We start from the raw sequence: 54,710 nt of genomic DNA, 5'->3' as shown, positions 1-54,710 counted from the left end.
GCTGCCGGGCCCACTCGGTCATGCCGAGCCGCTCGACGTCCGGCTTCGCCTGGGTCGCGGGGATCTCGGCGAGGTCCTCGACGTGGTCGACGCGGAGCTCGCCCGGGGCGACGACGAGACCGTCGTAGCGGTTGACGGTGAAGTTGCCCAGGGGGTGGGCGCTCGCGCTGCCGGAAGGGAGCAGCGCGAGCGCGCAGCCGGCCGTCAGGACGGCCGCGCAGGAGGCGAACGGACGACGGGTTTTCACTTGTCCGCCTCCAGCGTCTTCAGTGCCGCACGCGCCTCGCGGGCGCCCTCGGCGGAGAAGCCCGGGTTGAGCTTCAGCGCCGCCGAGAGGTGGGCGCGGGCGTCCGCGGCGTGGCCCGTGGCGCGCTCGATCACGCCCCGGTGGTACAGGAAGGCCGCGTTGCGGTAGCCGGTGGCCGTGGCCTGCCGGGCGTAGGGCAGGGCCTCGGCGTCCTTGCCGTTGACGTGCAGCGCCCAGGCGAGGGCGTCCGCGGTGTGCACCGTGCGGCGGCGGTCCCACTCCGCACGGGCCGCGCGCAGCGCCGCAGCCTTGTCGCCGTGGTCGGCGGCGGCGAGCGCGGTGTCCAGGTCGGCGTTGACGCCGTTGGCGCGGGCGAGGGCGGTCCAGGCGTCGACGAGGGTGAACTGGTCCTCGGCCTTCGCCGCGTCGCCCCGGGTCTCGTACAGCTCGCCCAGTTCGACGAGCGGGCCGGGCAGCGGGAAGCGGGCGACGACCTGCTCCAGGCCCTTGACCGCCTCGGCCGGCCGGCCGCTCGCCGCCTGGGCGCGGGCGCGGCCCTCCAGCGCCGGGAGGTAGTTCTCGTCGGCGGCGAGGGCGCGGGCGTAGTAGGTGAGGGCCCCGTCGTAGTCGCCCTGGTTCCACACGAGTTGGCCGAGCTGGGCGGAGACGTAGGCGATGTCGCCGGGCGAGCTCGCCGCCTTCAGCGCACGCTCCAGGACCCGGCGCGCGGTGGCGACGTCGCCGCGCAGCTCGTGGACGTAGGCGTAGCGGGTGAACACCGGTATGCCCGGGCGCCGTCGGTCGGCGGTCACGGCGGCCTTCCCGGCCTCCTCGTACCGGCCGAGTTCGACGAGCGCGTCGACACGGGAGCACAGGGCGCGTTCGTTGTAGGGGTTGTGCTCCAGCGCCTGGTCGGCGTACTTCAGCGCGCCGGGGAAGTCGTGGCGGGCGGCGGCGAGGGCGGCCCGGCCGGCGAGAGCCTGGTCGTTGTCGGACCGCAGCTCCAGGGAGCGGTCGAGGGCCTTCTCGGCCTGCGGGTAGCGGGAGGGGTCGCCCTTGGTGCGCGCCTGCTCGACGTAGGCCAGCCCGAGGGTGGCCCAGCTGCTGAAGTCCTCCGGCTGGGCGCGCAGATGAGCCTGCAGCGCGGTGATGCCGGCGTCGATGTCCCCGCCGGCGAGCAGTCCCGGCGAGACGGCGGCGGCCGCGACGACCGGCACGCTGTCGCGGTCCCGCGCGGCCCCGAAGGCGATCGCGCCGGCGGTCATCGCGACGGCCAGCATCGCGGCGCACGCCCCCAGTTGCACCGACCGCCACCGCCGCCCGGCGGCGGCCACCCGGCGAACGGCGGCGACCCGGACGTCGGCGTCCCCGTCGGCCTCGACGGCGACGCCGTCCTCAGCCGCCGGGGGAGTCGCCGCCCGCGCCGCCTCGGCGGCAGGCTCAGGAGTCGTCCCCTCCGGGACGGGCGTCCCCTGCGAGGTCGCGGAGGCGGCCTCGGAGTCGTGGTCCTGGCCGGCACGCGGCAGCTCGCGCTCCGGTTCGCCGTCGTTGGTACGCGGGGACATGCCCTCTCCTAGGTCGCCTGGGGTGGAACAGCCTGCTGGTGGCGCGGCCCGCGCCGTGGGGGATGAGTACGCGGGCCGCGCCAGTCGGTGGGGGGTGGGGCCGGGGAGCGCAGGTTTCTCCCCGGCCCGGTCAGAAGGGACCTGGCCCGTCAGGGCTCAGTAGGCGCGACGGCCCCGCGGCCGGCGCCACCACATCAGGCCGCCGCCGATGAGCAGGACACCGATCGCACCGGCGCCCGCGGAGAGGGCGATCATGCCGGTGTCGCTGCCCGAGGTGCCCGTGAGGGCGTCGCCGAGCTGGTTGCGGACGTCGTTGCCGGTGCCCTTGGCGACCGCGCCGCGCGAACCCTCGGTCGGCAGCGCGACGTACGGGAAGGCCTTCTCGAACGACTTGTCGTTCTTGTCGACTGCGTCACCGAGGTCGTTCTTCGCGCCCAGCAGCTCGCCCTCGACGACCTGCAGCGCCGCGTCGATCACGTCGTCGGTGAGCCGGCGCCCGTTCGGGAAGCCCGCGTTGTCACCGTCGAGCACGCCCAGCCGCTTGGGGCTGGCGGTCGGCTTGATCGAGGTGTTGAGCCGCAGCTGCTCCGAAGGCGTCACGTACGGAGGCTGGTTGAGGCCCTTGACGCCCTTGAGGAACACGTCGACGAGGTCGTTGCGCGGCTCGGCCGGCGCCTTGATCTTGTAGATCGCCTCGATGAGCTTGGGCAGCTCGGGGTTGGTGACGTTCTTCAGGAACTGGCCGTCGTCCTTCGGCACGGACGCGTTGAACTTGTCCTTGTCCTTGATGGGGTTGACGACCTCGTTCACCAGCGGCATGCCCAGGCGCGACACCTGAGAGTAGTAGCCCTCGGCGTTCTCGCGCTGCGTGGTCGACCAGATGCCCACGATCGGCTGGTGCTTGGCCTCGGTGATCAGGTCGTTCGGGACCTGGAGGGCGATGGAGTTGACGTTGTAGCCCTTGAGCGTGTCGTTGCCGACCTCGGAGAGGTTCCCGCCGTACAGCAGGTCGAAGACGCGCAGGTCCAGGAAGAACGGGTCGTCGGCCTGGCCGGCGAACGTCTTCGCGCCGTTGTGGAGCTTGTACACCGCCTGCTCGCGCAGCTTGGCGTAGTTCGGCATCGACGCCTTGCCGACGTTCGACGGCGCGACCGGCACGTCGTCCGCGAGCTTCGTCTTGTGCTGGACCTTGCCCTTCTTGAGCTTGATCAGCTCAAGGTCGTACGACTGGGTGACGTTCAGGTCCGGGTCGTTGAGGCTCTCGACCGTGCCCGTGTTGTACAGGAACGTCTTCTTGTTCTTCACATGCGTCTTGAAGGTGTACCGGAACACCAGGTCCTCACGCGCATCGCCGTCGCTGTCGATGCGGAGGTCGTACTGGGCGTCCTCGGCGAACGGGAAGAAGTTCGGGCCGCCGGCGGGCTCCTCGAACGGGACCCAGTTCGCGACGATCGTCGTCGTGTCCGGGTGGTCCGGGCTGACGAACGCGTACACGTCGGTGTTGTCGTACTGCGGGGTGCTGGAGATGAGCGGCGCCTCCCGGTGGCTGGAGGCGGCGGCCTCCCCCGGCGCGAGCGCGGCCACGCCGGCGGCCGTGAGCCCCCCGGCGGCGAGAGCACCGCATATGAGGGTTGCGACGCCCCTGCGTCCGGAGCCGCTCCTGGAGATACCTGTCATGCCGTCCGTCCTCTGTCCCAACTTGCCTGACGGAGAGCTATACGGAGCGAAGGGCCCGATCGGATTGGTCGAAGCCAAAAAACTTTTTCTTTCCTGCTCACCCGCGTTTTCGGGCTCCGCGTACGTACCTCCTCCGGAGGTGTGTGCGTTGCGAATGCCTGGTATGACGGGACGGTCCGGCTGTGGCCGCGGGGAGGGGGACCGGATGGAGGCGGACGAGCTGCTGCTGCTCGTCGCGCGAGGCGACCAGAACGCATTCGAACAGCTCTACACACTGGTGTCCGGACCGGTGTTCGGTCTGGTGCGGCGAGTGGTGCGGGACCCCGCGCAGTCGGAGGAGGTGAGTCAGGAAGTGCTGCTGGAACTCTGGCGGTCCGCCGCGCGGTTCGATCCCGGGCGGGGCAGCGCCCTGTCGTGGATCCTCACCCTGGCCCACCGGCGCGCCGTCGACCGGGTGCGCAGCGCCCGCGCGGCCGGCGAACGCGAGCAGCGCGAGGCCCAGCGGGCCCACCATCCCGCCTTCGACCAGGTCACCGAGGAGGTGGAGGCGGGCCTGGAGCGCGAGTGGGTGCGCCGCTGCCTGAACCGGCTGACGGCCCTTCAGCGCCAGTCCGTCACCCTCGCCTACTACGACGGCTACACCTACCGCGAGGTCGCCGAACGACTCTCGCTGCCGCTCGGCACTGTCAAGACCCGTATGCGCGACGGACTCACGCGGCTGCGCGACTGCCTGGGAGGGGCCGCATGAGTTTCCTCGGACTCTTCCGCCGGAACGACCCGCACTCGCTGGCCGCCCCCTACGCCCTGGACGCGCTGGAACCCGACGAGCGCCGCCGGTTCGAGAAGCATCTCAAGAGCTGTGACCGCTGCACCGCCGAGGTGCGCGAACTGGCCGAGGACGCCGTACGGCTCGCCTGGTCGGCCGCCGCCCCGCCGCCGCTCGCGATGCGCGACCGGGTGCTGGCCGCCATACGGACCACCCCGCAGGATCCCGCGCCGGCCGCCGTGCGCGAGCAGCGCCTGCCCGGGCAGTTGCCGCCGCACGTCTGGGGCACGCAGCCGCTGCCCCCGCGCACCCGTGCGCCCCGCGCGCGCCGGCCGGTGTTCGCGCCGTTCGCCGCGGTGACCGCGGTCGCCGCCGTCGCGGCCGCCACGTTCTTCGCCTTCGAGGCGGACCGCGCCCAGGACCAGCTGACCGCCGAACGGACCCAGGCGCGTGACATCGCCCACGTTCTCGCAGCCCCGGACGCCCGGACGAACAGCGGCAAGGACTCCCGGGGCGGCACCATCGCGGTGGTCGCCTCCGCGTCGGCCGGCGAGGCGATCGTCACGCTGAGCGGATACGGAAGCCTTCCCACCGGACAGGTGCACCAGCTGTGGGTCATGCGCCCCCATACGCAACCGCGCTCCCTCGGCCTCTTCAAGGGTGACACGCCCCTCGTCGCCACCGGCCTCGACCCGTCCTCGGCGTCACTCGCTGTGACCGTCGAGCCGGACGGCGGATCGACTCAGCCCACCACTCAGCCGGTTGTCCAACTCACCCTGAAATCGGTCGGATTCGGAGAGTGACAAAAAAGGCATCGTCAACCCCCTTACGGGGAAGGTGAATCCTGGGACCGCGATACACGTGTGCCCCGCCGGGACGATAGGGTTACCCTGCCCGGGCCGGGTGGACTCGTACGGGTGGGGAGTGACATGGAACAGATAACGATGCGCAGCAGGGCGAGGGTCCCTGCCGTCACCTGCGGGAGCAGCGAGACCAGTTCGCGGCTCGACCGCCATCTCTCGGTGCTGGGAGGTCCCGCGATACCGCAGCGTGAGACGGTCGAGGCGACCTCGCTCATGCGCGAACTGACGGCCCGTGAGCCGGCCCGGCGCAGCCCCCGGGGCGCTCGGGTGAGCCGCGTCCTGCTCTTCGCGCCGCTGCGTCGCCTGCGCCGTTCGCTGTTCGGCGGCAACAAGCACTGAGGCCCGCGCTCAGGCGGCCACACCCTCCCGGCGCAACGCTGCGATCTCCTCGTCCGTCATCCCCACGGCACGCAGCACCGCCGAGGTGTGCTCCCCGAGCGCGGGCACGGCCCCCATCCGCGCCTCCGCCCCACCCGGCAGTGTGATCGGAGGAAGCAGCGCCCGCAGCGGTCCGGCCGGAGAGTCCACCTCCCGCCACCGCTCGCGGGCCGCCAGCTGCGGATGCTCCGCCAGTTCACGCACGTCCCGCAGGCGTGCACAGGCGATGCCCGCACTCTCCAGCCGGGCCAGCGCCTCGTCGGTGTCCAGCGCGCCCAGCGCCCCCGCCACCAGCGCGTCCGTGCGCTCCCGGCGGGCGACCCGCTCCGCGTTCGTGGCGTACCGCGGATCCGAACCCAACTCCGGTCGCCCGATGACCTGTTCGGCCAGCCGCCGCCACTCGCGGTCGTTCTGCACCGACAGCAGCACCCGGCCGCCGTCCGCCGTCGGATACGCGTCGTAGGGAGCGATCACGGCGTGCGCCAGACCCGTGCGTGCCGGGACGTCGCCGCCGTGCATCGAGTGATGCAGGGGATGGCCCATCCACTCCGCCAGCGCCTCCAGCATCGACACCTCCACCGGACCGCCCCGCCCGGTGACACCCCGCCGCACCAGCGCCGCCAGCACCCCCGAGAACGCGTACATGCCCGCGGCGATGTCGGCCGCCGGGATCCCCGCCTTCACCGGCCGCTCCGGCGTCCCCGTCACCGACACAAGCCCCCCCTCGCACTGCACGAGCATGTCGTAGGCCCGCTTGTCCGCGTACGGGCCGCTCGCCCCGTAACCGGAGATGTCCACGGCGACCAGCCGCGGATGCAGCGCGCACAGGGCGGCCGCGTCCAGGCCGAGCCGGGCCGCCGCTCCCTGCGCGAGGTTCTGCACGAACACGTCCGCGCCGGCCACCAGCCGCCGTACGACGTCCAGCCCACGTGGGTCCTTCAGGTCCAGCGCGACCGACTCCTTGCCCCGGTTGCACCACACGAAGTGCGAGGCGAGACCGCGGGCGGCGGTGTCGTAGCCCCGCGCGAAGTCACCGCCGTCGACCCGCTCCACCTTGATCACCCGGGCGCCGAGGTCGGCCAGCTGCCGGGTGGCGAACGGGGCCGCGACGGCCTGCTCGACGGCGACGACGGTGATGCCCTCTAGGGGCGCGGGGAGCTGGTCCATGGGGTGGATCATGACGGCAGCCCCGCGGTTTTGTCATGCGCGCTTGCCCATCAGACGCCGCCGGGTCGGCTCAGAGCAGCGCCAGCTGTCCTTCCGGGCCCTCTTCCCCGTGGCCCAGTACGGACGCCGGACGCCGGGCCCGCTCGGGGACCGGGAGGACGCCGGCCGCGCGCAGGTCCGCCGCCGTGACCGTCTCCGCCGGCGCCGGCTCCTCCCGCAACAGCGCGAGCTCCGCCAGCAGGGCCAGCACGGTGATCAGCTCCAGCAGCTCCGACGTCCACGTCTGCGGCCAGACGGCCGGGCGGATCGCGGCGAGTGTGCCCGGCTCGGACGGCTCCGTCCGCCGCGCGAACCACTGCTGAAGGACCCGGGTGTCGCCCGCCCCGAAGTCCCAAGCCTCCGGCGGCACCGGCGCGATCCGGCCCTCGTCCAGGTGGAGCGTCTCCTCCTCGCGGTCGTAGTGCAGGGTGAGCGGGAAGGCGGGCAGCGGCGCGCGGACGTAGGGGCGGCGCCCGCCCGGGAGTTTGGGGCGCTCGCCGTCGCGGCGCAGCAGCCACAGCATCCGGTGGCCCCGTTCGACGCCCCGCGACCACAGTTCGGGATCCCGGGGGAGCGGCACGGTGAGGTCGGCCCGCACGGCGGCCAGCGCCCAGGCCAGGAAGTCCAGCGGGCCGGCGCGGTGGCCGAGGTGTGCCAGCAGGCCCGGGGCCAGATTGGGCTCCCCGCCGCCCGGGCGGCGGTACAGGGGACGGACCCGGCCCGCGCGCAGCGCCGGGAACAGCGACGTCGCCAGCAGGAACGGGGGGCCGGGGGCCTCCACCACGAACACCTGGTGCTCGTCCGCCACCCGCCACAGTTCCGGGCGGGCCGCGTCGATCAGCCGGTGGTCCGGGATCAGCCACTGCTCGTCGAACGGGGCGGCGAGGACGCGCACCGGTTCCGGGCACGGGCCCGGGGCGTGGCACAGCCGGCCCGTGCCGCCGCCGTGCCCGGGCAGCTGCCCGACCGCCGTGCGCGGGGTGCGGGCGCGCGTCGGCTGGAACAGGGCCTCGCGGTCCGGGCCCTCGGCCTTCGTCAGCGTGTCCCAACGGGCCTTCAGGGACGCCGGGTCGGGCGCCGCCGGCCACGCCCGGCCGAGCCGCGGCGGTGCGACGGACCACGGCATGAGGTCCGCCAGTCGCGGAGCGTCGTCGTGCGTCACGCCGGGCATCGTACGACGGCCCGCCGGCGGCGGATCAGGTGGCGTCCAGGGTCACCGTGAAGGAGAAGCGGTCGCCGCGGTAGTGGATGACGGCCACGTCCAGGGGCCGGCCGTCGGGATCGCGGGTGACGCCCGTGTAGTGCAGGATCGGGCTCAGCAGCGGCACTTGGAGCAGCCGGGCCGTCTCCGGGTCGGCGAGCCGGGCCTGAACCGTGTCCGTGATGCTGCCGATGTCCGCTCCCACCACGTCCCGCAGCACCTTCGTCATCGGCCAGCGCACCAGGTCGGCCGGGTCGATCCGGGCGGCGAGCTCCGGACGGACGTAGTTGCGGGCGTGGTTGGTGGGCTCGCCCGTCTTCTCGTCGCTGCGCAGCCGGTGGTACGTCGCCACCTCAGGCAACTCCGTGAAGTGCTCGGCGAGTTCGGCCGGGGTCGGCGTCGTCCCGTGGTCCAGCAGCTGCGTCGTCATGCCGGACTGCTGGGCCACGATCGCGTCGACCGAGCCCAGCAGCCGCACCGGCGCGCCGCGTCGCACGCCGGGCTCGATGAAGGTGCCGCGCCGGCGGTGCCGGGTGATCAGCCCCTCGTCCTCCAGCTCCTTCAGCGCCTGCCGCATGGTCAGCACGCTCACCCCGTAGTGCCCCGCCAACTGTTCCTCCGTGGGCAGCCGCAGCGGCTCCCGGGGCGAGCGGCCCAGTATCGAGGCGCGCAGCGACTGCGACACCTGGTACCACAGCGGCAGTTTGCGGTTCAGGACGATCGAGTCCGGGGCGAAGGAGGTCACGGGGCTATCCGTACCGGTCGGGCGACGGTCAGTGCAACGGGCGGAAGTGCCGCTCGAGGCCCGACCACACGTCGTCGTAGCCCTGCTGGAGATGGTCCGCACCGGCCGCGCCCGGGGTGAGTGCGATGGGCCAGCGCGTCTCGAACATGAACGCCAGTCCGTCGTCCACCTTCTGCGGCCCCAGCTCGGCGGCGCTCGCCCGGTCGAACGTCTCCCGGTCCGGGCCGTGCGCCGACATCATGTTGTGCAGCGAGCCGCCGCCCGGCACGAAGCCCCCCTTCCCGGCGGTCTTCGCGTCGTAGGCGCCCTGGATCAGGCCCATGTACTCGCTCATCACGTTCCGGTGGAAGTACGGCGGCCGGAAGGTGTCCTCGCCCACCAGCCAGCGCGGCGCGAAGACCACGAAGTCCACGCCGGCCAGCCCCGGGGTGTCGGACGGCGACGTCAGCACCGTGAAGATCGACGGGTCCGGATGGTCGTAGGAGATCGTGCCGATGACGTTGAAGCGGCGCAGGTCGTAGACGTAGGGGACGTGGTTGCCGTGCCAGGCGACGACGTCGAGCGGGGAGTGGCCGTAGGTCGCGCTCCACAGGTGGCCGCAGTACTTGTTCACCACCTCCACCTCGCCCTCCACGTCCTCGTAGGCGGCGACCGGCGCGCGGAAGTCGCGGGGGTTGGCCAGGCCGTTGGCACCGATCGGGCCGAGGTCGGGGAGCCGGAAGGGCGCGCCGTAGTTCTCGCAGACGTAGCCCCGCGCGGTCGGCCTGCTGCCGTCGTCGACGGCGGTGTCCAGGAGTTCGACGCGGAAGCGCACGCCGCGCGGGATCAGCGCCACCTCGCCGGGCTCGGCGCTCAGCAGCCCGAACTCCGTGCGCAGCAGCAGCCCGCCCTGTTCGGGGACGATCAGGAACTCGCCGTCGGCGCTGCTGAAGACGCGGTCCATCGAGGTGTCGGCGTGGTACAGGTGCACGGCCATGCCGGTGCGCTGGGCGGCGTCGCCGTTGCCGCCGAGCGTCCACAGGCCGGCCAGGAAGTCGGTGCCCGGCGCGGGCTCCGGCAGCGGGTCCCAGCGCAGCCGGTTGGGGTCGGGGACGGTCTCGGTGAACGGGCCGGTGCGCAGGTCGCCGGCGTCCACGCGGGTGAACGCCGGGTGCGCGGCGGACGGGCGGATCCGGTACAGCCACGAGCGGCGGTTGTGGGCGCGGGGCTCGGTGAACGCCGTGCCGCTGAGCTGCTCCGCGTACAGGCCGAGCGGGGCGCGCTGCGGCGAGTTGCGGCCCTCGGGCAGGGCCCCCGGGACGGCCTCCGACGCGTGCTCGTTGCCGAAGCCCGAGAGGTACGTCAGCCTCTCGGCCGTCTTGCGTGCGTCCCCGCTGCTCATGCGTGTGCTCCCTCGCGCCGCCGAATCCTGTGCATCACCGTAGGATTGCGGTTTCCCGGGCGCAAGAGGCCGGCCCGGGTCGTCCCCCCTCAGGACGATCACGGGCCCGCGGAACCCGACTCCAGGGGGATCCACGCCCCCGCCCCCTTGTTCTACGCTCCCCGCCATGTCGTGGAAGCGCGCAACAACCGCCGTGCTCGCGGTCTGTGTCCTGCTGACCGGGGTCGCGGGCTGCGGCACCAGCGGTGCGGCGGAACAGGAGGCCGGGGGCGACCGCGAGGGCGCCTCGCCCGCGCCGTCGCCCGTCGGCGAGGTCCTGGGGGACACCGGCCCCGGTGGACGTCACTACCGCGAGGTGGACGAGGAGGCGGCGCCGGCGGTCCGGGTCGAGGTCGAGCCCGACGCCGACGGCAGCTGGGACGTCCGCCTGGAGGTGACCCGCTTCCGCTTCTCGCCCGCCGGGGCCGGGAGGCGGGCCGTGCCCGGCCGAGGCACCGCCCGCCTCCTCGTGGACGACCGCCCGGTCGCCGAGCTGCGCTCAGCCGGCCACCGCATCCCGGCCGGCCTGCTCCCGCACGGCACCCACCACGTCACCGCCCGCCTGTGCGCCGACGACGGCACGGTGTGGGCGGTCGACGGCGAACCGGTCGAGAGCACGGCGGACATCACCGCCTCGCAGTCACAGCCCGCCCCGCAGGTCCCCGCGGTCTCGCCCGCCACCGCGACGCCGCGTTGAGTGCATCAGGCACCTTTCTCCGTATCGGGGGGCGAGGTTCACCGTTCCGCGGCGGAAAGGCATCATGAAGCCCGTGCCCCATGCGACATCGCTACGCCGTGCGCCCGTGCAGCGGCGCAGTGCCGAACGCCTGACCAGGATCCTCGACGCCTGCGCCGACCTCCTCGACGAGGTCGGCTACGACGCCCTGAGCACCCGCGCCGTCGCCCAGCGCGCCGGTGTCCCCATCGGCTCCGTCTACCGCTTCTTCGGGAACAAGCGGCAGATGGCCGACGCCCTCGCCCTGCGCAACCTGGAGCGCTACGCCGAACGCGTCACCGAGCGCCTCAAGGACGCCCGGCGAAGCGGCGACCACCGCTCGGGCGAGGCCGGGAGCAAGGGGGACTGGCGGGCCGCCATGGACGCCGTGCTCGACGAGTACCTGGCCATGAAGCGCACCGCGCCCGGCTTCTCCCTCGTCGACTTCGGCAACCAGATTCCCGTCGGCTCCCGCGCCGAACCCAACCACCGCGTCGCCGACCGCCTCACCGACCTGCTCTCCGACTACCTCGGCCGTGAGCCCGACGACGATCTCCGGCGCATCTTCCTGATCGCCGTGGAGACCGCGGACACCCTCGTCCACCTGGCCTTCCGCATGGCGCCCGAAGGGGACGAGAAGATCATCGAGGAGGCCCGGGAGCTGCTGCGGGCCTATCTGGCGCGGGCGCTGGACTGACGGGCCGGCCCGCCCGCCGCGTGGACGCGACGCACGGCGGCGAACGAGGCGGCGTCAGGGCCTCGCCTCCGTCCATACCGGTCGGTATGCTCACGCGGAAACGGCACCGCTGCCCCCGGGAGGACCCGTGTCCCGCACCGCCCTGCGAATCTGCCCACTGTGCGAGGCCACCTGCGGGCTGACGCTCACCCTCGACGGACCCCGGGTCACCGGCGCCCGAGGGGACCGCGACGACGTGTTCAGCAAGGGATTCATCTGCCCGAAGGGCGCCGCCTTCGCGGCCGTCGACGGCGACCCCGACCGGCTGCGCACCCCGCTCGTCCGCCGCGACGGCGAACTGCGCGAGGCCACCTGGCAGGAGGCCTTCGACGCCGTCGCCGCCGGCATCCGCCCGGTCGTCGACGCCCACGGACCGAACGCCGTCGGCGTCGTCCTCGGCAACCCCAACGTGCACACGGTCGCCGGCGCGCTCTACCCGCCGGTCCTCCTCGCCGGGCTCGGCACCCGCAGCGTGTTCACCGCCTCCACGGTCGACCAGATGCCCAAGCACGTCTCCAGCGGGCTGCTCTTCGGCGACGCGAACGCCATCCCCGTGCCGGACCTCGACCACACCGACCACCTGCTGCTCATCGGCGCCAACCCCCTCGAATCCAACGGCAGTCTGTGCACCGCGCCCGACTTCCCCGGCAAACTCAAGGCCCTCAAGGCCCGCGGCGGCACCCTCACCGTGATCGACCCGCGTCGCACCCGCACCGCGCGCCTCGCCGACCGGCACATCGCCATCCGGCCGGGCACCGACGCCCTGCTGCTCGCCGCCATGGCCCACACCCTCTTCGCGGAAGACCTCACCCAACCCGGCGAGTTGACCCCGCACCTCCAGGGCCTCGACGAACTCCGAGACGCCCTGGCCGACTTCACCCCCGAAGCCGTCGCCGAGGCCTGCGACGTGGACGCCGGCGCCATCCGCGCCCTCGCCCGCGAACTCGCCGCCGCTCCCACCGCCGCCGTGTACGCCCGCATCGGCAGCTGCACCGTCCCCCACGGCACCCTCGCCAGCTGGCTCGTCGACGTCCTCAACATCCTCACCGGCAACCTCGACCGGCCCGGCGGCGCCCTCTTCCCGCAGGCCGCCACCGACAAGACCCCCCGACCCGCCGGACCCGGCCGCGGCTTCGCCCTCGGCCGCTGGCACTCCCGCGTCAGCCGGCACCCCGAGGCCAAGGGCGAACTGCCGCTCTCCGCACTCGCGGAGGAGATGGACACCGCCACCGAGGACGGCACCCCGATCCGGGCGCTGATCGCCGTGGCGGCCAACCCGGTGCTGTCCGCACCCGACGGCGACCGCCTCGACAAGGCGCTCGGCTCCCTCGACTTCATGGTCAGCGTCGACCCCTACCTCAACGAGACCTCGCGCCACGCCCACGTCGTCCTGCCGCCGCCCCCGCCCTCCCAGAGCCCGCACCACGACTTCGCCTTCAACACCCTCGCCGTCCGCAACCAGGTCCGCTACAGCCGCCCCGCCGTCCCGCTGGAGACCGGCCGCATGGCCGAGAGCGAGATCCTCGCCCGGCTCGTCCTCGCCGCGACCGGCATGCACGGCGCCGAGCCCTCCGCCGTCGACGACCTGGTCATCGGCGAGACCCTCGGCAAGGCGGTCACCGAAGCGCACTCACCCGTGTACGGCCGCGACCCGCTCGACCTCGCGGCACAGCTCACCGGCGAGAGCGGCCCCGAACGCCGACTCGACATGATGCTGCGCCTCGGCCCCTACGGCGACGGCTTCGGCGCCCGCCCCGACGGGCTGAGCCTGGCCAGGCTGTTGGAACACCCGCACGGCATCGACCTCGGACCGCTCCGGCCCCGCCTGCCCCAGCCGCTGAAGACCGCCAGCGGACGGATCGAACTGCTGCCCGCGCCCATCGCCGGCGACCTGCCCCGGCTGCGCGCCGCGGCGGCGGAGCGCCCCACCGGACTCCTTCTCGTCGGACGCCGCCACCTGCGGTCCAACAACAGCTGGATGCACAACGTCCCCGCCCTCACCGGCGGCACCAACCGCTGCACCCTGCACCTGCACCCCGAGGACGCCGAACGCCTGGGCGTCCGCGACGGCGACCCGGTGCGCGTCAAGGGCGCCGGGGGAGAGGTGACCGCCCCGGCCGAGGTCACCGACGCCGTGCGCACCGGCGTCGTCAGCCTCCCGCACGGCTGGGGGCACGACCGCCCCGGCACCCGGCTGAGCCATGCCTCCACCGACCCCGGCGTCAACGTCAACCAGCTCCTCGACGGCAGCCTCCTGGACCCCCTGTCGGGCAACGCGGTCCTCAACGGCGTCCCCGTCGAGGTCGCCCTGATGACCGAAAAGCTCATGCCGCTGACCTGAGCAAAGCTGTGACCAGGACTTCTGCGCTTATTGCTCGCACATCAACGTCTTGTTAACACCGGTTGAACGGTCCTAACGTCGACGCACCGCCGACCCCCAGGTGGGATGTTCAAGGGCGAACGTTAGGTATCCACTCATGCTGACCATCCTCGGCTTCGCCATGATCGCGACCTTCCTGGTCCTGATCATGATGAAGAAGATGTCGCCGATCGCGGCGCTCGTTCTGATCCCGGCGCTCTTCTGCGTCTTCGTCGGGAAGGGCGCCAAGCTCGGTGACTACGTCATCGACGGCGTCACCAGCCTCGCCCCCACCGCGGCGATGCTCATGTTCGCGATCGTCTACTTCGGTGTGATGATCGACGTCGGCCTCTTCGACCCGATCGTGCGGGCCATCCTGAAGTTCTGCAAGGCTGACCCGCTCCGCGTCGTCGTCGGCACGGCGCTGCTCGCCGCGATCGTCTCCCTCGACGGCGACGGCTCCACCACCTTCATGATCACCGTCTCGGCGATGTACCCGCTGTACAAGCGCCTGAAGATGAGCCTGGTCGTGATGACCGGTGTCGCCGCGATGGCCAACGGCGTGATGAACACGCTGCCCTGGGGCGGACCGACGGCCCGCGCCGCCACCGCCCTCAAGCTCGACGCCAGCGACATCTTCGTGCCGATGATCCCGGCGCTCGCCGTGGGCCTGCTGTTCGTCGTCGCGCTCTCGTACGTCCTCGGCCGCCGCGAGCGCAAGCGGCTCGGCGTGCTGACCCTGGACGACGTCCTGGTCGAGGACAAGCCCGGCTTCGTCAAGGACCAGGCCGCGGCGAAGGTCGAGGAGAAGGAGACCGAGGCGGTCCTCGTCGGCGCCGGCGCGGGCGGTTCCGCCGACGGCAAGTCCCCTGCCCTCAGCGGTGGTTCGGGCTCCGGTACGGACGCCGACGCGGACGACGACCGGCCGCAGGAGACCTTCGCGGCCCTCGACCCCGCACGCCCCACCCTGCGCCCCAAGCTGTACTGGTTCAACGCGCTGCTCACCGTCGTGCTGCTCACCGCCATGATCATGGAGTGGCTGCCGATCCCGGTGCTGTTCCTGCTCGGCGCGGCGCTCGCGCTCACCGTCAACTTCCCCCACATCCCCGACCAGAGGGCCCGGCTCGCCGCCCACGCCGACAACGTCCTGAACGTCTCCGGCATGGTCTTCGCCGCCGCCGTCTTCACCGGCGTCCTCCAGGGCACCGGCATGGTCGACCACATGGCCAAGTGGATGGTGGGCGTCATCCCCGACGCGATGGGCCCGCACATGGCCCTGGTCACCGGTGTGCTGAGCCTGCCGCTCACCTACTTCATGTCCAACGACGGCTTCTACTTCGGCGTCCTGCCGGTCCTCGCCGAGGCGGGCGCGGCGCACGGCGTCACCCCGCTGGAGATGGCCCGCGCCTCCCTCGTCGGCCAGCCGCTGCACATGTCCAGCCCGCTCGTCCCGGCCGTCTACGTCCTGGTCGGCATGGCCAAGGTCGAGTTCGGTGACCACACCCGCTTCGTGGTCAAGTGGGCGGCCCTCACCTGCCTGGTGATCCTGGGCGCGGGAATGCTGTTCGGCATCATCTGATCCACGTCAGCTCTCCTCGGGAGGAAGATCCATGGGGCCCGGTGGGAACCGCGGCTGGCTGCTCCGCCTCGTCATCGCCTTCGGCTTCGCGCAGGGGGCGGTGTCGATGGCCCGGCCCGCCGTCTCCTACCGGGCCCTCGCGCTGGGCGCGGACGAGCGTGCGGTCGGCGTCATCGCCGGCGTCTACGCGCTGCTCCCGCTGTTCTTCGCGGTGCCGCTGGGGCGCCGCACCGACCACGGCCGGTGCGCGCCCCTGCTGCCGGTCGGCGTGGTCCTCATCTCCGGCGGCTGCGCGCTGAGCGGCGTCGCCGGCTCACTGGCGACGATGGCCCTGTGGAGCGGGGTGATGGGCCTCGGGCACCTCTGCTTCGTCATCGGCTCGCAGTCGCTGGTCGCCCGCCAGTCCGCCCCGCACGAACAGGACCGCAACTTCGGCCACTTCACCATCGGGGCGTCTCTCGGCCAGTTGGTCGGACCGATCGCGGCGGGCGCCCTGATCGGCGGCCACGACATGGCCCGCACCAGCGCGCTCGCCCTGCTGGTCGCCGGCGCGGGAGCCGCCGTCGCGTTCACCTCGCTGTGGCGCATCGAGCGGCGCGACAGAGCGGCCGCCTCCCGCGCCGAGCGCGGGGACCGGGTGCCGGTGGGCCGGATCCTGCGCGCCCGGGGGGTGCCCGGGGGCATCCTCGTCAGCCTGTCGGTGCTGTCGGCGACGGACATCCTCACCGCCTACCTGCCGGTGGTGGGCGAGCAGCGCGGTATCGCGCCGACCGTCGTCGGCCTGCTGCTCAGTCTGCGCGCCGCGGCGAGCATCGCCTGCCGGCTGGTGCTCACCCCGCTGCTGCGGCTGCTCGGGCGGCGGGCGCTGCTCACGGTGACCTGCCTGCTGGCGGCGCTGCTGTGCGCGGGGGTCGCGCTGCCGACGCCGGTGTGGGTGCTGGCCGTGATGCTCGCGGTGCTGGGGTTCTGCCTCGGGGTGGGGCAGCCGTTGTCGATGACGACGGTGGTGCAGGCCGCGCCGGAGGGGGCGCGTTCCACGGCGCTGGCGCTGCGGCTGACCGGCAACCGCCTGGGGCAGGTGGCCGCGCCGGCCGGCGCCGGGCTGATCGCGGGCGCGGCGGGGGTCGCCGCGCCGTTCGTGATGCTCGGCGGGTTGCTGCTGCTGTCCTCGGGGGTCGCCCTGCGGTCGGCCGCGGCCGAGGCCCCGACGGCGGACGGGGAGGCGGCCGGGGCGGCCCGCGCGGCGGAGGACGGACGCGCGGCGCGGCGGTGAGGGACGCCGTCCCCGATTGGGCCGGGCGGGGGAAATGTGACGGTGTGTCGGGCGAAGTCGGGGGCCGGCGGGGCCCGGGTGTGAAAGAGAGTCAGATGAAAGCGCGATTTGTATGAAAATCGTCTGACTCGGAGGAACGTCCATGTCCAGCATGATGCTCCCGTCCGCGGCCGGCACCCGCCTCGGCGTCACGGCCCTCGCGGTGCTCGGCGCCGCCGGGGCCACCTGGCTCGCGGCCCCCACCGCCGCCGCCGCGCCCGGAGACGGCGCCGACATCCGGATCCACAACGAGCGCGTGCCCTTCGGAGTGTCGAAGGACGACCCCGTCGTCTGCCGCTTCTACCTCGACGCCGCCAACTTCGGTGAGCTGACGACCGTCGCCTACACCATCGAGGCGCAGCCCCCGCTGCCCACAGCCGCCACGGTCACCGGCAGCATCACCCTCGCCGGCGGCGCCGGTCACACCGACACACTGGGCCTGGCCGACGGCCAGTACCGGCTCACCTGGACCGTCGTGGGCGGCAGCGGCCCGCGCGAGAAGGTCTTCAGGGTCGACTGTGACGCCAATCGCCAGAACGGCGCCAACGGCGGCCAGGGCAACGGTCCGCAGGGCAACGGTCCGCAGGGCAACGGTCCGCAGGGCAACGACAACGGCAACGGCAACGCCAACGCCAACGGCGGCGGCAACGGCAACGGCGGCGGCCGGGGCGAGGACCCCGGCAGCCCGATCTCGGACAGCGGCCAGGGCGGACATTCCTCCGGTGGTCCCAAGGGCGGCGTCCACGCCGGCGGCGGCGGTCTCTTCGACACCATGGAGGCGTACACCCCGCTGAGCGCGGCCGCCGCCGTGGGCGCGGTCGTCGTCGGTGGCGCCGCGTACGTCCGGATGTCCCGCCGTCGCTCGCATGGTGCCGCGTAGGCGCCGACGCAGGCCCTGGTACCGGACCCGCCTCTACCGCCTCGCCAGGACGGCCGTCATCGCGGCCGTCCTGGTGACGGCGGGGGTCCAGTGCGGCGGCCCCTCCCAGCCGGCCACCCCGGCAGCGGGGGCCGACGCACGCCCCGAGGCCGGGGGGTCCGGGGCGGACGCCTCGACGCCCCCGCCCCGCCCGCTCCCCAGGTCCAGGGCCACCACCCTGCGTGTGCCCTCACTCGGAATCGACGCCCCGGTCGTCCCCCTGCGGCTCGGTCCCGGCCGGGAACTGGGGACCCCGCCGCTCGACAAGCCCAAGGTCGTCGGCTGGTACGCGGACGGTCCCAGCCCCGGCGAGCGGGGCACAGCCGTCGTCGTCGGCCACCGGGACACCAAGACCGGCGCCGCCGTCTTCGCCGCCCTGCACCGCGTCAAGGCCGGCGGGCGCATCGAGGCCCGGCGCGCCGACGGCCGTACCGCCGTCTACACCGTCGACCGGGTCAGGATCTTCGACAAGGCCCGCTTCCCAGACAAGGAGGTCTACGGCCCCCGCAAGCGTCCCGAGCTGCGGCTGCTCACCTGCGGCGGCCTCTTCGACCGCAAGACCGGCTACTCCAGCAATGTCGTCGTCTTCGCCCACCTGACGGCCACCCGCTGATCCGTCCCCACCGGTCCGCCGTCCCACCTCCCCGGCCGGCTGTCCCTCCGTGCCGCCCCTGTTCCGCGCCCTGTACCGTCCCCTGTCCTGTGCCCCACTCGTACCCCGTGGTGTCCCGCTCGTGTCACCGTGAGGCGTCGCACCCCGGCGCCTCTGGCGCCCAAAAACTATCGACGCTAGTTTAGGGCGCGGACGACCGAGGACCGCCCGGAGGGAAGCACGATGAAGGCACACGACGGCATCTACCTCGACGGCGCCTGGCGCCCCGCCGCAGGCCAGGACGTGATCGAGGTCGTCGACCCGGCCGACGAGCGGGTGATCGCCACGGTTCCGGCGGGCACCGCCGAGGACGTCGACGCCGCCGTGCGGGCCGCGCGCGCCGCCCTCCCGGCCTGGGCCGCGACCCCGCCGGCCGAGCGGGCCGCTCGTCTGGCCGCCCTGCGGGACGCGCTGACCGCCCGCAAGGACGAGATCGCCGAGACCGTCACCGCCGAACTCGGCTCCCCACCGGCCTTCTCCGAGGCCGTCCACGCGGGCCTGCCGATCGCGGTCGCCGGCTCCTACGCCGAACTGGCCGCTGCCCACCCCTTCGAGGAGAAGGTGGGCAACTCGACCGTCCTCCACGAGCCGATCGGCGTGGTCGGCGCCATCACCCCCTGGAACTACCCGCTCCACCAGATCGTCGCCAAGGTCGCCCCCGCCCTGGCCGCGGGCTGCACCGTCGTCCTGAAGCCGGCCGAGGACACGCCGCTCACCGCCCAGCTCTTCGCCGAGGCCGTCGACGAGGCCGGCGTCCCCGCCGGTGTGTTCAACCTCGTCACCGGCCTCGGCCCGGTCGCCGGGCAGGCCCTCGCCGAACACCCGGGCGTGGACCTGGTCTCCTTCACCGGATCCACCGCCGTCGGCCGCCGGATCGCCGCCACCGCCGGCGCGGCGATCAAGAAGGTCGCCCTCGAACTCGGCGGCAAGTCCGCCAACGTCATCCTCCCGAGCGCCGACCTGGCCAAGGCCGTCAACGTCGGCGTCGCCAACGTCATGTCCAACTCCGGCCAGACGTGCAGCGCCTGGACCCGCATGCTCGTCCACCGCGACCAGTACGACGAGGCTGTCGAGCTGGCCGCGGCGGCCGCCGCCAAGTACGGCGACCGCATCGGCCCGCTCGTCAACGCCAAGCAGCGCGAACGCGTGGTCGGCTACATCGAGCAGGGCGTTGCCGAAGGGGCCAGGCTTGTCGCCGGCGGACCCGAATCGCCGCGCGAGCGGGGCTACTTCGTCAGCCCCACCGTCCTCGCCGACGTCACGCCCGAGATGACCGTCGCGCAGGAGGAGATCTTCGGCCCGGTCCTGTCGATCCTTCCCTACGACGACGAGGAGGACGCCCTGCGCATCGCCAACGGCACGGTCTACGGCCTCGCCGGCGCGGTCTGGGCCGGCGACGAGGCGGAGGCGGTCGCCTTCGCCCGCCGGATGGACACCGGGCAGGTCGACATCAACGGCGGCCGCTTCAACCCGCTCGCACCCTTCGGCGGTTACAAGCAGTCCGGCGTCGGCCGCGAACTCGGCGCGCACGGCCTCGCCGAGTACCTCCAGACCAAGTCCCTCCAGTTCTGAGGAGCCCTCACATGGTCCGAGCAGCCGTTCTGCCCGCCGTGGGCGCACCCCTGGAGATCACCGAGATCGACCTTCCGGACCCCGGCCCCGGACAGGTCCGCGTGCGGCTCGCCGCCGCCGGCGTCTGCCACTCCGACCTCTCCCTGTCCAACGGCACCATGCGCGTCCCCGTCCCGGCCGTCCTCGGCCACGAGGGCTCGGGCACGGTTGTCGCCGTCGGCGAAGGGGTGGCGCACCTCGCGCCCGGAGACGATGTCGTCCTCAACTGGGCCCCCTCCTGCGGCAGCTGTCACGCCTGCTCGCTCGGCGAGGTCTGGCTGTGCGCCAACGCGCTGACCGGATCCGCCGACGTGTACGCCCGCACCGCCGCCGGCGTCGACCTGCACCCCGGCCTGAACGTCGCCGCGTTCGCCGAGGAGACGGTCGTCGCCGCCTCGTGCGTCCTGCCCCTGCCCGACGGCGTCCCGCTCACCGACGCCGCGCTCCTCGGCTGCGCGGTCCTCACCGGCTACGGCGCCGTCCACCACAGCGCGCGCGTGCGGGCCGGTGAGACGGTCGCCGTGTTCGGCGCCGGGGGAGTGGGCCTCGCGACCCTCCAGGCGGCCCGGATCGCCGGCGCCTCGGCGATCGTCGCCGTGGACGTCTCCCCGGAGAAAGAGGACCTCGCCCGCGCCGCCGGCGCCACCGACTTCGTCGTCGCCTCCGCCGACACCGCCCGCGAGATCCGCGCGCTCACCGGCAAGCAGGGAGTCGACGTGGCCGTCGAGTGCGTGGGCCGCGCGGACACCATCCGCGCGGCCTGGGACTCCACCCGGCGCGGCGGCCGCACCACGGTCGTCGGCATCGGCGGCAAGGACCAGCAGGTCACCTTCAACGCCCTGGAGATCTTCCACTGGGGCAGGACCCTCGCCGGCTGCGTCTACGGCAACTCGAACCCGGCGCAGGACCTGCCGGTGCTGGCCGAGCACGTCCGGGCGGGCCGCCTGGACCTGGGCGCACTGGTGAGCGAACGCATCGCGCTCGAGGGGATTCCGGCGGCCTTCGCCAACATGCTCGCGGGCAAGGGCGGCAGGGCGCTGGTGATGTTCTGAGACCGAATCGCCCGGAGTGCCCCAGGCGCTCCGGGCAACCTTCGTGCACGACCGTTGACCCCATACCGTCCGGTCAGTATGTTCCCGGGAACGTCCCCACCGCACCCATCGGAGTGTGCACGCATGGACACGTTCCCCACCGATCGACCCACCACCGTGACCGCCGCGTCGACCCCCCATCGCCGCCGTGTGGCCACCGCCGCCGCCCTCGCCTCCGCCGTCGAGTGGTACGACTACTTCGTCTTCGGCATCGCCGCCGCCCTCGTCCTCGGCGACCTCTACTTCCCGGCGGGCAGCCCCACCGCCGGGGTCCTCGCCTCCTTCGCCACCTTCGCCGTGGGCTTCCTCGCCCGCCCGCTCGGCGGCATCGTCGCCGGCCACCTCGGCGACAAGCGCGGCCGCAAGCCGATGCTCGTCCTCGCGCTCACGCTCATGGGCGTGGCCACCACGGGCATCGGCCTGCTGCCGACGTACGACACGATCGGCGTCGCCGCCCCGGTCCTGCTGGTCACCCTGCGCGTCGTCCAGGGGCTCGCGGTCGGCGCCCAGTGGGGCGGCGCGATGCTCCTGGCCACCGAGTACGCCCCCGAGGGCAAGCGCGGTGTCTACGGCAGCGTCGTCCAGCTCGGCGTCCCCATCGGCGTGGTGACCGCCAACAGCGTGTTCCTGCTGGCCGGCGCCTTCACCACCGACAGCGCCTTCGCCGCCTGGGGCTGGCGGATGCCCTTTCTCGTCGGCCTGTTCGTCCTCGTGCTCGCCTGGTACATCCACACCCGCGTCGAAGAGACGCCCGCCTTCCGGGAGGCGGAGCGGGCGCTCGCCGAGAAGGAGAAGTCCGAGCGCGGCTCGCCCCTGCGCACGGTCCTGCGCGACCACCTCGGCACGGTCCTCCTGGCCGGCGGCTCCTTCGCCGTGAACACCGCGACCTTCTACATCCTCATCACCGGCGTCCTCGACTACACCACCCGCGAACTGGGCATGAACCGCGGCGCCGTCCTCACCGTCTCGCTCTGCGTCAGCCTCACCCAACTGGTGCTGATCCCGGCCTCCGCCGCGCTGTCCGACCGCGTCGGCCGCATCAAGATCTACGCGTTCGGCGCGGTCGGCATCGCGGTGTGGGCCGTACCGCTGTTCCTGCTGATCGACACCGGCTCACTGCTGTGGCTCGCGGTCGGCACGTTCGTCGCGAGCTGCTTCCTGAGCATCATGTACGGCCCCCAGGCCGCCCTGTTCGCCGAACTGTTCACACCCGAGATGCGCTACACCGGCGCCTCCCTCGGCTACCAGATCGCCGCCGTCGGCGGCGGCGGACTCGCGCCGTTCGTCATGGTCCTGCTCCTGGAGGCGACGGGCACGTCGATGTCGGTCGCCGCCTACATCGTCGGCCTCTCGGTGATCGCGCTCGTCTCCATCAAGGTCCTGTCCGGCAGGGCCCGTTCACGCTGACTCCTCCAGTCGCTCCGGCCGCGGCTCCACCGCCGCGGCCTCGGGCGCCCGCCGGGCCCGCGACCGCGACACCGCGACCCCGGCCAGGCACAGCGCCCCGCCCGTCAGCGTGAGCGGCCCCGGCACTTCACCCAGGGTCAGCCACGACATCAGGACGACCAGCGCGGGCACCGCGTACGTCGTCGCGCCCATGCGGCTGGCGGTCGTACGGGCGAGGGCGTACGCCCAGGCGGTGAAGGCGAGCGCGGTCGGGAAGACGCCCAGGTAGACCATGTTCAGCGTGGCTGACACCGGGGCCTTCGCCGCCTCGCTCACCAGCTGCCCGGCGAACGGCAGGCAGAGCACCGCCCCGACCAGGCACCCGAACGTCGTGACCTGCAGCGCGCTCGCCCGCCGCAGCGCCGGCTTCTGCGCCACGACTCCGGCGGCGTACGCGATCGCCGCCAGCAGACACAGTGCCACCCCGAGCACCGAGGAACCGCCGTCCCCCGACATCGACAACCCCACCGTCACCGCACCGGCGAAGGACACCGCCATCCCGGCCAGCAGCCGCGGCGGCATCGCGTCCCCCAGGAAGCGCGCGCCGAGCAGGGCGATCAGGATCGGCCCGATGTTCACCACCAGGGCAGCCGTGCCCGCGTCGACCTGCTGCTCGCCCCAGTTCAGGACCACCATGTAGAAGCCGAACCAGAGCACCCCCGATATCCCGATCCCGCGCCACGCCGATCGCGGCGGCCACCCCTCCCGCCGCACGAGGCAGATCAGCCCCAGCGTCAGGGCCCCGGCCAGCAGTCGGCCGAGGGCCAGCGCGCCCGGCGAGTAGGCGTCGCCCGCGCTGCGGATCGACACGAACGCCGAGGCCCACAGCACCACGGCGACGGCGGCCGCACCGGCCGCGAGCAGTTCCGTACGACGTGGGGAGTGCATCATGCTCCAGAGGCTAGGGAAGAGAAGGGGGCGAGGTCTCGCGGTTTTCGGACCGGGCGGGCGGCGGCTACCTCAGCGCGGCCCGGTCGATGCCCAGCAGTTCGTTCAGCGCGTGTTCTCCCGACGCCGTCACCCGCACCGCGCGCTCGGAGCCGATGCGCTCGCACCACCCCGAGTCGAAGGCGTGCCGGCACAGGGCGGCCCCCGCGACCCCGGCGAGGTGGGGGCGGCGCTCCGTCCAGTCGAGGCAGGCGCGGGCCAGCGGCCGCCGGCCCGTGCGGTCGAGGGCGATGCCAGTGCCGTCGAACCACCGCAGCCCCGCCCGGGTCAGCGCGAACCCCGTCTCCTGGAGCAGCAGCCCGCGCGCGGTGAGCGCGTCGGTGACCGCGATGCCGAGCCGCCCGGCGAGGTGGTCGTAACAGGTGCGGCCGCGTGCCAGCGCCGAGCCCGCGCTCGACGCCCGCAGACTGCGGGGTGCGGCGACGGCGTCGGGGGCGACCTGGGCGGCCAGGTCCTCCACCAGCTGGGCGACCCGGGCGTCGGCCAGCCGCACGTACCGGTGCCGCCCTTGCCGCTCCTCGGCGAGCAACCCGCCCGCTACGAGCTTGCCCAGGTGCTCGCTCAACGTCGACGCGGCGACCCCCGCGTGCCGCGCCAGCTCACCGGCGGTCCACGCCCGCCCGTCGAGCAGCGCCAGCAGACACGTGGCCCGTGTCTCGTCGGCGAGCAGCCCCGCCAGCCGGGCCAGCAGTGGAGCCCGTGCATCCCTGGTGGTCATGCCCCCCAGCATGCGACACGAACGCTTCGGCGCCGACCGAAGTGTGCGCGCGGTCGGGGCTACGCGCCGCGCCGCACCTGCTCGTACTGCTGGGCCAGCCCGTCCAGCAGCGCGGTGAGCCCCGTCTCGAAGGCGCGTTCGTCGATCTTCTCCTGCTGGTCGGCCAGCAGATGGGCCTGACCGAGGTGCGGGTAGTCGGCCGGGTCGTACGCGCCGGCGTCGCCGACGAAACCGCCCGCGAAGGAGCCGAGCGCGGAGCCCATGATGAAGTACCGCATCAGCGCGCCGATCGAGGTGGCCTGCGCGGGCGGCCAGCCGGCGTCGACCATCGCCCCGTACACCGCGTCCGCGAGCCGCAGCGCGGCCGGACGGCGGCCGGGGCCGCGGGCCAGGACCGGCACGATGTTGGGGTGGTCGCGCAGGGCGGCCCGGTAGGAGACGGCCCAGTCGTGCAGGGCGGTCCGCCACTCCCGGCCGTCCTCGAACATCGTCAGGTCCACCTGGGCGCTGACCGAGTCGGCGACGGCCTCCAGGATCTCGTCCTTGGTGCGGAAGTGGTTGTAGAGCGAGGGCCCGCTCACGCCGAGCTCCGCGGCGAGCCGCCGGGTGGAGACGGCCGCCAGGCCCTCGGCGTCCACGAGCGCGCGGGCCGTCACGACGATGCGGTCGGTGCTCAGCAAGGGCTTGCGCGGTCGGGCCATGGCGCACATAGTAGGGCTGACACAGGAAACTAGCAGTGCTAATTAAAGGATGGGTGTCGCGTCATGCGTCTGGGGCTCAGCGAGGAGCAGGAGGCCGTCCGGCGGCTCGCCCGGGACTTCGTGGAGCGCGAGATCGCCCCGCACGCCGCAGCCTGGGACCGCGCCGAGGAGGTCGACCGGGGCATCGTGAAGAAGCTCGGCGAGGTCGGCTTCCTGGGACTGACGATCGACGAGGAGCACGGCGGCTCGGGCGGCGACCACCTCGCGTACTGCCTGGTCACGGAGGAGCTCGGCCGCGGTGACTCCTCGGTGCGCGGGATCGTGTCCGTCTCCCTCGGCCTGGTCGCCAAGACGATCGCGGCCTGGGGGAGCGAGGAGCACAAGCGGCGCTGGCTGCCGGGGCTGACCTCGGGCGCGTACGTCGGCTGCTTCGGCCTGACCGAGCCCGGCACGGGCTCGGACGCCGGGAACCTCACCACCCGCGCGGTCCGCGACGGCGACGACTACGTCATCGACGGCACGAAGATGTTCATCACCAACGGCACCTGGGCCGACGTCGTGCTGCTCTTCGCGCGCTCCACCGACGCCCCCGGTCACAAGGGGGTCTCCGCGTTCCTCGTCCCCGCCGACACCCCCGGCCTGACCCGCCGCACCCTGCACGGCAAGCTCGGCCTGCGCGGTCAGGCCACCGCCGAACTGGTCCTGGACGGCGTCCGGGTGCCGGCGTCCGCGCTGCTCGGCGAGGAGGGCAAGGGCTTCTCCGTCGCCATGTCGGCCCTCGCCAAGGGGCGGATGTCGGTCGCGGCGGGCTGTGTCGGCATCGCCCAGGCCGCGCTGGACGCGGCCGTGCGGTACGCGGGGGAGCGCGAGCAGTTCGGAAAGAGCATCGCCCACCACCAGCTCGTCCAGGAGCTGATCAGCGACATCGCGGTCGACGTGGACGCCGCCCGGCTCCTCACCTGGCGGGTCGCGGACCTGATCGACCGCGGGCGGCCCTTCGCCGTGGAGTCCTCCAAGGCCAAGCTGTTCGCCTCGGAGGCCGCCGTCCGCGCCGCCAACAACGCCCTCCAGGTCTTCGGCGGCTACGGCTACGTCGACGAGTACCCGGCGGGCAAACTGCTGCGCGACGCGCGGGTGATGACCCTCTACGAGGGCACCAGCCAGATCCAGAAGCTCCTGATCGGGCGGGCGCTGACCGGGGTCTCGGCATTCTGAGTAGGTTCTGAGTACGTGCGCGGATGTGGCGCGCGCCACGCCCGGACGATGCTGTGGCCATGAGTGACACACCGGTCAAGCAGCAGAGCACCGCCGCGTTCCACGGCCAGGCGGTCGCGTCCTTCGCCGTCGCCATGGCGGCCACGGCCATCGGTATCTTCCGGCTGAACGCCGACGCCTGGGTGCGCGGTTTCCTGGCCATCGCCGTGCTGTACCTGGTCACCTCCGCCTTCACCCTGGCCAAGGTGATCAGGGACCGTCAGGAGGCGGGGGCGATCGTGAGCCGGGTCGACCAGGCGCGGCTGGAGAAGCTGCTCGCGGAACACGACCCCTTCGAGAAGCTCTGAGGGGGTCGCCCGGCCCGCGAGGGATTCCCCTATGCCTGAGGGCTTCCGAGCGGCGGCGCTAAGCGGCCGCTCAGCTTCAGCGGTATGGTGTAGCTCCGGTAGCGAGAGGGGCGAACCAGCGATGAGTACGGCGGAGGAGACGGCCGGCGGCGACGTCGAGCCGTGGGAAGAGGTCACCCCTGACGCGGCCCGGCGACTGCTCGTCGCCGCCGTGGAGGCTTTCGCCGAGCGTGGCTACCACGCGACCACCACCCGCGACATCGCGGGCCGCGCGGGCATGAGCCCGGCCGCCCTCTACATCCACTACAAGACCAAGGAAGAGCTGCTGCACCGCATCAGCCGCATCGGTCACGACCGCGCGCTGGACATCCTGCGCACGGCCGCGAACGGCGACGGCGACGCGACGCGGCGGCTCGCGGACGCCGTGAGCTCCTTCGTCCGCTGGCACGCCGGGCGGCGCACCACCGCGCGGGTCGTGCAGTACGAACTGGACGCCCTCGGCCCCGACGCCCGCGCCGAGATCCTCGACCTGCGCCGGCAGGTCGACGCGCAGGTGCGCGGGATCATCGAGGACGGCGTGGCGGCCGGCGAGTTCGACGTGCTGGACGTGCACGGCACGACCCTCGCCGTGCTGTCGCTGTGCATCGACGTGGCCCGCTGGTTCAACGTGGACGGCCCGCGCACGCCCGACGAGGTCGGCGCGCTGTACGCCGACCTCGTGCTGCGGATGGTGGGCGCGGCGAAGTAGCCGCGGGCGGCGGTCCGTTCCGTTCTAGAGGTAGTACCGGGACACCGACTCCGCGACGCACGCCGGCTTGTCCCCGCCCTCGCGCTCCACGGAGAAGGCGACGGTGAGCTGGACGCCGCCGGGCACCTCGTCCACCGAGGTGATCGTCGCGGTGGCGCGCAGCCGGGAGCCGACCGGCACGGGGGAGGGGAAACGGACCTTGTTCGTCCCGTAGTTGACGCCCATCTTCACGTTCTCGACGGAGATCAGCTGCGGCCCGAACAGCGGCAGCAGCGACAGCGTCAGGTACCCGTGCGCGATCGTGGTCCCGAACGGCCCGGCGGCGGCCTTCTCCGGGTCCACGTGGATCCACTGGTGATCGCCGGTGGCCTCGGCGAAGAGGTCGATCCGCTTCTGGTCGACCTCCACCCAGTCCGTGTACCCCAGCTGCTCGCCCACCGCAGCCTTCAGCTCGTCGACGGACGTGAAGATCCTCGGCTCAGCCATGTCCCGGCCTCTCGTGTGACGTCTAAGCGACTGCTTAGCATGGTCGGGAGTGAGGTCGGTGTCAACGGATCGAGGAGACGGGTCGACCGGTCGGCCTGATCGGTAGTCTCTGAGGGGTGCCCCAGATACCCGAGAAGATCCACGAGCTCACGGTCGGCCAGCTCGCCGCCCGCAGCGGCGCCGCCGTCTCCGCGCTGCACTTCTACGAGGCCAAGGGGCTGATCAGCAGCCGCCGCACGCCGGGCAATCAACGCCGCTACCACCGCGACACGCTCCGGCGCGTGGCCTTCGTGCGGGCCGCCCAGCGGGTGGGCATCCCGCTGGCCACGATCCGCGAGGCGCTCGCCGAACTGCCCGAGGAGCGCACGCCGACCCGCGAGGACTGGGCCCGCCTGTCGCAGGCCTGGCGAGCCGAACTCGACGAACGCATACGGCAGCTGAACCGTCTGCGCGACCACCTCACCGACTGCATCGGCTGCGGCTGCCTCTCCCTCCACACCTGCGTCCTCTCCAACCCGAACGATGCCTTCGGCGAACGGGCGGCGGGATCAAGGCTGCTGACGGAGAAGCGAGGCGCGGCGGAAACCCGGTAGACACCGGGCGGCGGGGCGGCTGCGGCTCGCGTGTGGCCGGTCGCGCAGTTCCCCGCGCCCCTGGGGGGTGGGTCGCGTCGTTCCCAAGTTGCGCCTAGTCGCGGGCAGCTGGGTACGTGCGGCTCGCGTGTGGCCGGTCGCGCAGTTCCCCGCGCCCCTGGGGGGTGGGTCGCGTCGTTCCCAAGTTGCGCCTAGTCGCGGGCAGCTGGGTACGTGCGGCTCGCGTGTGGCCGGTCGCGCAGTTCCCCGCGCCCCTGGGTCGGGTGAGTCGCCTCGGTCTCAAGTCGCGCCTGGCCGCGGGCAGTCGTGCCGCTGGGGCGGCGCGGATGGGCGCGGCGGCACCTCGGCGGCGCCGGGTTTCGCGACTCCACCCGGCCCGCGACGACCCACGGTCATCTACCCCCGGCTCACCTCTACTCGTACTCCGTCCCACCCTTCCGTGTCAGATAGGCCGCGCTCACCGCCTTCGCGATCGCCCGGCCGCCGGTCACCGTGCTGTACCGCTCGACAGCGGGACGAATCACCACGCCCTCCCGAAGATGCAGCTCCCGCCCGGACACCGTCTCGCGTCCGCTCGCCAGCTCCAGCACCCGCTCACTGTCGTACGGCCCCTCGAACAGCCTTGGCACCACAGGCAGTTCACCGTCCAGCAGCTCCACCACCTCCCCCGGGTCCAGCCACCGCACCGCACCCCCGGCCTCCACGGAGACGTCGAACGCGGCATACCCGAGACTCTCCCGCCGCCCGTCCGCGCCGTACGCCAGATCCTGCACGCCCGCCCCGTACACCTCACCGAAGATCCCGACCCGCCGCGCGCCGAGCCGCTCGGCGATCCCGGCCGCCGCCTCCATCACGCCGTGCCCCCTTACGGCACGCCAGTACAGGTTCCGCGGATCCTCCTTCAGCGCCAGCGACTTCCCGCCGAAGCCCTTGGAGGAGACGTACACCCGCCCCTCGTCCGCGACATACGTCAGCAGGCACGCCGACCCGTGCAGCTTCTCCGTCAGCACCACCGGCTCACCCGGAGCGAAGATGTCCGGATAGCGCTGGATGTTTTCGATGTCGACCCAGGGCAGCAGCTCGGACGCGGCCTCGACCTCGCCGCTCATCGTCGGCGGGATCGGCGGCACCCACTTGGTGATGCCCAGCCGCTCCGCGAAGTCGGTCCCCGCCTCGGCCGCCCGCTCCAGGTCGACGTCGGCCAGCGCCGCGGGCCGGCACACGATCCCCTGCGACAGCTCGCCCCGCAGACGGACCGCCTTGACCCGGTCCGCCTTGCTCCCGGCCAGCCGCCCGGTCAGCCCCAGCTCCTCGATCAGGGAGGCCGGCAGCACCGCCTGCTCGGGGATGTAGAGCGCGGCGTCCCCGGTGCGGTACGCCCCCTTGGCGACGACCGCGCGATACAGGCCCACCTGGGCCAGTTCGAGGGCGTCGGCGTTGGGGTGTTCGTGGACGGTCAGCACTTCGGCGGTGACGCGCAGCGTCGACATGAGGGGCTCCTTCAGGGCCTCAGACGGGTCTCATCCCTCCCGACTGTCCTCATGGCAAAGCGCTGGAGCGACCGGATTAGCGGCTGGTACCGTCACCCGCCGTTGCATCGCCCCGCGTTGCCCACGGCGGAACAGGGGTGCGCCACACCCTCGGTGCGCACCCCGTGCCGTACACGCGCCGTGCTTCCGCACGGCCCCCGGCTCAGGCCGGCGGCCGGTCTCACGCCGACATCAGCAGCCGCCCCCGCCTCGCGTACGCCAGCGCCTCCGCGGTGAGGACCGGGCGGGGGACGAGTATGCCGCAGTCCGCGCAGACCGGGCCGGAGGACGGTTCGTGGTCCAGGTCGTACTTCCACTGGAGCCGCGCCCCGCCGCACACCGGACAGGCGGAGCCCGGCTCGCGCTCCAGGGCGGTGATCAGCCGGCGCAGCACCTCGGCCAGCGGCTCACGGGGATGCACCCGCGGGTCGTCGCACCACGCCACGCCGAAACCGCCCCAGGTCATCCGGTGCCAGTCGTCCACGGTGCCCGGCCGACGCAGCCCGTCGTACTTCTCCTTCCTGCGGCGCTCGGCGAACTCCACCTCGTAGGCCAGCCACACCGCCCGCGCCTCCTCCAACTCGTCCAACGCGGCCACGAGCCGCGCAGGATCGGGGGAGCGGTCCTCGGGGCCGAACCCGGCCCGCGAGCAGAGATGGTCCCAGGTCGCCCTGTGCCCGTAAGGAGCGAACCGCTCCAGGCACTTGCGCAGTGAGTAACGCCGCAGCGCCAGATCGCACCGCGTGTCACGCACCTGTCTCGCCAGACTCCGAAAACCGGCCATCGCCTTGCACCTCCGTCACATCTGCACCTGCACTTCGGTCACTTCGGCGTTCGTCGCGCTCGGACTTCGCGCACCGTCCGCGAGGACTTCGCGCGGCATCGCCGAATAGACGTATCGACAAGCGATTCGGCTCCCTTCGGTTCCATCCGATCCGCGATGCCGCCCATGAGATTGATGAGGCGACTTCGAAACATGACGCATGTTCATCTTCAATACCGGGGATACCGGCGGTAACCTTCCGGCCATCCCCTCGCTAGGAGTTGCCGATGCCACGGCGAATCCCATGCACCGCTCCCGTCAGACTGAGAACTCCCGGCAGATTCCCCGGGTTCCTGAAGACCGCATCCGTATGCGCCCTGATTGCCGGTCTTTTGACGCCATTTTCCGTCGGGACCGCCCGCACGGCGTCCGCGGCCGAGCTCACGGCCGTGAACGACCACTGCGGCGCGCAGTGCTCCGACATCCTGCCGCCCGGGCAGAACGGCAACGCCACCCTCGCCCAGATCCTGCTCAACCAGGCCTTCGGCACCCAGCCCGCGCACGCCGAGGACCAGCTCGGGCCCTACGCCAACCTGGCCAAGGGATATCCGGCGCTGACCAACCAGACGATCAACACGTTCTTCAACGACGCGTCGTTCGGGGTCCCCGCCGATCAAGTCGCCTCCACCGTGAAACCCGCCGGCCGCGGCGATGTCACCATCGTCCGCGACAAGAAGACGGGCGTACCGCACATCACCGGCACCACCAGATACGGCACCGAGTTCGGCGCCGGATATGCCGCCGCCGAGGACCGGCTGTGGCTCATGGACGTGTTCCGGCACGTCGGTCGCGGTCAACTCACCTCCTTCGCCGGCGGCGCCGCCGACAATCAGGGCCTTGAACAGCAGTTCTGGCGCAACGCCCCGTACACCGAGGCCGATCTCCAGGCCCAGATCGACAACGCGGTCGCCGTGAACGGCGCCCGCGGACAGCTGGCGCTCGCCGACGCCAACGCCTATCTCGACGGCGTCAACGCCTATATCGACGCCTCCGACAGCGGCCGCTACTTCCCCGGTGAATACGTGTTGACCGGGCACAAGGACTCAATCACCAACGCGGGCTCCATCGCCCACTTCAAGATCACCGACCTGGTGGCACTCGGCTCGGTCATCGGCGCCCTCTTCGGCTCCGGCGGCGGAGGCGAGGTCAACAACGCGATCTCCCTGCTCGCCGCGCAGCAGAAGTACGGCGTCGAACAGGGCACCAGGGTCTGGGAGTCGTTCCGCGAACGCAACGACCCCGAAGCCGTCCTGACCGTCCACGACGGCAAGAGCTTCCCCTACGCAGCCAAGCCGGAGAACCCCCAGGGCCAGGCCCTCCCCGACGCCGGCTCGGTCGTCGAGGAACCCCTCGTGTACGACCGCACCGGCGCCGCCGCCGCCCCCACCGCGGCGACCGCTTCCGCCACGGCCGCCGCCACCGCCTTCAGCTCCGCCCGGCGCGGCATGTCCAACGCCCTCGTCGTCAGCGGCGACCACACCGCCGGCGGCCACCCCGTCGCCGTCTTCGGCCCCCAGACCGGCTACTTCGCCCCCCAGCTCCTGCTCCTGCAGGAGCTCCAGGGCCCCGGCATCAGCGCCCGCGGCGCCTCCTTCGCCGGCCTGAGCATGTACGTCGAACTCGGCCGCGGCCAGGACTACTCCTGGAGCGCCACCACCTCCGGCCAGGACATCATCGACACCTACGCCGTCGAGCTGTGCCAGGACGATTTCCACTACCTCTACCGCGGCGCCTGCACCGCGATGGAGAAGATCGAGCAGAAGAACGCCTGGAAGCCCACCACGGCCGACAACTCCCCGGCCGGCTCGTACACGATGCGCGTCTGGCGCACGAAGTACGGGCCCGTCACCCACCGCGCGACCGTGGGCGGCAAGAAGGTCGCCTACACCACCCTGCGCTCGTCCTACTTCCACGAGGCCGACTCCATCATCGGCTTCCAGATGCTCAACGACCCCGACTACGTGAGGGGACCCGAGTCCTTCCAGAGCGCGGCGCAGCACATCAACTACACCTTCAACTGGTTCTACGCCGACTCCGAGCACACCGCGTACTACAACAGCGGCGACAACCCGGTGCGCGCCGCCGGCGTCGACGCGGAGTTCCCGGCGTGGGCGCAGCCCGCGTACGAGTGGCGTGGCTGGAACCCGGCGACCAACACCGCCTCCTACACCCCGCCCTCGCAGCACCCCAACTCCATCGACCAGGACTACTACATCTCCTGGAACAACAAGCAGGCCCAGGACTACACGTCCGCGCCCTGGGGCGACGGCTCCGTGCACCGCGGGAACCTGCTGGAGACCCGGGTGAAGAAGCTCGTCCAGGCCGGCGGCGTCACCCGCGCCTCACTGGTCAAGGCGATGGCGGACGCGGCTCTCGCCGACCTGCGCGCCGAGGACGTCCTGCCCGACCTGCTGAAGGTGATCAACAGCTCCCCGGTCACCGACACCGCGGCCGCCGCGGCGGTGGGCAAGCTCCAGGCCTGGCTGACCGCCGGCGGCAAGCGCACCGAGACGACGGCCGGTTCGAAGACGTACGCGAACGCGGACGCCGTACGCATCCTGGACGCCTGGTGGCCGCTGCTGGTGAAGGCCCAGTTCGAACCCGGTCTCGGCGCCGGCCTGTACGCGGCGTTCACCGCCAACCTGCCCGCCGACGAGCCCCCTTCGGCGGCGCACGGCCCGACCGGCGCCCACGCCGGCAGCTCCTTCCAGTACGGCTGGTGGAGCTACGTCGACAAGGACCTGCGGGCCGTGCTCGGCGAGCCGGTGAAGGGCCCGCTGGCGCAGAAGTACTGCGGCGGCGGCAGCCTGACCGCCTGCCGCGACACCCTCCTCACCTCCCTGAAGGAAGCGGCGGGCCGTACGGCGGCCCAGGTCTACCCCGGCGACGCCCTGTGCGCGGCCGGCAACCAGTGGTGCGCCGACTCGATCGTGCAGCGCACCCTCGGCGGCATCAAGCACGGCAACATCAGCTGGCAGAACCGGCCCACCTACCAGCAGGTGGTGGAGTTCACCTCACACCGCTGACCCACCCGAGGCGGGCCGTGCCTCAACGGACGCGGCCCGCCGACAGCACCAGTCGCGCCAGTTCGGGGTGCACGATGTCGCTGTGCGCCCCGGACGGCGGCCCGCCCCGGCGGACCACCTCCGCCACGTCCACGTTCACGCAGCCCGACGCCGGCAGTGGACCGGCCAGCGCCTCCGCGAGCGTGCACGCGCGCGTACCCGGCACCGCCCGCACACCCCCGTACCCCATCGCACCCCACTTGGCTCCGGACACCCCGCCGAACCCGAACTCCCCGCCGAACTCCAGCTCGCCGGCCGCCCCGACTCCCGCGACGGTCCCGGCCGCTCCGGGCTCACCGGCCGCTCCGGGCTCGTCCGCCGCCGCGAACTCCTCGGCCGCCCCGCGTTCGTCGCCCGCCATCCGGGAGGCCAGCGGGTAGATCGTGCCGAGCGCCGAGTCGTAGCGGGAGTGACAGCACACCAGCGGCCCGTCCACCCGGCTCTGCCGGCCGTTCAGCGCACCGCCCGCGCGCGCGTCGTGCGGGAGCCGTGCGGCGAACGCGTAGTGCGAGAAAGCCCCCTGGAGCAGCGTCACCGACTTCACCGCGCGCACCCCTTCGGGCAGCCCCCGCAGCGCGAACGACACCAGCCGCCCGCCGAAGCTGTGCCCCACGAGGTGCACCCGCAGCTGCGGCGCCGCACCGGCCAGCCGTCCGACGAGCGGTCCGAGCCCCCGCTCGCCGACCGTGCCCGCCCGCCGCTTCATCGCGTAGTACGTGGCCTGCCGCAGCAGTTCGTGCGCGCCGTCCCACGGGTTCGGCACAGAGAACCCGGCCGCCCCCGAGCCGCCTTCCATCAGGGCCAGCGCCCGCGCGAAGTCCTCGCAGACCTCCGCCGTCGGCGCGTGCAGCATCAACGGCGCGTCCTGCGGCGCGCCCCCGGTCAGGACGTCCGCCGCGCACGACTCCTGCGGCCCCGACGGCGCGGCCGCCACCAGCAGCCGCACCAGACGCCCGAACTCCTCCAGCCCGGCGTCCCCCGGCGGCCGCAGATCCAGCAGCCCCGCGATCCGCTCGACCACGGCCGCCCGGCCCGGGAACGTCCCCAGCAGCGCGTCCCGCGTGTCCTCCTCCAGCGCCGGCCGCCGCACCGGTCCGGCGGCGGCGGAGGAGCGCGGCAGATCGGGGATCGGCTCGTCGGAGAACCGCATCGACGGCCACACCACGCCCACGTACCCGAGTCTCGCCGCCGGGGCGAGCCGGGGGAACGGCGCGAAGAAGCGGCTGTAGAGCGCGGTCGCGCCCGAGCGGTCGTTGTTCCAGCCGTGCGCGAAGACCACCAGGTCCCGCACCCCCTGCCGGGCCACCCCGGTCAGCAGCCGGTCACGCTGCCCGCCGTCGACGTCCCCGTCGGCGTCGAAGGTCACCTCCCAGTAGGGAGACACGCTCATCGAACTCGTCGCGCCGGTCGCCGCATCCGCCATCACAGGCCCCCTTGCCCCGCAGCGTGCGCCAGGTGAGCGCATCGTCCTGCCAACGGCGGCGGTTGGCCAGACGTCACGGCGGCACCCGTACGGCGTAACACCCTTCTCCCCGACATACCGACCGGTTAGTCTGGCAGTCGCGGGGGAGCTGGAGCTGTGGCGAAGGAGACCGATCGTGGAAGCCGTGCAGGGTGCTGGAGTCGTCGTCACCGGTGCGGGGGGCGGCATAGGCGCCGCCCTCGCCCGGAGGTTCGCCGCCGAGGGCGCCCGGGTCGTCGTCAACGACCTCGACGCGGACCGGGCGAAGACGGTCGCCGACGAGATCGGCGGCATCACGGTGCCGGGCGACGCCTCCGGGATCGTCGCCGAGGCACGCGACGCCCTCGGCGGCACGGTCGACGTCTACTGCGCCAACGCCGGCGTCGCCTCGGGCGGGTCCGAGGCCGCCGCGGAGGCCGTCTGGGCCCTCGCCTGGGACGTCAACGTCATGGCGCACGTCCGCGCGGCGCACGCCCTGCTCCCGCACTGGCTGGAGCGCGGCCGGGGCCGGTTCGTCTCCACCGTCTCCGCCGCGGGCCTGCTCACGATGATCGGCGCGGCCCCCTACAGCGTCACCAAGCACGGCGCGTACGCCTTCGCCGAATGGCTGTCGCTGACCTACCGCCACCGCGGCGTCAAGGTCCACGCGATCTGCCCCCAGGGCGTCCGCACCGACATGCTGGACGCCACCGGCACCGCCGGCGACCTCGTGCTCAAACCGACCGCGATCGAACCGAAGGACGTCGCGGACGCCCTGTTCAAGGGCATCGAGGAGGACCGCTTCCTCATCCTGCCCCACCCCGAGGTCTCCGGGTACTACGAGGCGCGCGCCGCCGACCCCGACCGCTGGCTGACCAACATGAACCACCTCCAGCAGAAGTGGGAGGCCGCCGAATGACTCCGTTCCAGCAGAAGTGGGAGGCCGCCGAATGACTCCGTCCGGCCACCGCGGAAGGAGAGGCCACCCGCCTCCGCCCGGCGCCGACGGACCCGAATGAACCGGCGGTCCACCGCAAGGAGAGACTGGCCGCCTACAAGTACCCGCGGCAGGTGGAGGTCCCGCCCGGCTCGCCCGAGGCGGCGAGTGGGAAGATCCTCCGTCGGGAACCGCGTTCCCCCGCGCACGACAGCCAGTAAGGCAGACGAAAGGCAGGTGGCGGCAGTGCCCAGAACGACGGAGGGCGCCGGGACGCCCGTGCCGCAGCGGCTCCTCGCCGCCGCCACCCGGCTCTTCGCCGAACGCGGCTACGACCGCACCTCGGTGCAGGAGATCGTCGAGGCGGCCGGCGTCACCAAGGGGGCGCTGTATCACTACTTCGGTTCCAAGGACGACCTGCTCCACGAGGTGTACGCGCGTGTGCTGCGCGTCCAGCAGGAGCGCCTCGACGCGTTCGCGGACGCCGACGAGCCGATCGAGAAGCGGCTGCGGGGAGCGGCGGCGGACGTCGTCGTCACGACGATCGAGAACCTCGACGACGCGATGATCTTCTTCCGGTCGATGCACCATCTGAGCCCGGAGAAGAACAAGCAGGTGCGGGCGGAGCGGCGGCGCTACCACGAGCGGTTCCGCGCCCTCGTGGAGGAGGGCCAGCGGACCGGCGTCTTCTCCAGCGCCACCCCGGCGGACCTGGTCGTCGACTACCACTTCGGCTCGGTCCACCACCTGTCGACCTGGTACCGCCCCGACGGGCCGATGACCCCCCAGGAGGTCGCCGACCACCTCGCGGACCTCCTGCTGCGGGCCCTGCGCCCCTGAGCCGTCGTTCACAGGACATGCGTAAGGGGCGGTCGCCATGGCGACCGCCCCTTACCCGTCACCTCACAGGTACTTCTTCAGCTCCCGACGCGCCAGCGACCGCTGGTGCACCTCGTCCGGGCCGTCGGCGATCATCAGCGTCCGCGCCCCCGCGTACAGCTCGGCCAGCGGGAAGTCCTGGCTCACCCCGCCCGCGCCGTGCAGCTGGATCGCCCGGTCGATGATGTCGACGACCGCGCGGGGCGTGGCGATCTTGATGGCCTGGATCTCGGTGTGCGCGCCCCGGTTGCCGACCGTGTCCATCAGCCAGGCCGTCTTCAGCACCAGCAGCCGCAGCTGCTCGACCGTCACGCGCGCGTCCGCGATCCAGTTGTGGACCACGCCCTGCTGCGCCAGCGCCTTGCCGAAGGCCGTACGGGAGACGGCCCTGCGGCACATCAGCTCGATGGCGCGCTCCGCCATGCCGATCAGCCGCATGCAGTGGTGGATACGGCCCGGACCGAGTCGGGCCTGCGCGATGGCGAAGCCGCCGCCTTCCTCGCCGATCAGATTGGACACCGGCACGCGCGCGTGGTCGAAGATCACCTCGGCGTGGCCGCCGTGGTAGTGGTCCTCGTACCCGAAGACCTGCATGGCCCGCTTCACGGTGACACCCGGGGTGTCGACCGGGACCAGCACCATCGACTGCTGGCGGCGGATGTCGTCGCCGTCCGGGTCGGTCTTGCCCATCACGATGAGGATCCTGCAGTCCGGGTTCATCGCCCCGGAGATGTACCACTTGCGGCCGGTGATGACGTACTCGTCGCCGTCCCGCTCGATGTGCGTGGTGATGTTGGTGGCGTCCGAGGAGGCCACCTCCGGCTCGGTCATCGCGAACGCGGAGCGGATCTCACCGGCGAGCAGCGGCTCCAGCCACTGCTTCTTCTGCTGCTCGTCGCCGAACTGGGAGAGCACCTCCATGTTGCCGGTGTCTGGCGCGGCGCAGTTCAGCGCGGTCGGCGCGAGCTGCGGGGAGCGCCCGGTGATCTCGGCCAGCGGCGCGTACTGGAGGTTGGTCAGACCCGCGCCGTACTCGGAGCCGGGCAGGAACAGGTTCCACAGGCCCTGGCGGCGCGCCTCGGCCTTCAGCTCCTCGACCACCGCCGGCGTGTCCCACGGCGAAGCCAGCAGCGCGCGCTGCTCCTCGGCGACCGCCTCCGCCGGATACACGTGCTCGTCCATGAAAGCGAGCAGCTTGCCGCGCAGCTCCTCGGTGCGCGCGTCGAACGCGAAGTCCATGGCCGTCAGCCTTCCTGCAGAGTGGTCAGTCCGTGGTCGATGAAGACGGGGACGAGCTCACCGATGCGGTCGAAGCCGCCGCCCACCGTCTGGCCCAGGGTGTAGCGGTAGTGGATGCCCTCGAGGATCACGGCGAGCTTGAACCAGGCGAACGCCGTGTACCAGGCGACCGCCGACACGTCCCGCCCCGAGCGGGTGGCGTACCGCTCGACGAGTTCGGCGGGCGAGGGGTGCCCGGCGGCGGTGGCGGTGGTGGACACCGGCGAGTTCGCCACCTCCAGCGGAACGCTGTACATCACCAGCAGACCGAGGTCGGTCAGCGGGTCGCCGAGGGTCGACATCTCCCAGTCGAGGATGGCCCTGATCGTGTCGTTCTCACCGATCAGGACGTTGTCGAGCCGGTAGTCGCCGTGCACGACGGCCGGGGCGGGCGACGTGGGCAGGCTGCGCCCGAGGGCCGCGTGCAGCTCGTCGACGCCCGCCAGCTCGCGGCTGCGGGAGGCGTCCAGCTGCTTGCCCCAGCGGCGCAACTGCCGGTCCAGGAAGCCCTCGGGGCGGCCGAAGTCGGCGAGCCCGACCTCGGCGGGGTCCACCGCGTGCAGGTCGACCAGCGTGTCCACGAGCGAGAGCATCGCGTTGCGGGTGCGCTCGGGGCCGAGCGGCGCGAGCTGCTCCGCCGTGCGGTACGGCGTGCCCGTGACGAACTCCATGACGTAGAAGGGCGCGCCGAGCACGTCCTCGTCCTCGCACAGCAGCACCGGGCGCGGCACCGGCACGTCCGTCGGGTGCAGCGCGCTGATCACCCGGTGCTCGCGCCGCATGTCGTGGGCGGTGGCCAGCACATGACCGAGCGGCGGCCGCCTGACGACCCACTTCGACTCGCCGTCGGCGACCATGTAGGTGAGGTTCGAGCGCCCGCCCTCGATCAGCCGGCCGGTCAGCGGGCCGTGGACCAGACCGGGCTGCTCGCGGTCGAGCAGGGTGCGCAGCCGGTCCAGGTCGAGGCCGGGCGGGTGGTCGGGGCTCATGCGGGACTCCTACGGCAGACGAACGAGGACTCACGCCCTATGATGCCGACCGGTCGGTATGTAGTCCAGGGGCGACGCCCAACGTGACCGGAGCCACCCTAGTGCCCCGCCTCGCGCGCGGGCGCGACCCGTGTGCTCCGGGTGAAGGCCGGCCATGGCGTACCTCTTCCGGGGTACGGGGGTGACGACGGACAGGCCGCCACGCGAACGGCACATCTCGGGGCATCCGGGCTTGCGTGGCGATCGAGCACCCCGGAGGGTCGGTGGCATGAAGGGCATCACATACAACCGGTACGGCGGGCCCGAGGTCCTGGAGTACGGGGAGGTGCGCGACCCCAAGGTCGGGCCCGACTCGGTCCTGGTCAAGGTGCGGGCTGCGGCCGTCAACCCCGTCGACTGGAAGTGCCGCGAGGGCTACCTCGACGCCGTCCTCGACGCCGTCTTCCCGGTGATTCCCGGCTGGGACGTCGCCGGTGTCGTCGTCCAGCCCGGAGCCGCCGTCACCGAGTTCGCGGTCGGCGACGAGGTCATCGGCTACGTCCGCGAGGACTTCCTCTCCCGGGGGACCTTCGCCGAGTACGTGGCCGCTCCGGTGCGCACCCTCGCGCGTAAGCCGCGCAACCTCACCTGGGAGGAGGCGGCGGGCCTGCCGCTGGTGGGGCTCACCGCCTACCAGGTGCTGACCAAGGCGCTGGAGGTCAAGCGCGGCGACACCGTGCTGGTCCACGCGGCGGCCGGCGGCGTCGGCTCGGTCGCCGTGCAGATCGCGCGCCATCTCGGCGCGCGGGTGATCGGCACGGCGAGCGAGTCCAACCACGACTTCGTGCGCTCGCTGGGCGGCGAACCCGTGAGCTACGGCGAGGGCATGGCCGAACGGGTGCGCGGGCTGGCGCCCGAGGGCGTGGACGCCGTCTTCGACACGATCGGCGGCGACACCCTGAAGGCCTCCGCCAACCTGCTGGCCCCCGACGGGCGCCTCGCCTCGATCGCCGACGGCGACGTCGCCGAGTACGGCGGCCGCTACTGCTTCGTCCGCCCCGACACCGAGGACCTCACCCGTCTGGCGGAACTGGCCGAGCAGGGCGTGGTCTCGGTGCACGTGTCGGAGACGTTCCCCCTGGAGCGCGCGGACGAGGCCCACCGGCGCAACCAGGAGGGCCGCACCCGGGGCAAGATCGTCGTCACGGTCGACTGGGAGTCCTGACATGCTCCTCGTCCTGAAGGGACGAGGATTCTGGCCTTCTCCACCGGTTGCCGTGCCGCTGTGCGGCACGGTTTCCGGTCGGGAATCCGCGGCTTCCTGTCGAACCGGCCGATCTTGACCAGGGTGCGCCCGTACCGTTCTGCCTTGTGCGCGAGCATGTCGATGAACGATGCCCAGCCGGCGTCGTGCACGGACTTCGCCAGTCTGTCCCTCGCCGACGCGGCCTGCTGCGTGATTCGCTCAACCCCCGCCTGAAGGCCGGAGCGCTGTGCGAATGCATTCCGGTAGCGGGCCGGGTCCTCTGACGGCCGCCCCCAGCGCGGCCGCCGTCAGAGGACCAGCACCGCCCCGCACACGGCCACCGCGACCGTGCACAGCGCCGCCAAGGCGGCGTGCCGAGGGCTCAGGGCCGGCGACTCGGCGACCGCCGTGGTCTGTACGGGCCCGTCGGCCTCGGGGGGCCGCCCGGCCCGGACACCCCCGGCGGCCGGCCCCGCCCCCGGGAGCCGCTCGCCCTGACCCGTCCCGGTGAGCCCGCTGATCCGGCGGTGCGCCAGCAGCAGGAAGCCCAGCCAGGCCGCGCAGCACAGGGCGCACGCCACGACCCCCGCGGCCGACACCCCGCCGTGCAGCGCGGCCCTCCCGGCCAGCACGGCCGCGACGGTGCTCGACAGCGTCGTACGCCGCCACGCGAGCCGGGTCCGCTCGGGCTGAAGGCCGGGATCGCGCCCGCCACTCACCCGTCCCACCCGAGCAGCACGACCACGACCATCGCGACGGCCACCACCGCGACGACGACGCCCAGCAGCGCGGGGAACCGGGAGGCCGGCAGATCCTCGCCCCGCCGCATCGCCCGCTCGCACCGCACCCAGTGGTTCACCGCCCGCAGCGAGCACAGCACCCCCGCTGCGAGCAGCGCGAGCGCGAGACCCACGCGCCACCCCCACGGCAGGTCGGGCAGGAACTGGTCCACCGCGAACCCGCCGCCGATCAGCGCGAGCGCCGTCCGCAACCACGCGAGGAACGTCCGCTCGTTGGCCAGCGAGAAGCGGTAGTCGGGCGTCCGCCCCTCCTCCCTGACGCCCTCGGGCGCGAACCACAGCCGGACGTTGCGCACGAACTCATCGCCGGGCACGGAACTCCTTGAGCCGGTCGTACGCGGCGAGACCGTCCGGCACCCACCGCCACTCGGTCAGACGGCGCTCGATCTCCTCCTCGGTGAGGAAGCTGTGCCAGGCGACCTCCTCCACCTGGGGGCTGACCGGCAGCTCGCAGCGGACCTCGTACACCGCCGACCACCAGGTGCGGCCGTCCCCGCCGTCGTACAGGAACTTGAAGAGGAACCGGGGCCGGTGCAGCCCCGCGACGCCCAGCTCTTCCTCGGCCTCACGCAGGGCCGCGTCGTCGTAGGCCTCACCCGCGCCGACCACCCCGCCGACGAACATGTCGTGGAGGGAGGGGAAGACCAGCTTGTCCGCCGTGCGCCGGTGGACGAAGACCCGCCCCTCGGCGTCCCGCGCGAGAACGAACACGCACCGGTGACGCAGCCCCCGGGCATAGGCCTCCCCGCGCGGGGACCGTCCGACGACCTGGTCCGTCTCATCGACGATGTCGATGATCTCGTCAGCAGCACTCATACCCCCATCCAACCAGGGGCTACTGAGGCTGCAGATCGCGGAAGCGTTCGCGTTCCGCCCCGCCCTGCGGCATCGCGGGATGCAGACCCAGCAGGACGATGCCCACCACGACCGCCGCGAGACCCGCCGACTCCCACGCCAGCGCGCCCGTGTCGGTGCGCAGCCGGTCGCCGAGGAAGCCGACTCCGCAGGCGATCCCGGCGAGCGGCTGCGCCGCCGTCAGCGCGGGCAGCGACATCCGCAGCGGCGCGGTCTCGAAGGCGCTCTGCACCAGCACCAGGCCGGTCACCCCGAGCGCCAGCACGGCGTACGGCTGCCAGCCGCTCAGCACCTCCAGGAGACCGCCCTCGCCGAACCGCTCGCCGCTCACCCGCGTCAACGCGTCCTGGACGCCGTACAGGACCCCGGCCGCCAGGGACAGGAACACCGGGGCCGAGGACACGCTCGCGTGCCGCTTGGCGTACCCCGTGAGCAGCAGCGCCGCACCGACCATCAGACCGATGATCAGCCAGTGCCGCAGCGGATCGGTGACCGCGGTGCCGCCGCGCGGCTGGCCCGCCACGATGAACGCCGTCACCCCGCCCGCGAGCAGCAGCAGCCCCGCCCAGCCCTGCCGGCCCAGGGGCTGTTTGGTCTGGTGGCGCGAGAGGGCCAGCGCGAACAGCAGGTTCGTCGCCAGCAGCGGTTCGACCAGGGAGATCTCGCCGTTGCCGAGCGCGACCGCGCCCAGCGCCATGCCGGCCACCATCAACGCGATGCCCCCCAGCCAGCGCGGCATCCGCATCAGGTCGAGCAGCAGCCGGGGCGAGAGGAAGTCGCCGAGGGGAGCCTTCTGGGCCGCGCTCTGCTGGAGGACGAAGCCGAAGCCCAGGCAACAGGCCGCACTCACGGCGAGAACCAGAACCACAACCGACACGCTGCGTACCTCGATCATCGGGTCGGGCCACGGGAGACGCGGTGGCCGACTTCAGTGTCCCAGCGCCTTCGGCGGCTGTCCCTGGGAATCGCCCTCAAGGACGCTCCCGGGAGCAACCCGGGGCCGGGAGCCTGACGCGGTCGCGGCACACCCGACGGGACCGGCGCGGGGTCCGGGGCCGTGGGCGCGGGGCGGCCGTACCGCCATGGTCCGCGACCTCGGCGGCCCGCGCCATGGCGTACGCCACATCCGCTTTGCCGCAACCGCTTCCACCAGCGAGGAGTGTCACCAAGTCCCTTCTACCATGCGGTAGTTGACACCTGTCAGATGGCCGGGCTCCTTGACGGTAAGCGCTCGCTGACGTTTGGCTGTGCGCTGATCGGCCGTTCGCGTGCCGACACCAGGCCCGTCACGAGGAGGGTGAGAAGACCCCCGGTGCCACTGATCCCGCCCCCGCGCACGCCCCGCCCCGGACCCGAGGCCCTCGACGACACCGAGCTGGCCGCCGCCCGGACCGACCTCGCCGAGGGCCGCTGGCAGACCGCCCGCTCCCTGCTCGCCCGCACCGGCGACGACTGGGACCGCCGCGGTCACCGCCTCACCGTCCTCGCCCTCGACCCGGCCGCCGTCCCGCACGCCCAGGTGTGGCTGCGCGCCGAACCCGGATCCGCCGACGCCACCGCCCTGCTCGCCCTCGCCCGGGCACGCCGCGCCCTCGCCGACGCCGAGGACCCCGCCGCCGCCCGCGCCGCCTGCCGGGACGCCGCCGCCCTCGCACCCGCCGACCCCACCCCCTGGCTCGGCCTCCTCCAGCTCGAACACACCGGCGGCGCCGACGCCGTAAGGATCTTCGAGGAGATCAAGACCCGGCACCGCGACCACCACCACGCCCACCACCTGATGGTCGCCCTGCTCGCCGAACGCCGGGCCGCCGCCGGCCCCGACCCGCTCCACGAGGTCTACGCATTCGCCACCCGGGCCGCCGAACAGGCCCCCGCCGACTCGCCTCTCGCCATCCTCCCCGTCGTCGCGCACGCCGAGCGCTACCGCGTCCTCGCCGTCCGCGGCCTCGCCCCCGCCGACCCGGCCACCGCACCCCACTGGCGCGACCACCGGTCCGGCGCCGTCATGAGAGCCGCCTTCGACTGGTGGCTCGAATGGGAGCACGACGACCACCCCCGCCGCCTGATCGACCTGAACTACCTCGCCCACGCCAAGATCTGCGAAGGCCGGCCCGCCGAGGCCGCCGCCCTGTTCCACCGCATCGGCGACCACGTCACCCCCGCCCCCTGGTCCTACCCCGACCGCGACCCCTACGCCGCCTTCCGCGCCGCCCGCAGCCGCTCCCTCGGCACCCGACTCCACCTCCTGCCCGCACGACCTCCGGCCGGGACACCCCCTACGGGCAGCGCCACCCCCGCCGCCTCCTTACAAAGTCCTTAACGGCACCGGAAACCCTGGCCCCGCGGTCCCCCCGAGTGCTCGAATGGAAAGGTGAATCCCGAACCGCCCGAGGAACGGGGCGCGCCCATGGGCCGCCGCGTCTTCCTCGGCACGCTGGGCCTGGGCGCCCTCGGCGTCTTCGCCGCGCCCACCCTCCAACGCGGCCTGGAGGACTTCCTCGGCGGCGCCGCCGACAAGGACCCCACCGGCCTCACCGGGCTGCTCCCCAACGGCGGCGGCTTCCGCTACTACTCCGTGGCCTCCTCCGTCCCGCACAAGGACGCCGGGTCCTACCGCCTCACCGTCGACGGCCTCGTCGACCGGCCCGCCGCCTACACCCTCGCCGACCTCAAGGCCCTGCCGCAGACCCGCGTGGTCAAGGACGTGCAGTGCGTCACCGGCTGGCGGGTCCCCGGCACACCGTTCGAAGGCGTCCGTCTCTCCGCGCTGCTCGACGCGGCCGGCGTGCGCGCCGGCGCCGGCGCGGTCCGCTTCACCTGCTTCGACGGCGTGTACTCCGAGAGCCTCACCCTCGCCCAGGCCCGCCGCTCCGACGTCCTGGTCGCCCTGCGCATGCGGGACGAGGACCTCGGCCACGACCACGGCGGCCCGGTCCGCCTGTACGTGGCCCCCATGTACTTCTACAAGTCGGCCAAGTGGCTCTCCGGTATCACCGTCACCGAGAAGGTCCGGCCCGGCTACTGGGAGGAGCGCGGGTACGACGTCGACGCCTGGGTGGGCCGTTCGAACGGGCGGGACGATGAGCCTACGAGCTGACGCCCCGCCGGCCGCCCCCGCCCGCGTCCACCGTTTCAGCCGCGCCGAACGCTGGATCCACCGCACCACGGCCGTCCTGATGGGCGTCTGCGTGGTGACGGCGTCCTTCCTCTACGTCCCCGAGCTGGCGCGGCTCGTCGGTCGCCGCGAGCTGGTGGTCCGCGTCCACGAGTGGGCCGGCCTCGCCCTGCCCGCGCCCGTCCTGGCGGGCCTCGCCTCCCGCGCCTTCCGCGCCGACCTCGGCCGGCTCAACCGGTTCGGTCCGCACGACCGCCGCTGGCTGCGGGCCGCCCTGCGCCGGGACCGGCGACGCGCCTCCCGCCCGGCCGGCAAGTTCAACGCGGGGCAGAAGGTCTACGCGTCCTGGATCGCCGGGGCCACGCTGGTCATGCTCGGCACCGGGCTGCTGATGTGGTTCACCCACCTCACCCCGCTGGTCTGGCGGACCAGCGCGACCTTCGTCCACGACTGGCTGGCCCTGACCGTCGGCATCGTCCTCGCCGGCCACATCGGCATGGCCCTCGCCGACCCCGAGGCCCGGCGCGGCATGCGCACCGGTTCAGTGAGCGAGGAATGGGCCGAGCGCGAGCACCCGTTGTGGCGCCGGTGACGCGGCAGCCACCGTGGTGCCGGTGACCGGGATGCGGAGAGGCGCCGGTGACCGTAACGCGGAAGGGGCGCGCGGACCACCCGCACGCCCCTGACGCCCTCTTGGGGGTTCGCCCCTACCTCTATATGACCAGCGACAACAGCAGCACCAGCCCGCCGGCGACCACGGAGATGATCGTCTCCATCACCGACCAGGTCTTGATGTTCTGCCCGACGCTCAGCCCGAAGTACTCCTTCACCAGCCAGAACCCGGCGTCGTTGACATGGCTGAAGAAGAGCGAGCCGGCGCCGATGGCCAGGACCAGCAGGGCGGCGTGGGCCGTCGACATGTCGGCGGCCAGCGGGGCGACCAGCCCGGCCGCCGAGATCGTCGCCACCGTCGCCGAACCGGTGGCCAGCCGGATCGCCACCGCGATCAGCCACGCCAGCAGCAGGGCCGGGATCGACCAGTCCTTGGAGACGTCCAGCACCATCTGCCCGACGCCGCAGTCGATCAGCGTCTGCTTGAAGCCGCCGCCCGCGCCGACGATCAGCAGGATGCCCGCGATCGGCGCGAGCCCCTTCTCGACGAGCTGCGAGACGCGCTCCCTGGAGAACCCGGCCGGCCTCCCCAGCGTGAAGATGCCCACGAGCACGGCGGCGAGCAGGGCGATCAGCGGCGAGCCGACGACGTCGAACACGCGCTGCACGGTGGTGTCGGGGTCGTCCACGACGATGTCGACCAGCGCCTTCGCCAGCATCAGCACCACCGGCAGCAGGATGGTCGCCAGCGTCGCGCCGAAGCCGGGCCGCCGCTCCAGTTCCTCCGACGGCCGCTGCGGGATCATGCGGTCCGGGGCCGGGACGTCCACCCAGCGGGCGGCGAAACGGGAGAAGACCGGGCCGGCGATGACGACGGTCGGGACGGCCACGAGCACGCCGAGCGCGAGCGTCACCCCCAGGTCGGCGCCGATCGCGTCGATCGCGACCAGCGGGCCGGGGTGCGGCGGCACCAGCCCGTGCATCACGGACAGACCGGCCAGCGCCGGGATGCCGATCCGCATCAGCGAGTAGTTGCCCCGCTTGGCGACCATCAGCACCACCGGGATCAGCAGCACCACGCCGACCTCGAAGAACAGCGGCAGACCGATCACCGAGGCGATCAGCACCATCGCCCACGGCATGGAACGGCCGCCCGCCTTGGCGAGGATGGTGTCGACGATCTGGTCGGCGCCGCCGGAGTCGGCGAGCAGCCTGCCGAGGATCGCGCCGAGCGCGATCAGCACGCCCACACCGGCGACCGTGGTGCCCAGCCCGGTGGTGAAGCTGGCTATGGCCTTGTCCAGCGGCGCCCCGGCGAACGCGCCGAGCGCGAGCGAGCCGATGGTCAGCGCCAGGAAGGCGTGAAGCTTGAACTTGGTGATGAGCAGGACGATGAGGGCGATGCCCGCCAGCACGGCGATGCCCAGCTGCGCGTGGCCGGCCGAGGTGATGGGCTCGGCCGAGTCCGCTGCCAGCATCTCGACGCTGAGTCTGGTCACGGGGGTTCCTTGCAGATGCGGGGACGGGGGAAGGGGGTGGTGCGAGTACTACGGGTACGGGGACTACGGGTATGGGGGACTACGGGTACGGGTGCTTCGGGGTACTACGGGTGCGAGGAGTGCAAGCGCCGGTGGTACTACGGGCACGCAGGGACTACCGCTACGGGGGGTGCCCGCGGGTCCTACCGCTCCGGGTGCCTCCGGCTATGACGCGTCCGGAAGCTCCGCCAGGGCCTTGGCGGCCCGCTCGGTGATCTCCTCGGGGGAGCCGGAGACGTCGACCGCCGCCCCGGCCTCGTCCGCGCCCAGCGGCTGGAGCGCGGCGAACTGGGAGTCGAGCAGCGCGGTCGGCATGAAATGCCCCTGCCGCTGCCCCATCCGGTCCTCGATCAACGCCCGGTCGCCCGTGAGGTGCACGAACACCACACCGGGCGCGGCGGCCCGGAGCCGGTCGCGGTAGGACCGCTTGAGCGCCGAGCAGCTGACCACCCCGCCGAGCCCTGCCCGCCCGTGCGCCCAGGCGCCGATGGCGTCCAGCCACGGCCACCGGTCGTCGTCGTCGAGCGGGGTGCCGGCCGACATCGTGGCGATGTTCGCCGGCGGGTGGAAGTCGTCACCCTCGGCGTACGGGACGCGCAGCCGGGCCGCGAGCAGGGGACCGATCGTGGTCTTGCCCGTGCCGGCGACGCCCATCACCACGACGACATGCGGGGTGCGCATCTCTGCCTCACTGTCTTCCTCGACACCTGATGTCGACGACACTGAAACGCATTAGGTACGACGAATTCAAGAGACTGTGACAAATAAGTCTGACTTTTTGAGTCCTTGATCCACCCCGTACGCTGAGTGCATGACCACTCCGGGCCGGGGTCTGCACGGCCGAGTACTGGACGCCCTCGGCCCCGCGATCACGGCGGGCGACTACCCGCCGGGGAGCGTGCTGCGGACCGACGAACTGGCCCAGCGCTTCGACGTCTCCCGCTCCGTGATGCGCGAGGCGGTCCGCGTGCTGGAGTCCATGCACCTGGTCGAGTCCCGCCGCCGCGTGGGCGTCACGGTCCGCCCCAAGGCGGAGTGGAACGTCTACGACCCACAGGTCATCCGCTGGCGGCTGGCCGGCGCCGACCGGCCCCACCAACTGCGCTCGCTCACCGTGCTGCGCTCGGCGATCGAGCCGGTCGCGGCGGGCCTGGCAGCCCGGCACGCCACGGCGGAGCAGTGCGCCGAACTGACCGAGTGCGCACTCGGCATGGTCGCGAACTCACGCGGCCACAGGCTGGAGGGGTACCTCTTCCACGACGTGGCCTTCCACCGGGTGATCCTCACGGCCTCCGGCAACGAGATGTTCGCCCGCCTCGGCGACGTCGTCGCGGAGGTCCTCACCGGCCGCACCCAGCACGAGGTCATGTTCCACGACCCCGACCCGGCCGCCGTCACCCTGCACGTGCAACTCGCCGAGGCGGTCCGCGAGGGCGACGCCGAGCGCGCGGAGCGGCTGACCCGGGAGGTCACCGCGGGCGCCCTCAAGGAACTGGACATCCTCGCCCCGTAAGGCCGAGGGTCAGGCCGTGTCCGGGAACTCCCCGTCCACGTACACCCACGCTCCGTCCACCCGCTCGAACCGGCTCCGCTCGCGCAGTGACCCGCCCCGGTACGACGCCCGGAACTCCACCACGCCGGTGGAGTGGAACGCGGAGCCCTCGGCCGTGGCGAGGATCTCCAGGCCGGTCCACCGCGTGCCGGGATCGAGGTCGAGCCCCGCAGGCCGGGTCCGCGGATGCCAGGTCCGCATCAGATAGCCAGCGTCGCCCCGCACGAAGGCGCTGTACCGCGAACGCATCAGCGCCTCGGCGGTCGGCGCGACGGCCGCGCCGGAGTGGAAACGACCGCAGCAGGCCTCGTAGGCCTCGGGCAGACCGCAAGGACAGACGGCGGCAGCGGCGGCGGCACGGGCGGGCCGGGCCGGACGCCCGGAGCGGGCGGTACGTCGGGACATGCCCACCATTGTGCCGGGCGCCCGCACCGAGCCACCGAAGGGCTCCGGACCCCGACGAGCGCGGCCGTGACACGCCCCCGGACACGACTGAGGGCCGCGACCTCGACGGTGGCGGCCCTCACTCATCTTCAGTGTCCGAGGGGGGACTTGAACCCCCACGCCCGATAAAGGGCACTAGCACCTCAAGCTAGCGCGTCTGCCATTCCGCCACCCGGACAAGGTGTCTGTCGTGCGGGTTTTCCCCGCGGCGACGACGTAAACATTACCAGGCTTTCGAGGGTGCCCGATCACGGGCCGGGCGTGAACGGCGTGTGACGGGCCGGGAGCGCTCTTGGGCGAGCGGCGGGGGAGAGGGAGGATGAACGGGACCACCAGCAGTGACAGCGGGAGGAAGCAGCGTGAGCGCGACGGACGACACGGCCAGGGGCGTCACCGGCGAGGACGAGGTCGTGGACCTCTGCCGCGACCTGATCCGGTTCGACACCAGCAACTACGGCGACCACTCGGGTCCGGGTGAGCGCAAGGCGGCCGAGTACGTCGCCGAGAAGCTCGCCGAGGTGGGGCTGGAGCCCCGGATCTTCGAGTCGCACCCGGGCCGCGCCTCCACCGTGGCCCGCATCGAGGGCACGGACCCGAGCCGGCCCGCGCTGCTCATCCACGGCCACCTCGACGTGGTACCGGCCAACGCGGCCGACTGGACCCACGACCCCTTCTCCGGCGAGGTCGCCGACGGGTGCGTGTGGGGACGGGGCGCCGTCGACATGAAGGACATGGACGCGATGACCCTCGCGGTCGTCCGTGACCGGCTGCGCTCGGGCCGCAGGCCCCCGCGCGACATCGTGCTCGCCTTCCTCGCCGACGAGGAGGCCGGCGGCACCTATGGCGCACGCCACCTCGTCGACCGCCACCCGGAGCTCTTCGAGGGCGTCACGGAGGCGATCAGCGAGGTGGGCGGCTTCTCCTTCACCGTCGACGACAAGCGGCGGCTCTACCTGATCCAGACTGCCGAGAAGGGCATGCACTGGATGAAGCTGACCGTCGCCGGCACCGCCGGGCACGGCTCGATGATCCACCGTGACAACGCGATCACCGAGCTGTCCGAGGCCGTCGCCCGCCTCGGCCGGCACCGCTTCCCCGTACGGGTCACCAAGACCACCCGGGCCTTCCTCGACGAGCTCGGCGACGCGCTCGGCACCGAACTGGACCCGGAGGACATGCAGTCGACGCTCGCCCGGCTCGGCGGCATCGCCAAGCTCATCGGCGCGACCCTGAGCAACACCGCCAACCCGACGCAGCTGGGCGCCGGTTACAAGGTCAACGTGATTCCCGGCGAGGCCACCGCCCACGTCGACGGCCGCTTCCTGCCCGGACACGAGGAGGAGTTCCTCGCCGACCTGGACCGCATCCTCGGCCCGAACGTGCGCCGTGAGGACGTGCACGCCGACAAGGCCGTCGAGACCACCTTCGACGGGGCGCTGGTGGAGGCCATGCAGTCCTCGCTGCTCGCCGAGGACCCGACCGCGAAGGCCATCCCGTACATGCTCTCCGGCGGGACCGACGCCAAGTCCTTCGACGACCTCGGCATCCGCGGCTTCGGCTTCGCCCCGCTCAAGCTGCCGCCGGAGCTGGACTTCGCCGGCATGTTCCACGGCGTCGACGAGCGAGTGCCGGTGGACGGGCTCCAGTTCGGCGTGCGGGTGCTCGACCGCTTCATCGACGCGTCCTGATTCCTCCCGCTGAATCGACACTTCGGCATTCGGCCGCCTGTACGGACATGACTGGGACGAGTGAATGCGCCGATAAGCGCGTAGCCCCACTAATTCCTCCTCGTTACTGGTGATGCGATCCGCTGCTTGGGATCGCTTTGCCGACAAGGTTTGCCAACAAGGAGGAACAATGATCAAGAAGGTCGTCGCCGCTGCGGCTGCCACCGGTGGGCTGGTTCTCGCGGGCGCGGGCATGGCCGCCGCCGACTCGGGTGCTCAGGCCGCCGCCGCGCACTCCCCGGGTGTCGTTTCCGGCAACGTGATCCAGGCGCCCCTGCACATCCCGGTGAACGTCTGCGGGAACACGATCTCGGCGATCGGTGCGCTGAACCCGGCCTTCGGCAACGCCTGCCTCAACAAGTGACCTCGACCCGCTGAGGGGTCCGTCCACACCGTCGGCTCCGGAGCGCACGCCATGCGCTCCGGGGCCTACCGGTCTTTTTCTCGAGGCATTCCTTGTCGGCGTGAAACGCCGAAGACATTCGACGAAGAAAGCAAGGGATTCAGTCATGCGACAGGTCACCCGCAAAGGCCTCATGACCGTGGCGGCCGCCACGGGCGTGATCGCCGCCGCAGGCGGCTACGCCCACGCCGACTCCGGTGCGCAGTCGGGCGCGTCCCACTCGCCCGGCGTGCTCTCGGGCAACACCGTCCAGGTGCCGGTGGACGTGCCGATCAACGTCTGCGGCAACACCGTCAGCGTCATCGGCGCCCTCAACCCGGCCATGGGCAACGCCTGTTCCAACCGGAGTGACCGCGGCGGCCGGTCGGAGGGACGCGACGGCGGCCACTCCGGTCACGGCGACCGGGGCGGCTACGGCGGTCACGGCGGCTACGGCGACCAGGGCGGCTACGGCGGCCACGACGACCGCGGCGGCCACGGCGGCTCCCGCGCGCACGGCGGCTACGGCGGCGCGCACGCGGGCGGCCACACCGAGGGCTCGCCCGGCATCGGCTCCGGCAACCACGTCCAGGCGCCCGTCCACGTGCCGGTGAACGTCTGCGGCAACGGCATCGACGCCGTCGGCATCCTCAACCCGACCATGGGCAACCGCTGCGACAACGACAGCCGCCCCGCCCCCGACTGGGACTACGGCACGCCGCCCGGCGGCGAGCACCAGCCCCCCGAGCCCGGCAACCAGAACCCCGGCACCCCGACCACCCCGACCAACCCGGGCACCTCCAGCCCGACCACGCCCGAGGGCAAGCCGTCCACGCCGCGCCACGTGACCCCGGCGGACTCCTCCACCGCACACCGGCCCGCCGGCCCGGCCACCGCACAGCTCGCCACCACCGGCAGCGAACTCCCGCTGGGCCTCGCCGTGCCCGTCGGCGCCGGCGCGCTGCTCGCGGGCGCGGTCCTCTACCGCAAGGCGCGCCCCCAGGCGTAGCCGGCACCCCCACGGCACCGCGTACGACGGAGCGGGCCCCGCCTCGGCGGGGCCCGCTCCGTTCGCGTCATCCTCGGCTCACCAAGTGGCCCGCACCTGGCGGATGATCCGTCGCCTCAACCGCACCCTGCGGCTGCCGTCCCGCAACAGGCTCAGACGGTGCAGCTCCCAGTTTCCGTACTCCGCGTGGTCCGTCAGCAGTCGTGTCGCCTCGCTGCGGGACACCCCGCGCGGTACGTACACGTCGACAAATTCGTATTCCGGCATCGCATCTATTGTGCGGTCTGGGGCCCGGTACGGATAGCGTCTGCACTATGTCTGATGCTGCGCAGCCCACCGCTGCCGAGGTACGCGCCGCCGCCGAGGCGGTCAAGACCGCGCTCGACCGCCACCTGGCCGCGGTCGAACGCAGGACGGGAGAGGACGACCAGGCCGTCTACGAGGCCTTCAACCAGCTGGCCGCGGCCGCCGAGGCGTACGACGAACTGCTCTACGACCGCTACGACGAGGTCACCCCCTTCGAGATCCCCGCCGCGGAGGACGCGCTGCCGCCGTACGCGGGTCCCGAGGAACCGAACGCGCTCAGCGTGCTGATCCGCCGCGACTACTCCGTGGCGGAACCGCAGCGGCTGCTGGCGCAGGCCCAGCGGGTCGAGGCGGCGGAGTCCGACGGCGCCGGCACGGACACGGAGGCCTCCGGCACCGTCCACGGGGCGCTCGGTCTGCTCTTCGGCGAGTTCGAGCCGGACGAGATCGCCTCCCGGCACAAGGAGTTCGGCCTGGAGGAGGGCGACTCCACGCTCTGGGTCGTGGCCGCCGACGAACCGGCCGACCCCGGCGACTGGCTGGAGACGCCGTTCGACCAGCCCGACCCCGAGCAGGTGGTGTGCCGCTTCGACGTGAGCTCGGTCTTCGACGACGAGCTGGACGACGTGGACGACGACACGGACGACGAGGGCGCGGCGCCGCTGGACGGGCATCGCGCCGACCGGTGACGCCGTGAGGCAGTACATGACGTGACGCGCGCGGTGACGGCGGCGGTCGACGGCAGGGGAGACCCGCCGTGACCGCCGCCGTCCGCGTCAGCCCGCCGCCGGCACCTGGGCGCGCAGCAGCGCCGGCAGCCGCGTCGTGCGGGGCTTCGGCCCGACCTCGGCGACCGCCCGGGGCAGGGCCTGCTCGACCCCGTGCACCACGGACAGATGGCGCTCCGCGCACCCGAACGCCGTGTACACCCAGGGGCGGGACAGGGCCTGAGCCGCGTCGCCCGGCAGCACCACGACCGCCGCAGGCCACCGGCCGCCCACCGCCTGGTGCGCCGTGAGCGCCCACCCGTGCCGCACCGACTGCTCCACGCGCTCCTTCGGCACGACCACGGCGGTGTCCGCGCAGGACAGGTGCAGGCCGTCCGCGTCTGCTCCCACCACCTGACCCGGCACCGTACGGCCCGGCGCGGGCGTGTACGCGATCCGGTCGCCGGGGTCGAAGCCGCCGAAGCGGCCCGGGCCGGGGTTGAGGCGCTCCTTGAGCGCCGCGTTCAACGCGCGTGTGCCCGCCGCGCCACCGTGGCCCGGGGTGATGACCACCGCCTGCTCAGGGGCGATGCCGAAGGCGCGCGGCACGGAGTCCGCGACGACCTGCACGGTCCTGTGCACGGCCTCGCCCGCGTCGCGCACCGGCACGATCACCAGCTCCTTGCCGGGCGCCTCGACCTGGTTCAGCTCACCGACGCCGATGCCCGAGGTCAGCTCGCCCAGCGGCCCGGGGTCGGGCGTGCGCGAGGCGATCTGCGGGCACACGCGCGCCGCGAGCAGGTCGGCGAAGACCCGGCCGGGGCCGGCCGACCACAGCAGCGCCGGGTCCCCGCCGAGCACCAGCCGCGCCCCGTCCGGCAGGGACTCCACCAGCACCGCGGCGCTCTCCACGTCGAGCTGCGGCGTGTCCGGAAGGATCAGCAGATCGAGGGCCAGGGCGCCGTCGGCGTCCCGGCCGGGCCCCTCGGCGCCCGTGAGCAGACCGGCGACGGTGACCACGTCCCCGCCCGGCTCCTTCAGCAGGGCGGCGAAGCGCCGCCGCCCGTCCGGGGTGTGGCACGCGGCGACCGCGCGCAGGCCGAGAGACCGGGCGGCGGCGAGCAGGGCCGCCGGCTCGGCGCGGGCGGCCTCGCCGCCGGTGTGCAGCACCAGTCCGTGCCCGGCGACCGCGCGGATCAGCTCGGCCGCGCCGCCGGACGCCCCCGCCACGGCCTGCTCCCACCGCGCCGGGG

Annotated in this window: 54 protein-coding genes and 1 tRNA gene (2 of these 55 running past the window's edge); 29 read left to right on the top strand and 26 right to left on the bottom strand. The window is 72.7% G+C overall.

Features of this window, described 5'->3' with window-relative positions:
* From ACIOC0_RS24715 to ACIOC0_RS24705, 3 genes are all read right to left on the bottom strand, one after another.
* Positions 1-247 carry the 5' portion of a nickel transporter gene (locus ACIOC0_RS24715; protein ID WP_402157585.1) on the bottom strand. Its footprint begins 1,496 nt before the window's first position, so the window shows 247 of its 1,743 coding nt (coding positions 1-247); its start codon is at positions 245-247; its stop codon lies beyond the left edge, outside the window.
* The gene (locus ACIOC0_RS24710; RefSeq protein WP_402157584.1) at positions 244-1,812 is read right to left on the bottom strand and encodes a tetratricopeptide repeat protein; all 1,569 of its coding nucleotides are present in this window, start codon (positions 1,810-1,812) and stop codon (positions 244-246) included. The genes ACIOC0_RS24715 and ACIOC0_RS24710 overlap by 4 nt, the downstream gene beginning before the upstream one ends.
* A gap of 156 nt (positions 1,813-1,968) precedes the next feature.
* A complete protein-coding gene (locus ACIOC0_RS24705) occupies positions 1,969-3,489 on the bottom strand; it encodes a DUF4331 domain-containing protein (protein ID WP_402157583.1) in 1,521 nt (506 codons plus the stop codon).
* A gap of 205 nt (positions 3,490-3,694) precedes the next feature.
* Here ACIOC0_RS24705 and ACIOC0_RS24700 point away from each other — a divergent pair, with 205 nt between their 5' ends.
* The 3 genes from ACIOC0_RS24700 (at position 3,695) to ACIOC0_RS24690 (ending at position 5,457) form a co-directional block, all read left to right on the top strand.
* Entirely contained in the window at positions 3,695-4,237 is a 543-nt protein-coding gene (locus ACIOC0_RS24700) for a sigma-70 family RNA polymerase sigma factor (RefSeq protein WP_130444077.1), read from the top strand.
* On the top strand, positions 4,234-5,058 hold the full coding sequence (locus tag ACIOC0_RS24695) for an anti-sigma factor domain-containing protein (RefSeq protein ID WP_402157581.1): 825 nt from the start codon (positions 4,234-4,236) through the stop codon (positions 5,056-5,058). Before ACIOC0_RS24700 ends, ACIOC0_RS24695 begins: the two co-directional genes overlap by 4 nt.
* 126 nt (positions 5,059-5,184) lie before the next feature.
* Entirely contained in the window at positions 5,185-5,457 is a 273-nt protein-coding gene (locus ACIOC0_RS24690; RefSeq protein ID WP_402157579.1) for a hypothetical protein, read from the top strand.
* Between the two features lie 9 nt (positions 5,458-5,466).
* Here the strand turns inward: ACIOC0_RS24690 and ACIOC0_RS24685 are convergent, their stop codons facing one another.
* The 4 genes from ACIOC0_RS24685 to hmgA form a co-directional block, all read right to left on the bottom strand.
* Complete coding sequence (locus ACIOC0_RS24685) at positions 5,467-6,663, bottom strand: CaiB/BaiF CoA transferase family protein (protein WP_402157578.1); 1,197 nt, start codon at positions 6,661-6,663, stop codon at positions 5,467-5,469.
* A gap of 70 nt (positions 6,664-6,733) precedes the next feature.
* On the bottom strand, positions 6,734-7,873 hold the full coding sequence (locus ACIOC0_RS24680) for a type ISP restriction/modification enzyme (RefSeq protein WP_402157576.1): 1,140 nt from the start codon (positions 7,871-7,873) through the stop codon (positions 6,734-6,736).
* 25 nt (positions 7,874-7,898) lie between these two features.
* Complete coding sequence (locus ACIOC0_RS24675) at positions 7,899-8,648, bottom strand: GntR family transcriptional regulator (protein WP_402157574.1); 750 nt, start codon at positions 8,646-8,648, stop codon at positions 7,899-7,901.
* 28 nt (positions 8,649-8,676) lie between these two features.
* Positions 8,677-10,029 (bottom strand): homogentisate 1,2-dioxygenase, encoded by a 1,353-nt coding sequence (hmgA, locus tag ACIOC0_RS24670; protein WP_402157573.1) that lies wholly within the window; start codon positions 10,027-10,029, stop codon positions 8,677-8,679.
* Between the two features lie 166 nt (positions 10,030-10,195).
* Between hmgA and ACIOC0_RS24665 the strand changes: the two genes are divergently transcribed.
* From ACIOC0_RS24665 to ACIOC0_RS24620, 10 genes are all read left to right on the top strand, one after another.
* Positions 10,196-10,765 carry a hypothetical protein gene (locus tag ACIOC0_RS24665; RefSeq protein WP_402157571.1) on the top strand — a complete coding sequence of 190 codons (570 nt, stop codon included), beginning with the start codon at positions 10,196-10,198 and terminating at the stop codon, positions 10,763-10,765.
* Between the two features lie 64 nt (positions 10,766-10,829).
* Complete coding sequence (locus tag ACIOC0_RS24660; protein WP_402157569.1) at positions 10,830-11,480, top strand: TetR family transcriptional regulator; 651 nt, start codon at positions 10,830-10,832, stop codon at positions 11,478-11,480.
* 127 nt (positions 11,481-11,607) lie between these two features.
* The gene (locus tag ACIOC0_RS24655; RefSeq protein ID WP_402157568.1) at positions 11,608-13,860 is read left to right on the top strand and encodes a molybdopterin oxidoreductase family protein; all 2,253 of its coding nucleotides are present in this window, start codon (positions 11,608-11,610) and stop codon (positions 13,858-13,860) included.
* Positions 13,861-13,996: 136 nt separating this feature from the next.
* Positions 13,997-15,457, top strand: coding sequence for a CitMHS family transporter (locus ACIOC0_RS24650; protein ID WP_402157566.1), 1,461 nt, complete (start codon positions 13,997-13,999; stop codon positions 15,455-15,457).
* Positions 15,458-15,488: 31 nt separating this feature from the next.
* A complete protein-coding gene (locus ACIOC0_RS24645) occupies positions 15,489-16,730 on the top strand; it encodes an MFS transporter (RefSeq protein WP_402157565.1) in 1,242 nt (413 codons plus the stop codon).
* 142 nt (positions 16,731-16,872) lie between these two features.
* Positions 16,873-17,649 carry a hypothetical protein gene (locus ACIOC0_RS24640; RefSeq protein ID WP_402157563.1) on the top strand — a complete coding sequence of 259 codons (777 nt, stop codon included), beginning with the start codon at positions 16,873-16,875 and terminating at the stop codon, positions 17,647-17,649.
* Complete coding sequence (locus ACIOC0_RS24635; protein WP_402157562.1) at positions 17,636-18,301, top strand: class F sortase; 666 nt, start codon at positions 17,636-17,638, stop codon at positions 18,299-18,301. The genes ACIOC0_RS24640 and ACIOC0_RS24635 overlap by 14 nt, the downstream gene beginning before the upstream one ends.
* A 222-nt stretch (positions 18,302-18,523) precedes the next feature.
* The gene (locus tag ACIOC0_RS24630) at positions 18,524-19,912 is read left to right on the top strand and encodes an aldehyde dehydrogenase family protein (protein ID WP_402157559.1); all 1,389 of its coding nucleotides are present in this window, start codon (positions 18,524-18,526) and stop codon (positions 19,910-19,912) included.
* 11 nt (positions 19,913-19,923) lie between these two features.
* Entirely contained in the window at positions 19,924-21,003 is a 1,080-nt protein-coding gene (locus tag ACIOC0_RS24625) for a Zn-dependent alcohol dehydrogenase (RefSeq protein WP_402157557.1), read from the top strand.
* A gap of 123 nt (positions 21,004-21,126) precedes the next feature.
* Positions 21,127-22,449: an MFS transporter gene (locus tag ACIOC0_RS24620; protein ID WP_402157556.1), complete on the top strand. Its 1,323-nt coding sequence runs from the start codon at positions 21,127-21,129 to the stop codon at positions 22,447-22,449.
* Here ACIOC0_RS24620 and ACIOC0_RS24615 read toward each other — a convergent pair.
* From ACIOC0_RS24615 to ACIOC0_RS24605, 3 genes are all read right to left on the bottom strand, one after another.
* Positions 22,441-23,376: a DMT family transporter gene (locus ACIOC0_RS24615; RefSeq protein WP_402157672.1), complete on the bottom strand. Its 936-nt coding sequence runs from the start codon at positions 23,374-23,376 to the stop codon at positions 22,441-22,443. The two genes, ACIOC0_RS24620 and ACIOC0_RS24615, sit on opposite strands and share 9 nt — an antisense overlap.
* Before the next feature lie 67 nt (positions 23,377-23,443).
* Entirely contained in the window at positions 23,444-24,154 is a 711-nt protein-coding gene (locus tag ACIOC0_RS24610; protein ID WP_402157554.1) for an ArsR/SmtB family transcription factor, read from the bottom strand.
* Between the two features lie 59 nt (positions 24,155-24,213).
* A complete protein-coding gene (locus ACIOC0_RS24605) occupies positions 24,214-24,855 on the bottom strand; it encodes a TetR/AcrR family transcriptional regulator (RefSeq protein ID WP_402157552.1) in 642 nt (213 codons plus the stop codon).
* 63 nt (positions 24,856-24,918) lie between these two features.
* On the opposite strand from ACIOC0_RS24605, the gene ACIOC0_RS24600 reads away from it, so the two are divergent.
* The 3 genes from ACIOC0_RS24600 to ACIOC0_RS24590 all read left to right on the top strand — a co-directional run bounded on the left by ACIOC0_RS24600 (position 24,919) and on the right by ACIOC0_RS24590 (position 27,165).
* On the top strand, positions 24,919-26,070 hold the full coding sequence (locus tag ACIOC0_RS24600; protein WP_402157550.1) for an acyl-CoA dehydrogenase family protein: 1,152 nt from the start codon (positions 24,919-24,921) through the stop codon (positions 26,068-26,070).
* Positions 26,071-26,129: 59 nt separating this feature from the next.
* A complete protein-coding gene (locus ACIOC0_RS24595) occupies positions 26,130-26,417 on the top strand; it encodes a YiaA/YiaB family inner membrane protein (RefSeq protein ID WP_402157549.1) in 288 nt (95 codons plus the stop codon).
* Between the two features lie 121 nt (positions 26,418-26,538).
* The gene (locus ACIOC0_RS24590) at positions 26,539-27,165 is read left to right on the top strand and encodes a TetR/AcrR family transcriptional regulator (RefSeq protein WP_130444117.1); all 627 of its coding nucleotides are present in this window, start codon (positions 26,539-26,541) and stop codon (positions 27,163-27,165) included.
* Positions 27,166-27,189: 24 nt separating this feature from the next.
* Here ACIOC0_RS24590 and ACIOC0_RS24585 read toward each other — a convergent pair whose 3' ends face one another.
* Positions 27,190-27,651, bottom strand: coding sequence for a MaoC family dehydratase (locus ACIOC0_RS24585; protein WP_402157546.1), 462 nt, complete (start codon positions 27,649-27,651; stop codon positions 27,190-27,192).
* A gap of 116 nt (positions 27,652-27,767) precedes the next feature.
* Here ACIOC0_RS24585 and soxR point away from each other — a divergent pair, with 116 nt between their 5' ends.
* Positions 27,768-28,244: a redox-sensitive transcriptional activator SoxR gene (gene soxR, locus ACIOC0_RS24580; protein ID WP_402157545.1), complete on the top strand. Its 477-nt coding sequence runs from the start codon at positions 27,768-27,770 to the stop codon at positions 28,242-28,244.
* A gap of 413 nt (positions 28,245-28,657) precedes the next feature.
* Here the strand turns inward: soxR and ACIOC0_RS24575 are convergent, their stop codons facing one another.
* Together ACIOC0_RS24575 and ACIOC0_RS24570 are read right to left on the bottom strand one after the other, a co-directional pair.
* Entirely contained in the window at positions 28,658-29,734 is a 1,077-nt protein-coding gene (locus ACIOC0_RS24575; RefSeq protein WP_402157544.1) for an RNA ligase (ATP), read from the bottom strand.
* A 220-nt stretch (positions 29,735-29,954) separates the two neighbouring features.
* Entirely contained in the window at positions 29,955-30,557 is a 603-nt protein-coding gene (locus ACIOC0_RS24570) for a hypothetical protein (protein WP_402157543.1), read from the bottom strand.
* A 266-nt stretch (positions 30,558-30,823) separates the two neighbouring features.
* Between ACIOC0_RS24570 and ACIOC0_RS24565 the strand changes: the two genes are divergently transcribed.
* Entirely contained in the window at positions 30,824-33,622 is a 2,799-nt protein-coding gene (locus ACIOC0_RS24565; RefSeq protein ID WP_402157541.1) for a penicillin acylase family protein, read from the top strand.
* Positions 33,623-33,644: 22 nt separating this feature from the next.
* Here ACIOC0_RS24565 and ACIOC0_RS24560 read toward each other — a convergent pair whose 3' ends face one another.
* Complete coding sequence (locus tag ACIOC0_RS24560) at positions 33,645-35,084, bottom strand: serine-threonine protein kinase (RefSeq protein WP_402157540.1); 1,440 nt, start codon at positions 35,082-35,084, stop codon at positions 33,645-33,647.
* 172 nt (positions 35,085-35,256) lie between these two features.
* Here ACIOC0_RS24560 and ACIOC0_RS24555 point away from each other — a divergent pair, with 172 nt between their 5' ends.
* Positions 35,257-36,021 (top strand): SDR family oxidoreductase, encoded by a 765-nt coding sequence (locus ACIOC0_RS24555; RefSeq protein WP_402157671.1) that lies wholly within the window; start codon positions 35,257-35,259, stop codon positions 36,019-36,021.
* A 264-nt stretch (positions 36,022-36,285) separates the two neighbouring features.
* Complete coding sequence (locus tag ACIOC0_RS24550; RefSeq protein ID WP_402157539.1) at positions 36,286-36,879, top strand: TetR/AcrR family transcriptional regulator; 594 nt, start codon at positions 36,286-36,288, stop codon at positions 36,877-36,879.
* Between the two features lie 63 nt (positions 36,880-36,942).
* Here the strand turns inward: ACIOC0_RS24550 and ACIOC0_RS24545 are convergent, their stop codons facing one another.
* Entirely contained in the window at positions 36,943-38,157 is a 1,215-nt protein-coding gene (locus tag ACIOC0_RS24545) for an acyl-CoA dehydrogenase (RefSeq protein ID WP_402157536.1), read from the bottom strand.
* A gap of 5 nt (positions 38,158-38,162) precedes the next feature.
* Positions 38,163-39,185 (bottom strand): phosphotransferase family protein, encoded by a 1,023-nt coding sequence (locus ACIOC0_RS24540; protein WP_402157534.1) that lies wholly within the window; start codon positions 39,183-39,185, stop codon positions 38,163-38,165.
* Between the two features lie 268 nt (positions 39,186-39,453).
* Between ACIOC0_RS24540 and ACIOC0_RS24535 the strand changes: the two genes are divergently transcribed.
* Positions 39,454-40,389 carry an NADP-dependent oxidoreductase gene (locus ACIOC0_RS24535; protein WP_402157532.1) on the top strand — a complete coding sequence of 312 codons (936 nt, stop codon included), beginning with the start codon at positions 39,454-39,456 and terminating at the stop codon, positions 40,387-40,389.
* A gap of 329 nt (positions 40,390-40,718) precedes the next feature.
* Here the strand turns inward: ACIOC0_RS24535 and ACIOC0_RS24530 are convergent, their stop codons facing one another.
* From ACIOC0_RS24530 to ACIOC0_RS24515, 4 genes are read right to left on the bottom strand one after another with little or no spacing between them, the layout of a single operon-like run.
* The gene (locus ACIOC0_RS24530) at positions 40,719-41,129 is read right to left on the bottom strand and encodes a DUF202 domain-containing protein (protein ID WP_402157529.1); all 411 of its coding nucleotides are present in this window, start codon (positions 41,127-41,129) and stop codon (positions 40,719-40,721) included.
* The gene (locus ACIOC0_RS24525; RefSeq protein ID WP_130444139.1) at positions 41,126-41,524 is read right to left on the bottom strand and encodes a YidH family protein; all 399 of its coding nucleotides are present in this window, start codon (positions 41,522-41,524) and stop codon (positions 41,126-41,128) included. The genes ACIOC0_RS24530 and ACIOC0_RS24525 overlap by 4 nt, the downstream gene beginning before the upstream one ends.
* Positions 41,511-42,026: an NUDIX hydrolase gene (locus ACIOC0_RS24520; protein ID WP_402157528.1), complete on the bottom strand. Its 516-nt coding sequence runs from the start codon at positions 42,024-42,026 to the stop codon at positions 41,511-41,513. The genes ACIOC0_RS24525 and ACIOC0_RS24520 overlap by 14 nt, the downstream gene beginning before the upstream one ends.
* Positions 42,027-42,045: 19 nt before the next feature.
* Positions 42,046-42,942, bottom strand: coding sequence for a DMT family transporter (locus ACIOC0_RS24515; protein ID WP_402157525.1), 897 nt, complete (start codon positions 42,940-42,942; stop codon positions 42,046-42,048).
* Between the two features lie 435 nt (positions 42,943-43,377).
* Between ACIOC0_RS24515 and ACIOC0_RS24510 the strand changes: the two genes are divergently transcribed.
* Genes ACIOC0_RS24510 through ACIOC0_RS24500 form a run of 3 tightly spaced genes read left to right on the top strand, consistent with a single transcriptional unit; the run spans position 43,378 to position 45,772 of the window.
* Positions 43,378-44,385, top strand: a complete 1,008-nt coding sequence (locus ACIOC0_RS24510; RefSeq protein ID WP_402157524.1) for a hypothetical protein — start codon at positions 43,378-43,380, stop codon at positions 44,383-44,385.
* 51 nt (positions 44,386-44,436) lie between these two features.
* Positions 44,437-45,162: a molybdopterin-dependent oxidoreductase gene (locus ACIOC0_RS24505; protein WP_402157522.1), complete on the top strand. Its 726-nt coding sequence runs from the start codon at positions 44,437-44,439 to the stop codon at positions 45,160-45,162.
* Positions 45,146-45,772 carry a cytochrome b/b6 domain-containing protein gene (locus ACIOC0_RS24500; RefSeq protein WP_402157520.1) on the top strand — a complete coding sequence of 209 codons (627 nt, stop codon included), beginning with the start codon at positions 45,146-45,148 and terminating at the stop codon, positions 45,770-45,772. Before ACIOC0_RS24505 ends, ACIOC0_RS24500 begins: the two co-directional genes overlap by 17 nt.
* Before the next feature lie 121 nt (positions 45,773-45,893).
* On the opposite strand, the gene ACIOC0_RS24495 is transcribed toward ACIOC0_RS24500, so the two are convergent.
* Positions 45,894-47,291, bottom strand: coding sequence for a GntP family permease (locus tag ACIOC0_RS24495; protein WP_402157519.1), 1,398 nt, complete (start codon positions 47,289-47,291; stop codon positions 45,894-45,896).
* Between the two features lie 204 nt (positions 47,292-47,495).
* Positions 47,496-48,011, bottom strand: coding sequence for a gluconokinase (locus ACIOC0_RS24490; RefSeq protein WP_402157517.1), 516 nt, complete (start codon positions 48,009-48,011; stop codon positions 47,496-47,498).
* Positions 48,012-48,141: 130 nt separating this feature from the next.
* Here ACIOC0_RS24490 and ACIOC0_RS24485 point away from each other — a divergent pair, with 130 nt between their 5' ends.
* The gene (locus ACIOC0_RS24485) at positions 48,142-48,843 is read left to right on the top strand and encodes a FadR/GntR family transcriptional regulator (protein ID WP_356681641.1); all 702 of its coding nucleotides are present in this window, start codon (positions 48,142-48,144) and stop codon (positions 48,841-48,843) included.
* Between the two features lie 9 nt (positions 48,844-48,852).
* Here the strand turns inward: ACIOC0_RS24485 and ACIOC0_RS24480 are convergent, their stop codons facing one another.
* Together ACIOC0_RS24480 and ACIOC0_RS24475 are read right to left on the bottom strand one after the other, a co-directional pair.
* Positions 48,853-49,287, bottom strand: coding sequence for a YchJ family protein (locus ACIOC0_RS24480; protein ID WP_402157516.1), 435 nt, complete (start codon positions 49,285-49,287; stop codon positions 48,853-48,855).
* 132 nt (positions 49,288-49,419) lie between these two features.
* Positions 49,420-49,504, bottom strand: a tRNA-Leu gene (locus tag ACIOC0_RS24475).
* Between the two features lie 181 nt (positions 49,505-49,685).
* Between ACIOC0_RS24475 and ACIOC0_RS24470 the strand changes: the two genes are divergently transcribed.
* From ACIOC0_RS24470 to ACIOC0_RS24460, 3 genes are all read left to right on the top strand, one after another.
* Positions 49,686-51,014 carry a M20/M25/M40 family metallo-hydrolase gene (locus ACIOC0_RS24470; RefSeq protein WP_402157515.1) on the top strand — a complete coding sequence of 443 codons (1,329 nt, stop codon included), beginning with the start codon at positions 49,686-49,688 and terminating at the stop codon, positions 51,012-51,014.
* A 169-nt stretch (positions 51,015-51,183) separates the two neighbouring features.
* On the top strand, positions 51,184-51,417 hold the full coding sequence (locus ACIOC0_RS24465; protein ID WP_402157513.1) for a chaplin: 234 nt from the start codon (positions 51,184-51,186) through the stop codon (positions 51,415-51,417).
* Between the two features lie 145 nt (positions 51,418-51,562).
* A complete protein-coding gene (locus tag ACIOC0_RS24460) occupies positions 51,563-52,444 on the top strand; it encodes a chaplin (RefSeq protein WP_402157511.1) in 882 nt (293 codons plus the stop codon).
* Between the two features lie 78 nt (positions 52,445-52,522).
* On the opposite strand, the gene ACIOC0_RS24455 is transcribed toward ACIOC0_RS24460, so the two are convergent.
* Positions 52,523-52,711, bottom strand: a complete 189-nt coding sequence (locus ACIOC0_RS24455; RefSeq protein WP_130444161.1) for a DUF5703 family protein — start codon at positions 52,709-52,711, stop codon at positions 52,523-52,525.
* Positions 52,712-52,758: 47 nt separating this feature from the next.
* Between ACIOC0_RS24455 and ACIOC0_RS24450 the strand changes: the two genes are divergently transcribed.
* Positions 52,759-53,439, top strand: coding sequence for a hypothetical protein (locus ACIOC0_RS24450; RefSeq protein ID WP_402157508.1), 681 nt, complete (start codon positions 52,759-52,761; stop codon positions 53,437-53,439).
* 87 nt (positions 53,440-53,526) lie between these two features.
* Here the strand turns inward: ACIOC0_RS24450 and ACIOC0_RS24445 are convergent, their stop codons facing one another.
* Positions 53,527-54,710 carry the 3' portion of a helix-hairpin-helix domain-containing protein gene (locus ACIOC0_RS24445; protein WP_402157506.1) on the bottom strand. It continues 1,063 nt past the right edge of the window, so 1,184 of the gene's 2,247 nt are visible here — the last part of the coding sequence; its start codon lies off the right edge, out of view — the gene reads right to left on this strand; it ends in the stop codon at positions 53,527-53,529.

The organism is Streptomyces sp. NPDC088254, assembly GCF_044740925.1.
Taxonomy (GTDB): domain Bacteria; phylum Actinomycetota; class Actinomycetes; order Streptomycetales; family Streptomycetaceae; genus Streptomyces.
Note: the sequence above shows the minus strand (reverse complement) of the source record. Positions and strands in the feature narration are given on the sequence as shown.

What these genes read in the sequence shown, in the direction of transcription:
- ACIOC0_RS24710 (WP_402157584.1), bottom strand. Translation starts at nt 1,812, where the DNA reads ATGTCCCCGCGTACCAACGACGGCGAACCGGAGCGCGAGCTGCCGCGT.
- ACIOC0_RS24705 (WP_402157583.1), bottom strand. Translation starts at nt 3,489, where the DNA reads ATGACAGGTATCTCCAGGAGCGGCTCCGGACGCAGGGGCGTCGCAACC.
- ACIOC0_RS24700 (WP_130444077.1), top strand. Translation starts at nt 3,695, where the DNA reads ATGGAGGCGGACGAGCTGCTGCTGCTCGTCGCGCGAGGCGACCAGAAC.
- ACIOC0_RS24695 (WP_402157581.1), top strand. Translation starts at nt 4,234, where the DNA reads ATGAGTTTCCTCGGACTCTTCCGCCGGAACGACCCGCACTCGCTGGCC.
- ACIOC0_RS24690 (WP_402157579.1), top strand. Translation starts at nt 5,185, where the DNA reads ATGGAACAGATAACGATGCGCAGCAGGGCGAGGGTCCCTGCCGTCACC.
- ACIOC0_RS24685 (WP_402157578.1), bottom strand. Translation starts at nt 6,663, where the DNA reads ATGGACCAGCTCCCCGCGCCCCTAGAGGGCATCACCGTCGTCGCCGTC.
- ACIOC0_RS24680 (WP_402157576.1), bottom strand. Translation starts at nt 7,873, where the DNA reads ATGCCCGGCGTGACGCACGACGACGCTCCGCGACTGGCGGACCTCATG.
- hmgA (WP_402157573.1), bottom strand. Translation starts at nt 10,029, where the DNA reads ATGAGCAGCGGGGACGCACGCAAGACGGCCGAGAGGCTGACGTACCTC.
- ACIOC0_RS24665 (WP_402157571.1), top strand. Translation starts at nt 10,196, where the DNA reads ATGTCGTGGAAGCGCGCAACAACCGCCGTGCTCGCGGTCTGTGTCCTG.
- ACIOC0_RS24660 (WP_402157569.1), top strand. Translation starts at nt 10,830, where the DNA reads ATGAAGCCCGTGCCCCATGCGACATCGCTACGCCGTGCGCCCGTGCAG.
- ACIOC0_RS24650 (WP_402157566.1), top strand. Translation starts at nt 13,997, where the DNA reads ATGCTGACCATCCTCGGCTTCGCCATGATCGCGACCTTCCTGGTCCTG.
- ACIOC0_RS24645 (WP_402157565.1), top strand. Translation starts at nt 15,489, where the DNA reads ATGGGGCCCGGTGGGAACCGCGGCTGGCTGCTCCGCCTCGTCATCGCC.
- ACIOC0_RS24640 (WP_402157563.1), top strand. Translation starts at nt 16,873, where the DNA reads ATGTCCAGCATGATGCTCCCGTCCGCGGCCGGCACCCGCCTCGGCGTC.
- ACIOC0_RS24635 (WP_402157562.1), top strand. Translation starts at nt 17,636, where the DNA reads ATGGTGCCGCGTAGGCGCCGACGCAGGCCCTGGTACCGGACCCGCCTC.
- ACIOC0_RS24630 (WP_402157559.1), top strand. Translation starts at nt 18,524, where the DNA reads ATGAAGGCACACGACGGCATCTACCTCGACGGCGCCTGGCGCCCCGCC.
- ACIOC0_RS24625 (WP_402157557.1), top strand. Translation starts at nt 19,924, where the DNA reads ATGGTCCGAGCAGCCGTTCTGCCCGCCGTGGGCGCACCCCTGGAGATC.
- ACIOC0_RS24620 (WP_402157556.1), top strand. Translation starts at nt 21,127, where the DNA reads ATGGACACGTTCCCCACCGATCGACCCACCACCGTGACCGCCGCGTCG.
- ACIOC0_RS24615 (WP_402157672.1), bottom strand. Translation starts at nt 23,376, where the DNA reads ATGCACTCCCCACGTCGTACGGAACTGCTCGCGGCCGGTGCGGCCGCC.
- ACIOC0_RS24610 (WP_402157554.1), bottom strand. Translation starts at nt 24,154, where the DNA reads ATGACCACCAGGGATGCACGGGCTCCACTGCTGGCCCGGCTGGCGGGG.
- ACIOC0_RS24605 (WP_402157552.1), bottom strand. Translation starts at nt 24,855, where the DNA reads ATGGCCCGACCGCGCAAGCCCTTGCTGAGCACCGACCGCATCGTCGTG.
- ACIOC0_RS24600 (WP_402157550.1), top strand. Translation starts at nt 24,919, where the DNA reads ATGCGTCTGGGGCTCAGCGAGGAGCAGGAGGCCGTCCGGCGGCTCGCC.
- ACIOC0_RS24595 (WP_402157549.1), top strand. Translation starts at nt 26,130, where the DNA reads ATGAGTGACACACCGGTCAAGCAGCAGAGCACCGCCGCGTTCCACGGC.
- ACIOC0_RS24590 (WP_130444117.1), top strand. Translation starts at nt 26,539, where the DNA reads ATGAGTACGGCGGAGGAGACGGCCGGCGGCGACGTCGAGCCGTGGGAA.
- ACIOC0_RS24585 (WP_402157546.1), bottom strand. Translation starts at nt 27,651, where the DNA reads ATGGCTGAGCCGAGGATCTTCACGTCCGTCGACGAGCTGAAGGCTGCG.
- ACIOC0_RS24575 (WP_402157544.1), bottom strand. Translation starts at nt 29,734, where the DNA reads ATGTCGACGCTGCGCGTCACCGCCGAAGTGCTGACCGTCCACGAACAC.
- ACIOC0_RS24570 (WP_402157543.1), bottom strand. Translation starts at nt 30,557, where the DNA reads ATGGCCGGTTTTCGGAGTCTGGCGAGACAGGTGCGTGACACGCGGTGC.
- ACIOC0_RS24565 (WP_402157541.1), top strand. Translation starts at nt 30,824, where the DNA reads ATGCCACGGCGAATCCCATGCACCGCTCCCGTCAGACTGAGAACTCCC.
- ACIOC0_RS24560 (WP_402157540.1), bottom strand. Translation starts at nt 35,084, where the DNA reads ATGGCGGATGCGGCGACCGGCGCGACGAGTTCGATGAGCGTGTCTCCC.
- ACIOC0_RS24545 (WP_402157536.1), bottom strand. Translation starts at nt 38,157, where the DNA reads ATGGACTTCGCGTTCGACGCGCGCACCGAGGAGCTGCGCGGCAAGCTG.
- ACIOC0_RS24540 (WP_402157534.1), bottom strand. Translation starts at nt 39,185, where the DNA reads ATGAGCCCCGACCACCCGCCCGGCCTCGACCTGGACCGGCTGCGCACC.
- ACIOC0_RS24535 (WP_402157532.1), top strand. Translation starts at nt 39,454, where the DNA reads ATGAAGGGCATCACATACAACCGGTACGGCGGGCCCGAGGTCCTGGAG.
- ACIOC0_RS24520 (WP_402157528.1), bottom strand. Translation starts at nt 42,026, where the DNA reads ATGAGTGCTGCTGACGAGATCATCGACATCGTCGATGAGACGGACCAG.
- ACIOC0_RS24500 (WP_402157520.1), top strand. Translation starts at nt 45,146, where the DNA reads ATGAGCCTACGAGCTGACGCCCCGCCGGCCGCCCCCGCCCGCGTCCAC.
- ACIOC0_RS24490 (WP_402157517.1), bottom strand. Translation starts at nt 48,011, where the DNA reads ATGCGCACCCCGCATGTCGTCGTGGTGATGGGCGTCGCCGGCACGGGC.
- ACIOC0_RS24485 (WP_356681641.1), top strand. Translation starts at nt 48,142, where the DNA reads ATGACCACTCCGGGCCGGGGTCTGCACGGCCGAGTACTGGACGCCCTC.
- ACIOC0_RS24480 (WP_402157516.1), bottom strand. Translation starts at nt 49,287, where the DNA reads ATGTCCCGACGTACCGCCCGCTCCGGGCGTCCGGCCCGGCCCGCCCGT.
- ACIOC0_RS24465 (WP_402157513.1), top strand. Translation starts at nt 51,184, where the DNA reads ATGATCAAGAAGGTCGTCGCCGCTGCGGCTGCCACCGGTGGGCTGGTT.
- ACIOC0_RS24460 (WP_402157511.1), top strand. Translation starts at nt 51,563, where the DNA reads ATGCGACAGGTCACCCGCAAAGGCCTCATGACCGTGGCGGCCGCCACG.
- ACIOC0_RS24455 (WP_130444161.1), bottom strand. Translation starts at nt 52,711, where the DNA reads ATGCCGGAATACGAATTTGTCGACGTGTACGTACCGCGCGGGGTGTCC.
- ACIOC0_RS24450 (WP_402157508.1), top strand. Translation starts at nt 52,759, where the DNA reads ATGTCTGATGCTGCGCAGCCCACCGCTGCCGAGGTACGCGCCGCCGCC.